We start from the raw sequence: 57,211 nt of genomic DNA, 5'->3' as shown, positions 1-57,211 counted from the left end.
GGGCCGTCCGCGACATCAGCGTGGTGTCTCTGTCGAGCCAGGTGTCTATTTTCTTGGTCTGCCTTGGCAATCGCGGCGGGGATCAAGTTTCATCTGGGGTGTCTGGCACGATGCACGCTATCTGGCGGACCAGATCGTGATCCAGCGCAGCTACATGACTTATCACGACAAGACCGGTCAAAGCGCGCGCGATCCTGAGAAAGCACCCGCAGAGTAAACCCTTCAGAAGGTGGAAGAAGATCATGGTTCATACGCGCATACGCAAGTTCAACACGCGGGATACCTATCCCGAGCAGAACCTCGACACCGACCTGTGTCAGGCAGTTGTCACCCAAGGCGGGCGGATTGTCTGGCTGCGCGGTCAATGCCCGCAAAACCTTGATGATGCGGTCAATCTTGACAGCCATGATCCTGTCGCGCAGACGCATAAGGTGATGCAGAATATCCGCCAGCTGATCGAAGAGGCCGGAGGCGAGATGTCGCATCTGGTGAAGGTTGTGGTGTATCTGACGGATGTCCGCCACCGCGAATCCGTCTATCGCACCATGGGCGAGTATATCCGTGGGGTGCATCCGGTCTCAACGGGGCTGGTCGTGCAAGCATTGGCACGCCCCGAATGGCTGGTCGAAATCGACGCCACTGCAGTTATCCCGGAGTAGCCCATGACCTTCTCGCTTGTGGCGCGCTGCGCCGAAACCGGCATGTTCGGACTGGCCATTGCATCATCTTCGCCCGCAGTGGCGGCGCGCTGTTCGCATGCGCGCGCCAGTGTCGGTGCTGTCGCGTCGCAGAATGTGACGGACCCGACACTGGGGCCCATGGTGCTTGATCTGATGGAGCAAGGCCAGTCCGCGCCTGAGGCAGTGGCCGATATCCGCAAACGCGCGCGGTTTGTCGATTACCGGCAAGTCCTTGCCATTGATGTCGGTGGACGCACCGCCATTCATTCCGGTCCGAAGGCATTGGGGATCTGGACACAAGCGCAAGGCGTGGATGTGGCGGCAGGCGGCAATCTGCTGGCAAATGACACTGTGCCGCAGGCAATGGTGTCGCATTTCGAGCGCAGTTCAGGCCATTTGGGGGACCGCTTGCTGGGTGCCCTGAAAGCTGGCCTCGCGGCGGGCGGCGAAGCGGGTCCGGTGCATTCAGCCGGAATGAAACTGGTCGATACTGTTAGCTGGCCGGTTGCTGATTTGCGCTGCGACTGGACAGAGGGCTGCCCGATCCATCAGCTTGAAATCGTATGGGACATCTACAAGCCGCAGCTTGACGCCTATATCCAGCGCGCGCTCGACCCGCGTGAGGCACCCTCCTACGGGGTGCCCGGAGATGAATGACAAAACAGGGAGAGGCGCATGACTACGCTGAGCCATGAAGACTGGAAAGCCCGTGCAAACGCACTTGGCATCCGTGGACAGGCCTTTATCGATGGCAGATTCGTCGATGCGCAATCGGGCCGGACATTTGACAGTGTGAACCCTGCAACCGGGGCTGTTCTGGCGCAGGTGGCGGAAGGGGATGCTGCGGATATTGACCTTGCCGTGGCGGCGGCACAGCGCGCCTTTGACGATGGTCGCTGGTCGCGCAAGCCACCTGCCGCGCGCAAGGCCGTGCTATTGAAACTGGCCGATCTGATCCGCGCAAATCTGCATGAGATGGCCTTGCTTGACAGTCTGGATATGGGCAAGACGATCACGGATGCCGTCACGATTGATGCACCCGGATCGGCGCATTTCTTCCAGTGGTATGCCGAGGCGATCGACAAGATCTATGACGAGGTGGCCCCGACCGGACCAGGCGATCTGGCGCTTGTCCGTCGTGTCCCGTTGGGCGTGGTCGGTGCTGTTGTGCCGTGGAACTTTCCGCTTGATATGGCGACGTGGAAAGCCTCTGCCGCGTTGGCGGCGGGCAATTCCGTGGTGCTGAAACCGGCCGAGCAATCGCCCCTTTCGGCGCTGCGTCTGGCTGAACTTGCCGCCGAAGCGGGTGTCCCGGATGGCGTGTTCAATGTCGTGCCCGGATTTGGGGCAACGGCGGGCAAGGCACTGGGACTTCACATGAATGTCGACTGTCTGGCCTTCACCGGTTCGACAGCGGTGGGCAAGTTGTTCATGCAATATTCGGGCCAGTCCAACATGAAAGCGGTCTGGCCGGAAACGGGGGGCAAAAGCCCCAACATTGTTTTTGCCGATTGCGAGGATCTGGACGCGGCGGCTGACATGGCTGCCTTCGGGGTGTTCTTCAATCAAGGAGAGGTGTGTTCCGCCAATACACGGCTCTATGTTGAACGCCCGATCATGGAGGCGTTTCTTGAGAAGCTGGTCGCGCGGGCGAAGGCCATGCAGCCGGGTGATCCGTTGGACCCATCGTCCAAGATGGGCGCGATTGTCGATGCAAGGCAGCTGGACCGCATCATGGGGTTCATTCAGGGCGGGCAGCGCAGCGCGCGGCTGGTCACAGGGGGCACGCGTGTGCAGATCGACGGCAAGGGCCATTTCGTGCAACCCACCATCTTTGCCGATGTCGCCCAGACCGACCCGCTTGCCCGCGAGGAAATCTTCGGGCCTGTGCTGTCGGTCATCGCGTTCGACACCGAGGAAGAGGCGATCACCATGGCCAACGACTCTCCCTATGGGTTGGCGGCATCGGTCTGGACCGGAAACCTTGGCCGCGCGTTGCGCATGTCTGACCGCCTGCATGTGGGCACGGTTTCGGTGAACACTGTTGACGCCCTGTCTGCACAAACCCCGTTCGGGGGCATGAAGCAATCCGGTTTCGGACGGGATCTGTCACTCCATGCGCTGGAAAAATACACAGCCCTCAAGACTGTCTGGATGAAATACCGCGCATGATCAGAACGTGATGTTCCCCAGATGTGCATTCAATGCGAAAGCATTGGCTCGTGCCCGCGCTTGCGCCTAGACTGGCGTCATACCAAGAGGTGAGCCATGCCCCTTCGCTACACGTTGAGACAACTGGAATATTTCGTTGCTGTGGGCGAGGCTGGCAGCATTGCAGCCGCTTCACATCGGGTCAATGTTTCTTCGCCTTCGATCTCTGCCGCGATTTCGCAGCTGGAAGAAGAACTGGGCGTGCAACTTTTCGTGCGCCATCATGCCCAGGGGCTGGCGCCTACACTGCCGGGTCACAAGCTGCTGGATCAGGCGCAGATTGTCCTGCGGCAGGCTGCGGCCTTGCGCGATCTTGCAGGTGAGTTGTCGGGCATGGTGCGCGGCCCGCTGGAGCTTGGATGCCTGTCTACTTTCGCGCAAATTGTCGTTCCGGGTCTGCGGCGCAGTTTTCTTGATATGTATGAGGAGGTGCGGATATCCCAGACCGAGGGGGACCAAGCCAGCCTCTTTACATGGCTGCGGCAAGCGCGCATCGACATGGCGCTGTCATATGACCTTGATTTGCCGGGTGATCTGCACTTCACACCAATTCTGGAATTGCCGCCACTTGTCGCCATGAGCGATACCCATTCGCTGGCACATCTCCCGACTGTATCTGTTCAGCAACTTGCTGCTTATCCAATGGTGCTGCTCGATCTGCCGCTGAGTTCGGACTATTTCCTGTCTTTCTTCAGCCGGGCCGGATTGCGCGCCAATGTTCACGAACGCACCCGTGATATGGCGGTGATGCGCAGTCTGGTCGCGAACGGGTTCGGATATTCCATTGTCAATCACCGTCCGCTGAATGACATGTCACCTGATGGCAAGCCGATACGCTTCATTCCGCTTTCCGGTAACGCGCGGCCCATGAAACTGGGCCTGCTGATGGTTGCCGGGACGGAGCGGACACAGTTGCACAAGGCTTTTACGGCGCATGCCCAGGAATGGCTTGCTGCGAATGCTACCCGGCTTCTGGGGATCGGCGCTGCTTAGTCAGGGCCAAATCAAGGCTTATGCAGGCTTGTATTTTATCTTGCAGATACGCCTTTAGACTGGTGCAAAATCTGACAGGAGCCAGACAGTGCGCGATTCCCGTTACGACATCTTGTTCGAGCCTATGGCGATTGGGCCAGTCACGGCCATGAACCGGTTCTACCAAGTGCCCCATTGCAATGGCGGGGGGTATCGCGACCCTTCGGCCGCTGCGGAAATGCGCGGCATCAAGGCCGAAGGCGGCTGGGGCGTCATATTCACCGAACAATGCGAGATGCACCATACCTCCGAAATAACGCCTTTCATCGAATTGCGCCTATGGGAAGACAAGGACATTCCGCAACTGCGCCGCATGTCCGAGAAGATGAAAACCCACGGTGCGCTGGCGGGCATTCAACTGGCCTATTCCGGCATCAATGGCCCGAACCTTTACACCAAGGAAGTGCCGCTTGCGCCGTCGGCCTTGCCAATTCGTACCTTTACCAATGATCCGGTACAGGCGCGGGCGCTGTCAAAAAGTGATATCCGCGATCTGCGGCGCTGGTTCGTGAATGCCGCGAAGCGCTCGAAACTCGCGGGGTTTGATCTGATATGTCTTTATGGGGCGCATGGTTTCGGGATTTTCCAGCATTTCCTGAGCCGCGCCACCAACCAGAGGGGCGACGAATATGGCGGTTCGCTGGAAAACCGCGCGCGTTTCGTCAATGAGGTTGTGGCGGATATCCGCGACGCAGTGGGGGATTGCATGGGCCTGACCCTTCGCGTCAGCCTTGATGAAACCATCGGCGAACTAGGGTTTTCCAACGCCGAACTGCGCGAGTTTATCGAGATGAACCGCGATTTGCCCGATCTGTGGGATCTGGCGCAAGGCACATGGGAAGATTGTTCCGGCCCGTCGCGCTTCAAGGAAGAGGGGGCACAAGAGCAGCTTGTCAGCGGCATCAGGGTATTGACCAGCAAGCCCGTGGTGGGTGTGGGCCGCTTTACTTCGCCTGATGTGATGGTGCGGATGGTCAAATCCGGCACACTCGATTTCATCGGCTGCGCCCGCCCTTCGATTGCCGACCCCTTCCTGCCCAGAAAGGTCGAAGAAGGCCGGATTGACGATATCCGCGAATGCATCGGCTGCAATATTTGCATTACGGGGGACATGACCATGTCGATCAGTCGTTGCACCCAGAATCCGACCTTCATGGAAGAATGGCGCAAAGGCTGGCACCCCGAGCGCATGAACCCCAAGGGCGAGAGTGGGAATGTGCTGGTCATCGGGTCTGGTCCGGCCGGACTAGAGGCGGCATGGGCACTGTGTCGACGTGGATATGATGTGGCCATTGCCGAGGCGCGGACGGAAATCGGGGGCCGTGTCACGCTGGAATCGCGCCTGCCGGGTTTAAGCGCCTGGGGCCGGGTGCGTGACTATCGCGAATACCAGTTGCGCCAGCGACCGAATGCGGAAATCTATCTCGATAGTGCGCTTAGTGCCGCGGACGTCATGGAATTCGGTTTTCAGAACATTGCGATTGCCACCGGGGCCACATGGCGACGCGACGGCGTGGCACGTCAGCATGTGGTGCCCATGCCCATCGCCGATAACGCCCGCATCTACACACCTGATGACCTGATGGCAGGGCGCATGCCTGCGGGCGACGTCGTGATCTATGATGATGATCACTATTACATGGGTGGGGTGCTGGCTGAACTTCTGGTGAAGAACGGCGCGAATGTCACGCTGATCACGCCGTCTGCGTTTGTTTCGGACTGGACCAACAACACGCTGGAACAGGCCACGATCCATGCGCGGCTGGATGAAATGGGCGTCGATATCGTGCTTAACCGTGGCGTGATCCGCATTGGCACTGATCATGTTGTCAGCAATTGCGTCTATACCGGCAAGACGCGGACCTATCCGGCGGAAGCGGTAGTGATGGTCACGTCGAGAACTGGCAATGACACGCTCTATCATGACCTTGTCGCGCGGCAGGCGGACTGGGCAGATGCCGGGATCCTCTCCGTCAGGGTCTTTGGCGATGCCGAGGCAGCAGGACCGATCGCCTGGGCCACCTATGCGGGCCACCGCTACGCGCGTGAGTTGGACGAGCCGGATCGGGGTGATGCACTATCGTTCCGCAGGGAAATCACCGGGCTTGCCGCGGAGTAAGAAAGTACAATGCCGGATTCCGTGCCCACGCCCGGCAGCTTGCCGGTCCTTGAACGCCTGATTGCCTTTCCAACTGTCAGCGCGCAAAGCAATCTTGCCCTGATCGACTATGCCGAAGGGGTGCTGCGCGGCACCGGGTTTGAAGTTGCGCGAATTGCCGACCCGACAGCCCCCAAGGCCGGGCTGGTTGCGCGGTTGGGGCCAGAAGGCCCTGGCGGAATTCTGTTATCGGCGCATAGTGACGTGGTGCCTGTCGAAGGGCAGAACTGGACACGCGCCCCGTTCCGTCTTTCCCAGCAGGGTAACCGCCTGTTCGGGCGGGGCACGACCGACATGAAGGGCTTTCTTGCGGCGACGCTGGCGCTTGCGTCCAAGGCAGCCGGGGCGCCGCTGCGCGCGCCACTGATGATGGTCATTTCCTATGATGAAGAAGTCGGCTGCAAGGGTATCCGGCAAATCATGCCGACACTTGGCGCAGTCGGCTGGCAACCCGACCTTTGCATCGTGGGCGAGCCGACGGAAATGCGCCCGGTACCCGGCCACAAGGGCAAGGTCGTCTTCCACGCGCGTTGCAGGGGCGAGGCCGGACATTCCGCTGATGCCCCCGATTTCGTGAACGCGCTGCATCTGGCCGCTGACGTCATTACGGCACTGCGCCTGATGCAACAGGAATACGCCCGTGACGGCGCGTCCGATCCTACCTTTGCGGTTCCCTATTCAACCGTTCACGCCGGGGTCATGCGGGGCGGGCGCATTCTGAATATCGTGCCGGAAGAGGCCGTCATTGAATTCGAGCTGCGCTATCTGCCGAAGGACAATCCGGCAGTTTTCAAGGCGCGGCTTCAAAAACGTGTCGAGGCTGTCCTGCGCGGTTACCCCGATACCGCCGGAATCGACATTGAAGAGGTTAACGCCTATCCCGGGCTGGATATTTCCAGGAACCATTCCGCGATGAAACTGGCCGCTGCGCTGGCCGGACACGCGCCCGGACAGAAGGTAGGTTTTGGCACCGAGGCTGGTTTCTTTGCCGAGGCGGGAATTCCGACTGTTGTCTGTGGTCCGGGCAGTATGGCCGCGCAGGGGCACAAGCCCGATGAATATCTGGAAACCGGCCAGCTTCTTGCGTGTGAACAGATGCTCGACCGTGTGCTGGCGCATCTGCGTAAAGATCAGGCACAACCTGAAATCAGGTAAACCATGGGCTTTCCCGCCGTGAATTCGCCGTCGGAATGGGCACATGCACTGATTTCTGCCTTTCAAACAGGCGTTTCCTGCCCCTGATCCTTCGCCATCCGATCTTAGGCAAAGGCTAACGTGAACTGAGGAAGTCAATTCTTACAACTGACAGTTAAGATTTCTATCGTTGCATCACCACCTATCCTGCCGCGAGGGCTACATGACAAAACAGCGACCCATCGCTATTGATATTCAGAAGGTCGTCAAGCGTTTTGGCGACTTCACAGCCCTGAAGGAGGTCTCGGTCAGTATCGGGGACAATGAGTTCTTCACCCTGTTGGGACCATCAGGCTGCGGCAAAACCACGCTTCTGCGTATGATCGCAGGGTTCGAGGATGTGACCGCCGGTGCGATTTTCCTTTACGATCAGGAAATCGCGAAACTCCCGCCCAACAAGCGGCCAATCAATACGGTATTCCAGAATTACGCGCTGTTTCCAACCATGAGCGTGCTGGAGAATGTCGGCTTCGGGCTGGAAATGCAGGGCAAATCCAGGGCGGAAGCCAGGCGGCAAGCGGGCGAAATGCTGGAACTGGTGCAACTGTCGCAATTCGCCCATCGCAAGCCCTCTCAGCTTTCGGGTGGGCAGCAGCAGCGCGTGGCGCTGGCCCGCGCGCTGGCACCGAAGCCCAGGGTGCTGTTGCTGGATGAACCGCTTTCGGCGCTGGACATGAAGCTGCGCAAGTCCATGCAGCTTGAACTGAAACATATCCAGCGCGAAACGGGCATCACCTTCATCTTTGTCACCCATGATCAGGAAGAAGCCCTGACCATGTCCGACCGCATTGCCGTCATGTCCGCAGGAGAGGTGCAACAGCTTGGCACGGCACGCGATATCTATGAGAACCCGCGCAACATGTTCGTGGCCGATTTCATTGGCGACACAAACCTGCTGGAAGTTTCGGTGGACAAGATCGAGAATGGCCGTGCGACGTGTCATCTGGGCGGCGGGCATGAACTGACATGCGATCCCGTCGCGGGCGTCGACACCGGCGCGCGGGTCCATCTGTCGGTGCGCCCGGAGCGGCTGTTCCTGTCATCAGAACCGGAGGAAGTCGAAAGTCTGCGGGGGCGCGTCGTCGAGAATATCTTCATCGGCACGGATATCACCACCATCCTTGACCTTGGTGTGGGCCCACAGTTCCGGGTGCGTGCCTCGAATTCGGATCGGGGCAATCTGCGGGTTTTCGAACCTGGGCAAAATGTGTTCGTCAACATGGAGCGGGGCGCAGCGCGCCTCCTTGTGGACTGATGGCGGGCGGTGCGGCAAGCGGCGGCAACGCCACCAGCGAAGCCTATGCCCCGGCACGAGGCTGGCTTTTGTTGCCGACATGGGTGGTGTTGGGAATCGTCGTCCTGGCGCCGATAGTTCTGATGCTGATCTATTCCTTCCTGACAAAGGAATTCCGCGGCGGCGTGATCTGGGAATTTTCGGTTGACGCCTATGACCAGTTCTTCTTCGACCGCGGCCTGTTTGGCGATGACGCGCCGACAATTCAATGGGCCTATATCCAGATATTCTGGCGGTCAATCTGGCAGGCCACGCTGGCGACCATCTTCTGCCTGCTGATCGGGTTTCCCACGGCCTATTTCATTGCGACGCGCCCTGCCAATCAGCGTACGATCTGGGTTTTCCTGATCACCATCCCCTATTGGGTCAATCTGCTGATCCGCACAGTGTCCATGCGGTTCATCCTGCGCGATCAGGGGCCGCTTAACGATCTTCTGCAATGGACGGGGATCGTTGCAGAGCCTTTGACGATCATCAATACCAACCTTGGGGTGCAGATCGGTCTGTTCTATTCATACCTGCCCTTCATGGTGCTGCCGCTCTATGCTGCCATCGAGCGCTACAACTTTTCCCTCTCCGAGGCTGCGTCCGACCTATACGCACCGCGCCACAAGATTCTGACCCGCATTGTTCTGCCTGCGGTCAAGCCCGGACTGATAGCGGGCTGCATTCTGGTGTTCGTCCCGTCGCTGGGGTCGTTTCTGGCACCGGATCTGCTGGGCGGTGCGCGGAATTTCATGATCGGTTCACTAATTGACGAACAGTTCAGGGGCAGTGCGGGCAACTGGCCTTTCGGGGCCGCAGCTTCGATGATCCTGCTGACACTGGTGCTTCTGGTGCTGATGGTTCTGGCGCGCCAGCAGGCGCGGCTCGAAAAAGGAGCAGGCTGATGCAGACTGGTGCCGCACGCTTCGATTTTCCGGGCTTTAAAGTGCTGACTTTCCTGTGTCTGTTCATCCTGTATGCACCGCTTCTGGTTGTGACGGTCTACAGTTTCAACGACTCGCGTTCGATCACGACCTGGGGCGGGTTTTCGCTGCGCTGGTATGTTGATGTCTTCACTGGCCCCGACTCCGCCAAGTTCCAATCGGCGGCGTTCAATAGTTTCTCGATCGCGTTGATTGCCGCTACGGTCGCGACTGCCATTGCCACGTCGGCGGCTTTGGCCATGGTGCGCGGCGGGCGCTTCAAGCTGCGGACCGCCACATTCGGATTAATCAGTCTGCCCATTCTGGTGCCGGAGATTGTGACCGCAGTTGCGATGCTGATCTTCTTCAATGCAATCGGCTTCACGCGCGGTTACACATCGATCCTGATTGCCCATATCGCGTTCTGCATTCCCTTCGCCTATCTGCCGATTTCGGCGCGGATGCAGGGCATCGAAGGCGTTTATGAACAGGCTGCGATGGATCTTTACGCCGGCAGAGCGCAAGCTTTCCGCCGCGTCCTGCTGCCGATGATGATGCCGGGCATCATCTCTGGTTTCCTGCTGGCTTTCATTATCTCGCTTGACGATTTCATCATCACAAATTTCGTCAAGGGTGCGGGGATCGAGACGTTGCCGACCGCGATATTCGGCTCGGTGAAGCAAGGGCTAAGACCCAATATCATGGCCATCTCAACCATGCTTCTCGTATTCTCAACTGTGATCGTGACGTTGTCCTGGCTGGTAAGCAGGATCGATCGCACGAAATGACTCCCTCCAACAGAAAGGTGCCTCGCAATGGCCAACTATCTCAGAACATCTGCAATCGCATTATGTGCCGGACTTGGCTGTGCAACGGCGGCATTGGCCGAGGGCGACGTGGTTGTCTATCATTGGTTCGAATACATCCCGCAGGAACTGATTGACAAGTTCACCGAGGAAACCGGTATTCGTGTCGTCATGGACACCTACGATTCAAACGAGGCTATGCTTGCGTCCCTGCGCGCAGGCGGCATGGGCACTTATGACGTCGCTGTTCCCGGCGATTACATGGTTCAGATCATGCGCGACAACGACATGCTGGATGCAATTGCAGAGGGGGAGTTGTCTAACCACGGCAATATTCTGCCGGAATGGCTGGATGTAAGATATGATCCGGGTCGGCAACATTCGATCCCGTATCAGTGGGGGTCTACTTCTTTCTCGGTTAACCGAGATGTCTATGATGGCCCGATCAACACGACCGAAATCATTTTCAACCCGCCTGCCGAACTGTCCGGGCGCATAAACATGCTGGCCTCGCAGGGGGAAGTCATGGCGCTGGCTGCAATCCATCTGGGTATCCCGATGTGCAGCCCTGAACGCGACGATGTTCAGGCGCTCAATGATCTGCTTATGGGGTCACGCCAGCACTGGGTGTCATTCAATTCCGATACTGCGCGCGAGGTTCTTGTCTCGGGCGATGCGGCAGCAGGAATGATCTATGACGGCTTTTCAGCGCGCGCGCGCATCGAGGAAGGCGCAAATCTGGAATACGCCTTCGCAACGCAAGGCTACATCGCCTGGATGGACAATGTCGTGCTGCTGAATGATGCCCCAAACCGTGACAACGCCATCCGCTTCATGGATTTTCTGCTGGAACCGGAAAATGTCGGCATACTGACCAACTGGACGCAATATTCCGCGGGTATCGCTGGGGTGGACGCGTTTCTTGATCCCGCACTTGCCGCGCAACCGGAACGTAACCCGCCCGAGGATGCCGGACCCGCCATCTTCATCGAGGTGTGCGATCAGGCCACACAAGAGATTCATGATCGAATCTGGACGGCCCTGCGCAGATAGTGGTTTGTTCTGAAATGCGTCTGTCAGGTCCGGTTCTGAAGCCCGGACCTGACAGATGAATGACCATGGCTTCGGACATTTCTGTAGTTGTCATTCGCTGACCGGATCGCGGACTGCCGCATCATCGGTGTGAAAGTATTTTTTCTGTCTGTATTTCCGCAGCCTTCTCTGAAGGTTATGCTGCGTGACTGCGTATTCCCCCGACTTTTCAAAAGACACAAAGGGAAGCGCAGACGCGTCATCTGCCCGCAGCGTTTGCAAAACCCGCAATTATAAAGATGCGCTCGCCGAGCATGTCCGCCCGGTGCCTCCGGTTTAATGCATTGTTTCAGTATCGGGCTGAAATCAGAGGCTTTTTGCCGTTTTGCACGTTCCGGCCCGCGATGCCGTCGATATTTGGGTTGCGCGGGGTGCAGAAAATATGCCAGCCTTTGCCAATAAGCGACATCAATAAGTCGCAAATGACAGGGAATAGAATTGATGCCACGATCAGATTTCTGGTCCGGGCTCGTGGTGGCCGCATTCGGGCTGTTGGCGTTGCTCTGGATGATACCGAATTACGCGGGTTCCAATCCATTTGCACAGATGCCACCGGAGCTGGTGCCAGGAATCGGCGCCTGGCTGATGGTGCTGTGCGGAACGATCATCGCCGCCAAGGGCCTGTTTCAGATGGTGCGCGCGCGCATCGGACCCGTCACCGCCGATCTTCATTGGGGCGCTGTTGCCTGGGCCGCCTGGCCCTTCGCCTATGTCGCGGTGGCGATCTGGTTCATGTCCTTCATCAAGATAACATGGTTCGGGGCTTTCCTGATCGGGGGAATGCTGATCCTTCTGGGCGAACGCCGGTGGTACATCATCCTCGGGTGCTCGGTCGTGCCGGTGGTGCTGCTTTATATCCTTTCTGTTTACATGATGCGCGTCGGGGTGGTGTAGGGCATGGATTTTTCCGTTATCGGGGCCGCCGCTGCCGAAGCGCTGACGCTTGCATCTTTCATCGGTATCGGGGGCGGGGTGCTTCTGGGCTATGTGGTGGGGGTAATTCCCGGCCTGTCACGGTCCGTGGCGATTTCCATCGCTATTCCGATGACGTTCTACATGTCGCCCTATATCGCGATTTCGTTTCTGATTGGCTTGTCCAAGGGCACGGCGGCGGGCAGCGCGGTTTCGGCCATCCTGCTGAATGCGCCGGGCGAGGCGTCGTCTGCGGCCACCGCACTTGATGGCTACCCTATGGCCAGGCAGGGCAAGCCGAAGACCGCCCTTCAGGTCGGGCTGATCGCGTCGGTCATGGGCGATATTCTGGCCACAATCATCCTGATCTTCGTGGCCATCCCCTTTGCGCGCGTCGCGCTTCTGTTCGGCCCGTATGAAATGGCTGCGATCCTTGCTTTCGCGCTGGTCTTCATCGCGGGGCTTTCGGGCGGTAATATTTTCAAGGGGCTGGCCGCCGGGGGGCTTGGCATTTTTCTGGGCACAATCGGGCTGGACAATCAGACCGGCCTGCCGCGCCTGACCTTTGGCTATACCGAACTGATGGACGGAATGCCGCTGATTGCAGTCGCCATCGGTACGCTGGCCCTGTCCGAGATGTTCATCCAGTCCGAGAAGCTGCGCTATGACCGCGAGAATATGGCGGTTTCCATGAAGAAGGATACGAGTGACCGCATCACCTGGCCGATATTCAAGGGTATTCTTCCCACAATCCTGCGTGGAACGGGGGTCGGTACGTTTGTCGGTGCATTGCCGGGGCTGGGGCCGTCTGTGGGGTCTTTCATGTCTTACGGCATGACGGTCAAGGCCGCGAAAGACCCGGAGAGTTTTGGCAAGGGCAACCCCAAGGGTATTGCGGCCGCGGAATCGGCGGATAACGCCGTTATCCCGGCAGCGCTGATCCCGCTTTTCGGTCTGGGGATTCCGGGCAATGTATCGGCGGCGCTGCTCATCGGGGCGTTCGCGATACATGGTATTACGGTTGGCCCGCTTCTGCTGCGCGACAATCCTGAACTGCTATACTCCATTTTCGCGGGGATGATCCTGGCATCGGTCATCATGCTGGCGCTTGGCTGGTTCGGGCTGATGTTCTTTGCCCAGATTACCCGCGTGCCCCCGCATGTGGTCATTCCCATCGTGATCTTCTTCTGCCTCGCAGGGATGATGCTGCAGGGCTACGGCACATTCGGGCTGATTATCCTGATGGGTTTCGCAGCACTCGGCTATCTGATGAAGAAATACGATTACAGTTTCGTCACCTTCCTTGTGGCCTTCATTATCACCCCGATGCTGGAGTTGAATCTGCGTCAGTCCATCATCCTGTCGCGCGGTAACTGGGCAATCCTGCTTGATCGTCCGATTGCGACCTTCTTTATCGCCTGCACTGCGCTGGCGCTGATTACGCTGATCATTCGCACCTTCCGCACGGATAAAGCGGCGGCTGGTGCGCCGACATCAGAGTAAACTGATCGGAGTCATCCGATCTTTCGAGATTTTGCTGCGATCAATCGTCTTCATCGCTGCAGCAGATAACCGGCTGATTACACGCGAAGTTATCGCCGGGTTCAAGAAGACGCATAACCAACGGGAGTAAATCACGATGAAAAGAACTTTTGCAAGCATCCTTGGCGCAACCATGCTGGCCGCGCCGATGGCCTATGCCGCTGACTGGCCCACGCGCCCGCTGACCATGGTGATCGGTTTCAACCCCGGTGGCTCGACCGACATTCAGGGCCGTGTTCTGGCCAATGTGATGGAGGAATTTCTGGGCCAGCCGGTAAATGTTGTAAACCAGCCCGGTGGTGGTTCGGCCGTGGCCTTTACCCGGCTGACGAACACCGAGGCTGATGGCTATACGTTCCTGTTCGGCGGGACCACGGCACTGACCTTCACGCCGATTATCACGCCGGTGGAATATGAAATCGATGATTTCGAATATCTGGCCGCTGTTGCCCTGGGGCAGAACGCCATTGTGACAGCTGCCGATCAACCCTTCAGCACATTTGATGAAATCATTGCCCATGGCAAGGAAAACCCGATGACCTATGCCCAGCAAACACCGCTGGACGAGGCTATCATCCGTGCGATTGCCGAAGAGGAAGATCTGGATCTGGCGATTGTGCCGACCGGTGGCGGTGGTGGCATGGCGCCCCTTGTGTTGGGCCGCGAGGTTGACTTCGCCTATTCAGGCGGGACGCATGCGCAATATACGCCAACCGGTGAAATGGTTGTGGCCGCCTTCATGTCGGCAGAGCGCAGTCCTTTCTATCCCGACACGCCCACGCTGATGGAACTCGGTTATGATTATTCGATCGAAGATTACCGCACCATCATCGTACCCGCAGGCACACCGGACGATGTAAAGGAGCGCCTGATAGCAGCCGCAGAATTCGCGAGCACACACCAGTCCTTCATTGACATCACCGAAGGAAACACCTTCTTCCCTGTGGTGTTCATCGGGCAGGACGACATGGAAGCCAATGTGCGGCGCATCCGTGCCGCCACGGAAGAGGTCATGGCCGACTGATCCGACGCAGGTGGCGCTGTTGGCAGCGCCACCTGCCACATGCAGAATGCAGGGACCGGAAGCCAGCGCAACGGAATTGCAAAAGGGCCGAGGCACACTGGCCACGGCCCTTTGTTGACGCGCCCTGTGGCGTGCCAGGTTACGCGAACTTCTTTATCTCTCCTGATTTCAGGCGCTCCACGTAGCTTTCCAGCTCGCGCTTGACGATCGGCATCAGGAAATAAAGCCCGATGATGTTGACAACCGCCATGGCGAAAATCGCCGCATCAGAAAAGTCGATCACCGGCTCAAGCTGCGCTGCGGCACCAATCACCACGAAGACGCAGAAAATCACCTTGAACACCAGTTCCTTGCGCTCGCCCTCGCCGAAAAGATAGGTCCATGCCTTCAGGCCGTAATAGGACCAGGTGATCATCGTCGAAAACGCAAAGAGCACCACCGCAAGCGCCAGTACATAGGGGAACCAGCTGATAGCACTGCCGAAGGCGGCTGATGTAAGGCCCACGCCCGAAGTGTCGCCAATCGTGCGCACGGCATTACCCGCCTCGTTCAGAAGGTAAAGCCCGGTTGCGGGGTCCGTCACAAGCTGCTGGGTGATGATGATCACCAGCGCGGTCATGGTGCAGACAATGACCGTATCGATGAACGGTTCCAGCAGCGATACGAACCCTTCGGTAATCGGTTCATTGGTCTTGACCGCCGAGTGGGCAATCGCCGCAGAACCGACGCCTGCCTCGTTCGAAAAGGCCGCGCGCTTGAACCCCTGGATCAGCGCACCGACCATGCCGCCCGCAACGCCCAGCCCGGTGAAGGCCCCGACGAAGATCTGCGACAACGCCCAGCCGACCAGATGATAGTTCATCGCGATGATGATCAGCGCCGTGCCCACATAGAGGATGCCCATGAACGGCACCACTTTTTCCGTGACCTTTGCGATCGACTTGATCCCGCCCACAATCACAGCAAAGACAAGACCGGCAAACACCAGCCCGGTAATCCAGCCGGGATATTGCCCGACAACGCCGGTGATCTGCTGATGTGCCTGATTGGCCTGGAACATGTTCCCGCCACCAAGCGCGCCAAGGATACAGAAGATCGAGAACAGCACAGCAAGGATCTTGCCCCCCGGCAGACCGCGTTCGGCAAAACCTTTGGTCAGGTAATACATGGGCCCGCCCGAAACACGCCCATCGGCATATTCGTTGCGGTATTTTACACCCAGCGTACATTCGGTGAATTTCGACGCCATGCCCATCAGACCGGCAAGGATCATCCAGAACGTGGCCCCTGGTCCGCCGATGCCGATGGCAACCGCGACGCCCGCGATATTGCCAAGGCCCACAGTCCCCGAAAGCGCGGTGGCCAGCGCCTGAAAATGGCTGACCTCACCTGCGTTCTTCGGGTCGGAATAGTCGCCTTTGACAAGTGCAATGGAATGGCGGATCACCCGGAACTGAACAAAACCGAAATAGAGAGTAAAGACCGTGGCCCCTATCACCAGCCAGGCCACGATCCACGGGAAAGCAGTACCCGGAAAGTTGGAGAAGATAAGAGTGACGAACCAGCCTGTTGAAACGGCAAATATCTGGTTGACCTGATCATCGAGGGATTGCGCAAATGCCGGGGTTGCCGCCAGCCCCGTCCCCGCTGCGGCAAAAGCTGCCGGAAGTGTCCATTTAAACATGATTATTTCCCTGTTGATTTTTCTTATGGAACAATGGTGCAGGGCACCGGCGCGGTCTGCACCAGAGCACCCGCGACCGAACCAAAGAGGCGGGCCTCAAGCGCTGAATGCCCCTCTCGGCCCACAAAAATCTGAACCGCGCTTTCTTCGCGCGCAACAGCGCACAGAATGTCGGCGGTTTTGCCGTATCGCATCACCGGGGTAACGTTCACGCCCTGGGCTGTCAGTTCCTTGATCACCGGGGCCATCACCGCGGCCTCGGCACGTTCCATCTCCTGACGGCGGCGCATGTGCCGCTCTTCCAGTTCGGTTGGCGTAAGAAATGAATAGGGCGACCATTCCAGAACATGCACCAATACGATGCTGCCGTTCTGTACTGTGGCCCGTGCGACGGCGAAATCGAGTGCCCGGCGGGCAGTCTCGCTTCCATCATAGCCGACGACGAATTTTTCCAACATTTTGTCACATTCTCCCTGCTGAAATCACGGGCTCCTGTGCGGACCCAGACCGCGACCCGATGTCGCATATTATCAGGGCTTGACAAATTAATTCGCCTTTAAATTAATAAATTGCAGTCGAATTAAACGTAAATTTATTATTTTTAAGGTTATATGACGCTATTTGTGGAATTTCGCAGGCCATAAGAAAAGCTACAATTTATGACCGGCGACTGGTTCAGGTTTCCAAATGTCTTGATGTATTGTGACGTCAATATGCGACTGCTAACATGGAATATGAACCGGGGCGGCTGGACTCCTCCGTTTACGGCGCAAGTGGAAGACCACATATGAGATTGCTATGGAGGGGTGAATATGCCTGACGCCAGAACGCTCGGCTATCTGCCCGCATTTGCGGACCAGACCTTCATGAATACCATCCGAACAGTGGCGGGCATCCGGTTGATACTTCTGGAGAATCAGGATTCGGTCGCGCGTTATGCGCCGCAGCTGGATGGGTTGATAACCGGCGGTGGCGAAACCAGCTACTCGCAGGTGGTTGCTGACACGTTGCGTTCAAAGGCGCTTCGTCTGGAATGGATCCAGCTGACTTCGGCAGGCCATGACGCGCTTGCGCGTTTCGGTGTGCCCGACCGGGTAGCACTCACCAATAATGGTGGCGGCTTCGACAAGCCCGTGGCAGAGCATGCGATGGCGCTGCTGCTCGGCTTGTCTCATAGCCTGCCTGCGGCCCTGGACAGAACGGCACTGCCGCGGTGGGACCGGGCGCGGGCGCAGCCTGCCTTTTGCCTTGACGGTCGCTGTCTGGCCATCATCGGGCTGGGCGGAATAGGACGAGAGGTCGCGCACCGCGCCCGCGCCTTCGGCATGTCCGTGATCGGGGTCACCCGCTCGGGTCGGCCGGACCCGGCCGCGCACGAGGTTGCCCCGGCCACGAAACTGCACGAGGTTTTATCCCGCGCTGATGCGGTTGTTTTATGCGCCCCGCTGACGCCCGACACGCTGCATCTGCTGAACGCCCAAAGCCTGGCAGCCTGCAGGAGAGGCGCGCTGGTCGTGAATGTCGGGCGTGGAAAGCTGATTGATACGGACGCTTTGATGGATGCATTGGCTTCCGGGCAGATTGGTGGTGCCGCGCTGGATGTCACGGATCCTGAACCGTTGCCCGATGACCACCCGCTGTGGATGAAACAGAATGTGGTGATTACGCCCCATGTAGCGCCGGCTGGATGCCCGCTGGCAGTCCAGTCTATCGCGGAACACATCCGGAAGAATGCTTTGCGTTTTGCCGGGAACCTGCCGCTGGACGGGCGCTTCACACTTTCCTGACACCCATGAAGGGGTGACCAGCTACCATCATCAGCCGGTGATCAGGCGTTTTTCAAAGAACAGGTCGGGGTAGGGGTCGTCATTGAAGCGCGCGATCTCAACCCAGCCTGTTGCCCGATAAAGCGCGACCGCTTCGTGCAGGGCGCTGTTGGAATCAAGCCGCAGCACCGTCACGCCGATGTCGCGCGCGCGATCCTCCAATTCACGCATCAGCCGCCGCGCCAGCCCCAGCCCCCGCGCGGCCGGAGAGACCCAGAGGCGTTTGACCTCGGCATAGCCTTTATCCGTGCCCTTCAGCCCCGCACAGCCAAGCGGCAGGCCGTCCGATGTGGCAATCACGAAGGCGCCGCGCGGGTGGCGCATGTCCTGCACATCCGGGTCGCTGGAGCGCGCGACATCGAACCCCTGTTCAAGCCGCGCCGCCAGTTCTGTGTAATAGGCATTCATGCAGGCCTGCGCCAGCGGGTGCCTTGGATCGACCGCATCCAGCGCGATGCGTTCCTTGCCCAGGGCCGAGGCCACCATATCCATTGCCGCCAGCAGCTTGTCTGGGGCGGCATGTTTGCCCAGCATTTCGCGGGCCTGCGCATCGGCCAGCGCTTCATAGGCGGCGTATTCCTGCGCGCCTGCCGCTGTCAGCCGCACGCGCCGGCGCCTGCTGTCATCCGCGCCGGGCTCAACCTCAATCAGCCCCTCCGCCTCCAACCCCCGCAGCAAACGGCTCATCAACCCGGAATCCAGTCCCAGATAGGCGCGTATTTCACTGACCTCTACCCGGCTCCCGCCAATCGCGTTCAGAACGCGAGCAGGGCCAAGCGGGCGGCCCCGGCCAAGGAAGGACGTGTCCAGCAGGCCGATTTCAGTGGTCACGGCGCGCTGGAAGCGGCGGATGCGGGCGATCTGATCTGTTGTCATGGCATGGCTCCAATATTCCTGACTTTAGTCAGATATATGAATGCACGCAAGCCGAAGAATCCTGTGGGCAAGTGGGCACTGCATCACCGGCGCGGCAGGGTTGACCGGCGGCCAAAAACAAGCGAGTTTGCGCTAGGGCGGCACATTATCCGGGGCGTGCCCGCTGAAATCATGCATCCCATATCAGAATCGGATTCTGAAGTAGCAGACCTGATTGCCGGGATGCATTAGCGTCAGTCGCCGCCGGATATGGGACATTGCGAAACCACGGTGCCGGGCAGACCGGAACACCAATACCCGAAAGAGGACCGTCATGAACGACGACGACACACGGCCCAATATCCTGATCGTGATGGTTGATCAGCTGAACGGCACGCTGTTTCCCGACGGTCCCGTCGATTGGCTGCACGCGCCCAACCTTCGGGCGCTGGCGGCGCGGTCCACGCGTTTCGCCAATGCCTATACGGCCTCGCCGTTATGCGCGCCGGGGCGGGCAAGTTTCATGTCAGGGCAGTTGCCCAGTGCCACACGGGTTTATGACAACGCGGCTGAATTTGCGTCCAGCATTCCGACCTATGCACATCATCTGCGGCGTGCGGGGTATTATACCTGCCTGTCCGGCAAGATGCATTTCGTCGGCCCCGATCAGTTGCACGGGTTCGAAGAACGCATGACCACCGATATCTACCCCGCCGATTTCGGCTGGACGCCCGATTATCGCAAACCCGGCGAACGGATCGACTGGTGGTATCATAACATGGGGTCGGTTACGGGCGCAGGCGTGGCAGAAATCACCAACCAGATGGAATATGACGATGATGTCGCGCATCACGCGATTTCCAGAATCTATGATCTGGCCCGCGGTGCCGACGCTCGGCCATGGTGCCTGACGGTCAGTTTCACCCATCCCCATGACCCTTATGTTGCGCGGAAAAAATACTGGGATCTGTACGCGGATTGCGCCCATCTGATGCCCGAAACCGGGCCAATCCCATATGCGCAGCAAGACCCCCATTCCAGGCGGATTTTTGATGCGAATGACTGGCGGTCCTATGATCTGACCCCGGAAATGGTGGCTCGCGCGCGCCGCGCCTATTTCGCCAATATTTCCTATCTTGATGACAAGATCGGCGAGATCCTGGCCACGCTGGAGGCAACACGCCAGCAAGCCGTTGTGGTGTTTGTCAGCGATCATGGCGATATGCTGGGCGAACGGGGTCTGTGGTACAAGATGTGCTTTTTTGAGGGGTCGGCCCGCGTGCCGCTGATGATTGCGGCCCCCGATATGGCGGCAGGCCGGGTAGATGCGCCTGTCAGCACCATCGATGTATGCCCGACATTATGCGATCTGGCAGGCGTCAGTATGGCAGAGGTGATGCCCTGGACCACTGGCGAAAGCCTTGTGCCGCTGGGTCAGGGCGGCGTGCGCACCAGTCCCGTGGCCATGGAATATGCCGCCGAAGCGTCGGAGGCACCGCTGGTCTGTCTGCGTGACGGGCGTTGGAAATATATCCGCTGCACGCTGGACCCGGAAATGCTGTTCGATCTGGAAACCGACCCGCAGGAATTGCACAACCTCGCCGATGACACGGCGCATCAGGACATATTGGCCGGTCTGCGCGCGCAGGCGGCGGCGCGTTGGGATCTGTCCCGCTTTGATGCCGAGGTGCGCGAAAGTCAGGCGCGGCGCTGGGTGGTTTATGAGGCGCTGCGGCAGGGGGGGTATTTCCCCTGGGATTTTCAGCCGCTGCAAAAGGCGTCGGAACGCTACATGCGTAATCACATGGACCTGAATCTTCTTGAAGACAGCAAGCGTTTTCCCCGTGGCGAATGACATGGGTAATCACACGCGGGGGGCGCGCTAAGGGGGGCAAGCCGAATTTCGATAGCGCGTTACTCAGCGACGCTGGCGCTGCCATCTTCCTCCGCGGAAAGCCCATAGGTGCGCGCCGTCATTGGAACCAATGATATTGCGTGCTGAATAGCTTCGAGAAGCGCGGTTTCGGCCCGGTTAAGGGTTGCTTTGGGGTTCCAGACCAGATGCACGTCAATCGCTGGTGGCATGTCATAAGGCGGCAGACGCCAGAGCAGCCCGTCCTGGACATCGCGCGCCACCACATGCAGCGGCAAGGGGCCGATCCCGAGGCCGGCGATCACCATGCGGCGCACTTCTTCCAGATGACTGGACGTGCCGATGATCTGTTCGTTCAGTTCGGATTGCGCCCGCAACAAGGTCACCGAGCGTAGCGCGTCATGCAGCCTGTCCGTCTCGAAACTGACGGCGGCATGTCCGGCAAGGTCTTTCTGGCGTAAATCCCTGCGACCGAAAAGCGGATGAGGCGGACCACAGAACAGGCCGAAGAATTCGCGATAAAGCCGCAGGTATTCGATTTTCGGATCGCGCCTGTGCACAAGACAGATCGCGAAAGATGCCGTGCGCGCCGTGACGCTGGCCAGCGCCGCACTGGAACCGAGTACCGATATTGACAGGGTTGCGCGCGGGTGACGGGCGTGAAATTCGGCCAGAACCTGATCGAATAATGGGCAGACGACATGGCTGGCCACGGCAATACGCACATGGCCGCGCACCTCGTCGGTCATGTCGCGCATCAAGGTCGACAGCCGATGAACGGCACCGTGTATCTCGACCGCCTCGCGATACAGAAGCGCGCCCGCCCGTGTCAGTTCATAGCGCCCCGGCGTGCGGTCGATCAGACGTTTTCCGATGCGGTCCTCCAGTTTTTTCAGCGCAGTAGAGACAGAGGGCTGCGTCAGCCGCAAACGCTGTGCCGCATCCGTGATGGAGCGCGCTTCGGCCATCACCACAAAGCTGCGTAGCAGGTTCCAGTCCAGATCCCGCGTCAGGCGGTCGGCGTCACGTGGCTCCGGCATTAATGATACCTATAATCACTATTCCAATTATCAATTTGCCTTATGCGTTCTGGCTTTGCAATCTTTGACCATGCCCAGTTCCGCCATTATGCCAAGCAAATTACCGACATGTCTGTAGAAGCCCGTGAAAGGCGGCAGCCGTGGATATTGCTTTCGGCCCCGCTGGGGGCGGTGACGCTGCTGTTGCTTGTGCCGCTGGTGTTCATCGTGATCTATTCCTTCTGGCTGCGCTCGGCGGTCGGGCCGGATATTGCGGGATTTCATCCGGACAACTGGCAGCGCGCCCTGACGGACCCGTTCTACCGTTACATATTGTTCAACACGCTGAAGATTGCTGCGATCACCACGTTTTTCTGCGCGCTTCTGGGCTATCCGGCGGCTTATTTCATCACCCGCTCCAGCGGCAACAAGCTTATATTGCTGCTGTTATTGATGCTTCCTTTCTGGATCAGCTACATTATTCGCACGATGAGCTGGATCAACATTCTGGGCAGTTCGGGTGCGCTGAATACGCTGCTTCTGTCCACCGGTGTCATCTCGTCGCCAATTCAGATGCTGTATAACGAAGCCACGGTCATTCTGGGGCTGGTGCATTTCCTGCTGCCCTTCATGGTGCTGAACATCTATGTCAGCCTTGACGGCATCGACACCAATCTGGAAGATGCAGCGACGTCGCTGGGGGCCACGCGCTGGCAGTCGTTCCTGCAGGTGACCTTGCCCTTATCGCTGCCCGGACTGGCCGCAGGGGGCTTGTTGTGTTTCGTGCTGGGCGCGGGCACCTATATCACACCGCTTATTCTTGGCGGGCCGCGCGATGCGATGTTCGCCAATCTGGTGTTTGAAGCCATCATCACGCAGTTGAACTGGCCAATGGGGTCCGCGCTGTCGCTGCTGCTTTTGCTGGTTCTTGGCGCTTTGGTGGCTGTCTACAACCGCTTTCTTGGCATGTCACAACTGACGAAGGGGCTGGGATAATGGGTTGGGCTGCGATCCGCGCATATACGGTACTGGTCTATCTGTTCATGTTCCTGCCCGTGGCGGTCGTGGTTCTGTTGTCGTTCAACCAGAACCAGTTCGGCAGTTTTCCCATGACCGGCGTTTCCCTGCGCTGGTTCGAAGCATTGTGGAACAACGATGCAGTGATGCGCGCCTTTCGCACGTCGTTGATCCTTGGCCTGCTGACGGCTCTTATCTCCACCACCCTTGGTGTTCTCGCCAGCCTTGCGCTGGTGCGCTACAATGTGCCGGGCAAGAACCTGATCACCACCATTCTGATTGCGCCCATTCTGGTGCCAGAGGTGGTGCTTGCGGTGGCGCTTTTGCTGTTTCTGAACTGGCTTGGCATTGGCAAAAGCTTCGCGTTGTTGCTGGCAGGTCATGTGATTTTCACCCTGCCGTTTGTCATCCTTGTAGTGCAGGCGCGGCTGGTCAGTATCCGCCGCGATGTGGAAGAAGCCGCGCTCAGCCTTGGTGCGTCGCCCGTTCAGACCTTCTTTTCCGTGACGCTGCCGCTTCTGATGCCCGCAGTGGCCGCAGGCGCCCTCTTTGCCTTTACCATATCCTTTGATGACATTACCGGCACGCTGTTCTGGAAACCCGGCGGGGTGGAAACCGTGCCCACGCAGATCTTCTCGATGCTGCGCAATTCCATCAGCCCTGAAATCAACGCGCTCGGCACTGTGATGATCGTTATCACGGTCGGGCTGCCATTGCTGGGGGCCGCCATCGTCCGCAGTATCGCCATGAAACGCGGCATGTAAGAACTGCGGCAATCCTAAACCCGACAAGGAGATGAAAATGGACAATACCAAAAGATATGAACGACTTCTGGAACGTTATCGCAACGGTGATCTGGACAGGCGCAGCTTTCTGGGGCTGATCGGCGCGGCGGGTGTTGCTTACGGCGTGCAGACGCCCTTCGCGCGGATGGCATTTGCTCAGGATGTCACGCAGGTGCGTTTCGATGGCTGGGGCGGCGTCGTATCCGAAGCGTTTCGTCGTCATGCGTTCGACCCCTATACGGCCGCAACCGGCATCAACGTGGTGGATGGTACATTCTCTGGCGGGGACGAATATCTGGCGCAGGTGCGTTCCAGTCAGGAAGGCGAATACAACATTGCCCATCTCTCGGGCGTATTCGACTATGCCCGCTATGTGAATTTCGGTCTGGATGTGGCGCTGAACATCGAAAACATCCCGAACATGGAACTGGTCATGGACGCGCTGACCAATGCGTTCCGCGGCATCACGCCAGATCATCTGTCTGCTGTGCCCTATAATTACGGCACCACGGGGCTGGCTTATAACCGGGCCTATATCTCTGACGAGGAAATCCGTGAGAAAGGCGCATCCATCCTGATCGACCCTGAATATCAGGGCAAGATCGGCGGCTGGAGCGACTGGCGCACGCGGCTGTGGTATGCGGCGCTGCAAACCGGCCAAAGCCCGAATGACATTCAGGACATGGAGGCCGCATGGGACGCCATCCGCGCCCATCGCGATCTGGCGCTGAAATACTGGGGTTCCGGGGCAGAGTTGATGAGCCTGCTGGCCGAGGAAGAGATCTATGTCACCGAAGGCTGGTCAGGCCGGATCGCGGCGCTGCAGGAACAGGGCCATGACATCGGCTATTATGATGCGCCCAACAGCTTTGGCTGGCAGGAATGCCTGTTCGTGATCAAAGGATCGCCCGTTGAGGCCTGCGAGGAACTTCTGAACTTCATGCTGGCGCCCGAAACTTCGATCGCTGTGGCCGAAGGGCAGAATTACCCGCCGGCGCTTGATGGCAGCAAGGTCGATCTGGGCAGCAAGATACCGACGCTGCCCGCCTATGACCCTTCTGGCACGCTGGAGGCGCTGACCTTCGCCGATCCCGTTTACTGGAACGGAAACGAGGCCGAATGGTCGGAAACCTTCGCGCGTGTGCAGCGCGGCTTCTGACGCCATGACCCCGCGCCTGCTTCGGGCGCGGGGTTTTCTGACAAGGGGGCACCATCGTGAGTTCGGTTCAACTCAATAACATTGTCAAGCGCTTCGGCAGCTTTACGGCGGTCGAAAAGACCTCGATGACCATCGAGGATGGTGCCTTCGTCACGCTTCTTGGCCCCTCGGGCTGCGGCAAGACCACGACGCTGCGCATGATCGCCGGGCTGCTGGACCCGACAGAGGGTGAAATTGTCATCAACGGCAAGCGCGTCAATGACGTGCCGATTCACAAGCGCAATCTGGGGCTGGTGTTCCAGAATTACGCATTATTTCCACACAAGACCGTTGCCGAAAACGTGGCCTTCGGGCTGCGCTACCGCAATGTGCCAAAAGCCGAGATCACGCGGCGTGTGCAGGATGCGCTGGAGTTGGTGCAACTGCCGCAGGTCGGAAACCGTTATCCCAAGGCATTGTCGGGTGGTCAGCAACAGCGCATCGCGCTGGCCCGCGCCATTGTGATCGAACCAGATGTGTTGCTGCTGGATGAGCCGCTTTCGGCGCTCGACGCCAATCTGCGGGAAGATATGCGCGTCGAACTGAAGAACATTCAGGCGCGCATCGGCGTGACGACTGTGTTTGTGACGCATGACCAGTCAGAGGCATTGGCGATGTCCGACCGGATCGTGGTCATGAGTGATGGCCGCGTCGAACAGGTCGGCGCACCTGAAGCGGTCTATAACACCCCTGCCAGTGAATTTGTCGCGCGGTTTCTGGGGGCGTCCAACATCCTTGACGGGCGCTGCCTGTCGCGCAGTGCGGATGAGGCGGTTCTGGATGTGCCGGTCTTTGGCAAGGTCACCGTGCCTGGTTCCAGGGCCCCGCATCTGGCGGGCGAAGGCCCTGCCAAGCTGGTGATCCGAGCCGAGAAACTGCTGCTGCGGGACACACCGCCCGAAGGTGGCGCGTTTTCCGCCCCTGCCACTGTGGAAACCGTGGATTATCAGGGCCAGTCCGTCCGCTATTTCGTCCGTGCGGGCGAGATGCAGTTTCAGGCCATCAACATGATCGACGAGCGCCCCTTCCCTGTGGGTGCGCAGGTACATATGACACTTCGGCCGCAGGATTGCGCGGCCCTGCCCGGATAATCACCATGAGCCATCTGTTCTATCAGACCAGTCAGCGTCGTCCTGTTCTGGATCAGGCGCGTGGCGTTTATATGTGGGATGTGGACGGCAAGCGCTATCTGGACGGCTCATCCGGCGCGATGGTGTGCAATATCGGCCATTCGAATGAACACGTACTCTATGCAATGCGCCGCCAGATGGAGAAATCCACCTTCGGCTACCGGCTGCATTTTGAAACCGAAGCGTCCGAGGAACTGGCGGCAAAGACCGCCGCCCTTTGCCCCGAAGGGATGAACAAGGTCTTCTTCGTTTCCGGCGGGTCGGAGGCCGTGGAATCCGCGATCAAGCTGGCGCGCCAGCATGCGCTGGCCGTCGGGCAAGCCAACCGCTGGAAGATCATCAGCCGCAGCCCCAGCTATCACGGTTGCACCCTTGGCGCGCTTGCGATCACGGGTTACGCGCCCCTGACAGAACATTTCGCGCCGATGATGCGCGAAATGCCCAAAATCCCTGCGCCGCGCGCCTATCTGGACGGGCTGGACCCGGACGACCCAGCCACCGGCGCGCATTACGCCGCCATGCTGGAAGCCGAAATCATTGCGCAAGGGCCGGATACGGTGCTGGCCTTTGTTGTGGAACCTGTCGGCGGGGCGTCCACTGGCGCGCTGGTCCCGCCTGTCGGCTACATGGAAGCGGTGCAGGATATCTGCCGCCGGTACGGGGTGCTGCTGATCCTTGATGAAGTGATGACAGGCGCGGGCCGTACCGGCCGCTTTCTGGCGCTGGAACACTGGGGCCTGTCGCCTGATATCGTCGTGCTGTCCAAGGGGTTTGCCGCAGGGTATGTGCCGCTGGGTGCGATTGTCGCCCGGGATGATCTGGTGCGGGCGGTTATGGAAGGGGGCGGTTTCCTGCATGGTTTCACCTATGCGGGTAATCCGCTGGCCTGCGCCGCTGGTGCTGCTGTGATTGATGAAATTGCGCGGCTGGGACTGGTGCGCAACGCGGAAGTCATGGGCGCAGCGCTGCGCACGCGGCTTGACAGCTTAATGACACGGCACCCGATCATTGGTGATGTGCGGGGCAAGGGACTGCTGTTGGCGTTCGAGTTCATGGCCGACCGTGACAGCAAAGCCCCGCTGCCCGCGCGGCTGAACGCGCATCAGCGGCTGGTGGATATTACCTATGAGTTGGGTCTGATCGTCTATTCCCGCCGGACCCGCGACGGGGTCGCGGGCGATCATATCATGGTCTGTCCGCCCCTGATTGTGACGGAGCAGCATTTGGACGAGATTACCGATACGTTGGATGCAGCGCTGACCCGGCTTGCGCATGACTTGGCACCAGCTTTGTCGGAAATGGCATAGGTTCATGGCGGGCATCATCATCACCTGTGCGCTTACGGGGTCCATTCACACGCCTAGCATGTCGCCGCATCTGCCCATCACCGGCAAAGATATCGCGCGGCAGGGCATTGAGGCCGCGCAGGCGGGCGCCTCCATCCTGCACCTGCATGCGCGCGACCCGGTGACGGGGCGACCCTCTGCCTTGCTGGAGCATTTTAACGGTTTCGTGCCAATCCTGGCCCGAGAGACCGATGCGGTGCTGAACCTGTCCACGGGTGGCAGTGCAGTCATGTCGCTGGATGACCGGCTGGCCGCGCCTTTGGCGATTGCGCCGGAAATGGCCTCGCTGAACATGGGCACAATGAATTTCGCGCTGTATCCGATGCTGGGGAAAGACCGCAACTGGATGCATGACTGGGAAAAACCCTTTCTGGAAGATACCGATGATCTGGTTTTTAAAAACACCCCCCGCGACATTGCCCGCATTCTGACAAGCTTGGGGCAAGAGCGCGGCGCAAGGTTCGAATTCGAATGCTATGATCTGAGCCACCTCTACATGCTGCGCCATTTTGCAGATCGCGGCCTGATAAAACCGCCCTATTTCATCCAGTTCGTTTTTGGCGTGCTGGGCGGCATGGGGCCGGACCCGGAGAATCTGACCCATATGAAGCGCATCGCGGACAAGTTGTTCGGGGATAAATACATGTTTTCCGTGCTGGCGGCGGGGCGGTTCCAGATGCCGCTGATCACCATGTCTGCGGCAATGGGCGGACATGTGCGCGTGGGGCTGGAAGACAGCCTGACCATTGCCCGCGGTAGGCTTGCATGCTCCAACGCCGAGCAGGTCATGAAAATCCGCGAGATTGTCGAACGTCTGGGCCGCGACGTCATGACCCCTGATCAGGTGCGCGCCACACTGGGGCTGAAGGGGGCGGGGCAGATCAATGCGGGATGACGGGATGAACTTTCGCAAGGTCGCGAATGCCAACGATCTGGCGCGTCTGGAAGCCGCCTTGCGCTTCCTGAGTGCCGATATCGGCGAGGATTACGCCTGTCCCGGCGCGACGCTTGCCGATGCGCTGACAGGGCCACACCCTGCAGCGCACGGGCTTCTTGCCCTGCAAAAGGAACAGACCCTTGGTGCAGCACTCTACAGCCCTGTTTTTTCTACCGTGCGCGGTGCGGTGGGGGTCTATGTGTCGGACCTGTGGATCAGCGCGAATGCACGCGGGCAGGGGCTTGGCACGCGGCTTCTGGCGCAGGTGGCGCGCGCGGGCGCGCTGTATTGGCACGCAACATGGATCAAGCTTGCGGTCTATGACCACAGCACGGCGTCACAGCAGTTTTACAAAAGGCTCGGGTTCGAACCCGCGACAGGAATGCAGGAAATGCGCCTTGATGCGGCTGGCATGTCAGACCTGATCAGGGGGGCAACATGAAAGCCATATTCGACGACCGCCAGCGCCTGCATGATCCGCAGCATTTCATGGCCAATGGCAAGACCTACGCAAGCCCGGAATCGCCCGAACGCATTACCCGCCTGATGGCAGGCGCAAAAGCCGCAGGCTGCGGGTTCCAGCCGCCGGAAGACGCAGGGCTTGGCCCGATTGCCGCCATTCACAGTGCGGAATATCTGCATTTCCTGCAAACCATATACCCGCGCTGGCAACGCATCCCCGATGCCGGGGCAGAGGTGATTCCGAATATCCACCCTGCGATGCGCAGTAATAATTACCCCAAATCCGCCATCGGGCAGGCAGGTTATCATCAGGCCGACACTGCTTGCCCCATTGGTGCGCATACATGGGACGCCGCCTATTGGTCTGCGCAATCGGCCATCACCGGCGCTGATCTGATCGCGGGTGGCGAACGGGCGGGGTATGTCCTGTCACGTCCACCCGGCCATCATGCGTTCTGTGATCTTGCGGGGGGGTTCTGTTTTCTCAACAACTCCGCCATCGCTGCTGAACGTCTGCGCGGCCAAGGGCTGCGGCCCGCAATACTGGATGTCGATGTTCATCACGGCAATGGAACACAGGGCATATTCTACGCCCGCGATGATGTGCTGACTCTTTCACTCCATGCGGACCCCGACCGCTTCTACCCGTTTTTCTGGGGGGGCGCGCAGGAACGCGGCGAAGGGCGTGGGCTGGGTTATAACCTGAACCTGCCCTTGCCGCGCGGGACAGATGACGCAGGCTATATGCAGGCGCTTGACACCGCATTGCGGCGCATACGTGCATTCGGGGCGGATGTGGTCGTCGTGGCACTGGGGCTGGATGCGCATATTGACGACCCGTTCAAGGGGCTGGCAATCACGACCCAAGGGTTTCATACAATGGCTGGGGCTATTGCGGGACTCGGTCTGCCGTTGCTGCTGGTGCAGGAAGGCGGCTATGTTTCGGACGCTCTGTCCGATAATCTGACGGCGTTTTTGAAAGGGATGTCATGAAAGTCGATTTTCGCGCGATTTACCTGAAAAAGCGCTTCCCGCTGCGGATTTCGCGCGGTGAGATTCCGGGTGGTGAAAACCTGTTTGTTTCCGTCACCGAAGATGGTCTGACAGGCTGGGGCGAGATGGCACCTGGCAAAACTGAAGGGGCTGCGACCGTAGCTGAAGGGCGCGCACAGCTGGAGGGGTTCTGCGCAAAGGGGCTGAAAGGGGCGATCCACGACATCTGGTTCTCAGCGCATAAGGCCGGGGTCGGGGCCTGCGCGCTGGCTGCGCTCGACATGGCGCTGTGGGATCTGCGCGCCAAACAGGCCGGGATGCCACTTTATCATCTGTTGGGGCTGGCGCGGCGGGGTGTGGTGTCGTCACTGACAGTGGGTATCAACCCGCCTGAGGTCGTGCGCGAGCGTGTGCCGCTATTGCTGGACCGCGGTGCGCGGGCGCTGAAGATCAAGCTGGGCAGCAATGACGGGATTGAGGCCGACAAGGCCATGTTCGCCGCTGTACACGAGGTTGCACAGGGCAGCGGTGCGGCGCTGCGCGTTGATGCCAATGGCGGCTGGTCACTGACCGACGCGCGCCACATGATGGGGTGGCTTGCCACGCGCGGGGTGGAGTATGTCGAACAGCCGCTGGTGCAGGGGGCAGAAGATCAGTTGCCCGAACTATTCAGGGATCGCGCACTACCAATCTTTGTCGATGAATCCTGCCGCTTTTCCAGTGACATTCCCGCATTCGCGCATTGTGTGGACGGGGTGAACCTGAAGCTGATGAAATGCGGCGGTATTTCCGAGGCTTTGCGCATTGTTGCTACTGCCCGCGCGCATGGGTTGAAAACCATGATCGGCTGCATGGGCGAAAGCTCTGTGTCCATCGCGGCGGGCGCGTCACTTTCGGCGCTATTTGATTATATCGACCTTGACTCCCACCTCAACCTTGACCCGGATCCCGCTACCGGCGCACCCTTCGTGGATGGTGTAACCCTGCCCGCGGACCAGCCCGGCCATGGAGGAACCTTGCATGCTTGACCCCACCCTTCCCCTCGCACTGTTTGCAGAGGCCACAATGGGCAAGCTGAATGCCAAGATGGCCGAAGGCATCATGCGTTATGGGCGTAATCCCGTGGTCGCGGTGATCGACAGTACGCAGGCGGGCAAACGCGTGCGCGATCTGTGCGCGCTGAACAGTGACGTGCCGGTGGTTGCCACACTGGCAGAGGCGCAGGGCCTGGGCGCGCAGGTGCTTGTATTGGGTACTGCACCATCGGGAGGGCGGCTGCCGCAGGACTGGGTAGTTGTTCTGGAACAGGCGGTTGCGGGTGGCATGAGCCTTGTCAACGGCATGCATGACCAGCTGAAGCCCATGTTTTCCGACAGGCTTCGCCCCGGCCAATGGGTCTGGGACTTGCGTGTGCCACAAGGCGATGCGCCGCCCATCGCGATGGCGCGCGCGGCCACGTTGCGCAATACCCGCGTGCTGATGGTCGGCACTGACATGGCCGTCGGTAAGATGACAGCCGGGCTGGAACTGACCCGCAGCTTGCAGGCATTGGGCCGCGATGCGGCCTTCCTTGCGACGGGCCAGACTGGCATTGCCATTACGGGCAGCGGCATTCCGCTGGACGCAATCCGTGTTGATCATGCAGCCGGGGCCGTAGAACGTATGGTTCTGGAGGCAGCAAAGCATGCGATTGTCGTGATCGAGGGGCAGGGCTCATTATTGCACCCCGGCAGTACCGCCACCCTGCCGCTGATGCGCGGCAGCGCCTGCACCCATATGATCCTGTGCCACCGCGCCGGAATGGAAACGCTTGATGAACCGAAAACCGTCCGCATTCCGCCCCTGCGCGACGTGATTGCGCTGAATGAAGGCGTGGCACGGGCGGGTGGCGCACTGACCCCGGCGCGCGTGGTCGGCATTGCCCTGAACACAGCGCGCCTGTCGCAGGCGGATGCCGACGCGGCGCTCAGGGCGGTTGAGGACGCGACCGGATTACCCGCTGCCGATCCTGTCCGCGAGGGGGCGGACAAGCTTGCGACGACGGTTCTGGAATAGCACAATCAAACAGTGCTGAAAGATCAGGGCACGCGGCGTTCACTTGCTTCCGCCACCCCGGAAATTCCTGCGCCCGATTGAAGGCAACGATGCCGCGCACCGTTCCGGATGTGGAATAACATTCAAACGTGTCGCGTTCAGGTCATGAACATGTGGCGGCAATGCAATCTGTCGGCAGCTTGATCATGCCGAACCATCAGCCCCAGGCCATGTTCTTGAATCCTTCACGGAATGCAAAACGCTCCAGATGGCTGTCAACGATCCCTTTGGCGCGATCAAGCTGTTCCACTGTATCGGCGGAAACGTCGACGCGCAGTTCATGCGCGGATGCCGTTATTGTGCAATCCCCGGTCGGAAGCGTTATCCGTGATGTGGTTTCATCAAACTCCACAGGGATTTTATGGGCAAAATGCTTGCTGAGTTGCTGAAGATAGGCACTGGCCTTGGCGGTGGGAAACCGCCCGGTTGCGCATATGGCGTGTTGCATCTGCCCGATTCCTTATTTATTTGCTCCGGCACAAGAATGACAAAAACAGTCGGATATGTCCAGCCGCCGCCAGACAACCCGAAAAACAGCATACAGCATAAGGAATGCCGATATGAAACTTACACTATGCGCGGCGGCGGTTTGTCTGGCACCGGTCGTCGGAATGGCCCAGGATGTCACTGTTGAAACCCATGCCGGCCCGGTCACGCTGCAAGCGGGACCGCAGAATGTGGTTGCGCTGGACCTTGCCGCAATTGACGCATTGTCAGCGCTTGATGTCGCGATTGCGGCCGTGCCCAGCGTCACACCACCTGCCTATCTGGCAAGGGTCATGCAGGACCTGCCTGCCGTCGGCACCCTGTTCGAACCCGACTTTGAAGCGCTGGCCGTCATGGGGCCGGACCTGATTGTGGCGGGCGGGCGTTCGCAGGCGCAGGTTGGTGCACTGTCGCGTGTGGCACCCACGATTGACATGACAATTATGAATGATGGGCTGATCGAACAGGCGCGCGACCGCGTGGCAGCCTATGGCGCGCTGTTTGACAAGGCGGATGCGGCAGATGCGCTGATTGCGCAGCTTGACGACGCGCTTGCCAGCACCGCAGCGGCTGTCACCGGCAAGGGAAGTGCGCTGATCGTGCAGACCAATGGCGGCAAGCTGTCGGCCTATGGTGCTGACAGCCGTTTCGGCTGGCTGCATAACGCTGTCGGGCTGCCGCAGGCATTTGACGGGATTACCGCAGAAAATCACGGCGAGTCGGTGTCGTTTGAATTTATCGCAGAGGTAAACCCGGACTGGTTGCTGGTTCTGGACCGTGCCGCCGCCATCGGTCAGGATGGCGAGGCCGCAGCCGTGACGCTGGACAACCCCCTGATTGCGGGCACAACCGCGGGCCAGCGCGGGCAGATCATCTATCTGGATGGTGGCGCCATCTATCTGGCAGGCGGGGGCATTCAGTCCGTACAGATCGTGCTGGACCAGATCAGGACAGCATTCGAAGGGTCCGGCAGCTGATCCGTTGCGCGGGCTTCCGATTGCCCTGACCGGGCTTGTCCTGCTTGCGGGCGCAAGCCTGTTGGTGGGTGCAACCAATCTGTGGACGACGCAGCTTGATACCGGCATGGTTCTGGCCATCAGCCGCGTGCCGCGCACACTGGCGGCATTGCTGGCCGGTGCGGGCTTGGCGCTGGCCGGTGTCGTTGTACAGCAAAGTGTCCAGAACAGGCTGGTTGACCCCGGCCTGATCGGCACGCCTGAAGCTGCGATGCTGGGTCTGGTGGCCATTACCCTGATTGCGCCCGGCGCCGCGCTCGCGGTCAAGATGTCGGTTGCGGCGCTGACGGCGCTGGCGGGAACCGCCGTGTTCTTCATGTTGGCGCGGCTGGTGCCACGCCGGGACCCGATGCTTCTGCCGCTGGTCGGGCTGATCTATGGCGGTATTCTGGGCGCGATGGTCCTGTGGCTGGGCTGGATGACGGATCTGGTGCAATTTCTGAGCATCTGGCGCACGGGAGAGTTTTCCGGCGTGCTGCGCGGGCGCTATGAACTGCTGTGGATCATTGCGGGTCTGGCCATCATTCTGTTCGTGCTGGCAGACCGGATTACCCTGTTGGGGCTGGGCGAGGATTACGCCCGCGCCCTTGGTCTGAATTATCTGCAAACTGTGTTGCTGGGGCTGGGTTGTGTGGCTGTAACATTTGCGGTGGTGGTGGTGACGGTCGGTGCCATGCCCTTTGTGGGGCTTGTCGTGCCCAATATCGTCTCGCGCTGGCGTGGGGACAACCTGCGCCAGAACCTGCCCTGGGTGGCGTTTCTGGGGGCGGTTTTTGTGTTGGGCGCGGATCTTCTGGGCCGTGTGGTGCGCTGGCCCTACGAAATTCCGGCGGCGACCATTTTTGCAGTGTTTGGCGCGGTGCTGTTTCTTTGGCTGCTCAACAGCAGAAAGCCGCGTCATCATGGCTGAACGTCGCCTTGTCGCATTGTCGTTGGGGCTGCTGGGGCTGTGCGCGCTGTTCCTTTTCTGGAATCTGCGCGCGCCGATGGGGTTCATTCTGGGACTGCGCGCGGAAAAACTGGCGGCACTGGTGCTGGTGGGCGCGGCAACCGGCGCGGCAACTGTCATCTTCCAGACCATCGCCGCCAACCGTTTGCTGACACCGGGAATCGTGGGGTTTGACGCCCTGTTCGTTTTTACCCAGACAATACTGGTGCTGGGTCTGGGTGGGGCAGGCTATGTGGCGCTGGCGGATACGGCAAAATTTCTGGTTGAAGCGTCCCTGCTGATGGGTGCGGCAATGGCGTTGTTCGGAATATTGTTCCGCAAAGGCGCGGAAGATATTATCCGCATGATCCTGACCGGCGTTATTCTGGGGGTGCTGCTGCGCGGGCTGGCAGGGTTTGCGCAGCGTCTGCTGGACCCGTCCGAATTCGCAGTGGTTCAGCAAGCCAGCATTGCCAGTTTCAATGCGGTCAATCCTGATTTGCTGGGAATCGCGGCATTGGCGCTGGTCTGCGGGCTTGGGGCCGCGCTGTGGCTTGCGCCGGGGCTGGATGTTGCGGCACTGGGGCGGGTGCAGGCGCGGGTTCTGGGGCTGAACCATGACCGGTTGGTGTTTACCGCACTTGGTGTTGTGGCGGCGTTGGTTGCGGTGTCCACGGCCCTTGTGGGGCCGGTCACATTCCTGGGGTTGCTGGCGGCCAGTTTTGCCCATGCGCTGCTGCGCGACCACCGCCACATTGTGTTGATTCCGGCAGCGGCGCTGATGGGCGCGGCCATCCTTGTGGCAGGACAGGCCGTGTTCGAGCGGCTTCTGGGTCTGCAATCCGCGCTTGCGGTCATTGTCGAATTCGCCGGTGGCCTGTTGTTTCTGGCCCTTGTTCTGAAAAGGCGCACAAGATGATCGAGATTTCCAGCTTGTCCATGTCGCGCGATGATGTGCAGATTTTGCGCGATGTGTCGCTTAGCGTGCCATCGGGGCGGCTTGCGGCCATCATCGGGCCGAATGGGGCGGGCAAATCAACGCTGCTGCATTGCATGGCGGGACTGCTGGCCCCGGACAGCGGCCAGGTGCGTGTAAATGGTCAGGATATTCATGCCCTGCGCGAACAAGGCCGCGCCCTGATCCTGTCGCTTCTGACCCAGTCACAAGGGGCCGTCCCACGCCTGAGCGTGCGCGATCTGGTTGCATTTGGTCGCTGGCCGCATCATCGCGGCAGGCCCACACCCACAGATCACACCGCAACCGCCGAGGCGATGGCGCGCTTTGATCTGGACGCGCTTGCACAGCGCAGCGTGGAATCGCTGTCGGGCGGGCAGCGCCAGCGCGCCTTTGTGGCGATGGCCTATGCCCAATCCACACCCTGGATGTTTCTGGATGAACCACTGGCCGCGCTGGACCCCAAATATGTGCGTGACATCATGGACCGGCTGCGCGCAATGACCGGCACCGATACCGGAAAACGCAGCATTGCGCTGGTGCTGCATGACCTGTCGGTGGCGGCCCGCTATGCGGATTTCTGCATTGCAATGAAGGCTGGCCGGATCATTGCGGCAGGCCCATGGCGCGACATCGTGACCTCCGCGCTTTTATCAGAGCTTTATGAAACGCCGTTGCGACTGGCCGAACTGGACGGTGCGCCGGTGGTGGTGGGGTTGTAGCACGCGCCATGCCGATCTGCGTGTTATCGCGGGCCTGCTGGCGCGTTTCCCTGGCTGGTATATGCGCTGGAATTCTTGCGTCAGGCGGCGAACCTAAGCCGGTGTTTCCGACACACTGAACCATATTTCTGGGTGTTGATATCGCGCATACCCCATGGGCAAGGGCGGCATCCTGGCGGTGCCGGAATTCAGGTGTTTATTCCGGCAATCATGCGTTCCAGCCGTTCCATGGCGCGCACGCCATCTGCAATATCGGGGAAGTCGCGCGACTCTCCCCGGAACACGGCACCCACATCGGCCAGCAGCGCACCATAGCCCTTGTGATCCTCGTTTGCGGCGGCGGTGAAATTCGGCGTCCAGCTTAGTGTGTCACAGGTCGGGTCCAGCGTAGCACCGGGGTCATCAGCCTTGAAAGGCGGGTCGCGATACAGGGTAACATTGATGATGTTATCCACATGCAGGCGGGCATGGTCGCCCATGATGCGGATTTCCTCCATCGGGGTGCCGCGCGATTGCACAGTGCCCATCACCACATTGCCGATCACCCCGCCAGCCGTGGTGAAATTCAGATGCAGCAGCAGTTTGCCGGGCTGCGGGGATATGCTGCGCATCTGCATGTCCCCGAAATCTTCGCCTGTGAACCACGGAATCAGGTCCATGTAATGTACGCAATGATGCAGGAAAAACCCGGTGTAATCCGGTTCTCCCACAAAATAGGTGGGCGCTGTCATATAGGCGCCGGTAATCCCCAGAACACCGCCAAAGCCGCCCTTGTCCAGCACGTTCTTTGCAATGCGGTTGCCGGTGGAATAGCGTTTCATGAACCCCACGATCACGGGCTTGCCCGCCGATTGCGCAGCACGGGCAATGTCGCGGGCACCCGCAGCATTGGCGGCGGGGGGTTTTTCCATGAATACCGGCAGACCCTTTGCCAGCGCTGCAAGGGTCGCTGCATGATGAAGCTCCGGCCCCACAGCCATGCCAATCGCATCCAGCCCCGGTGTGGCGACCAGCCCCTGAAAATCACTGTGCAGCGCAGTGACACCGTATTCGGCGGCTGTTTGCGCCATTGCGTCACCATCACGGTCGCACAGGGCGGCAATGCGTATGCCGTTACGCCCCAACTGCGGCAGCAGCATTTGCCGCGCGTGACGGCCGCAGCCGATCCATCCGATATTGATCATTGGTCCACCTCTGCCAGGGCCAGTGCGTTGCGGATAACACCCAGACCAGCGCGCAGCTTGTCGGATTCATCTTCGCGGGGGGCACGCCAATGGGCAATGGGCAGTGCTACCCTGTCATCTGCGCGGCGGAACGGCTCCAGCGCGATCGGTCCGGCGTAGCGGGCCTGATGCAGTGCGCGCATGACGGCGGGCCAGTCTATATGACCAGTGCCTGCATGGCCGCGATGGTTCTCATTCGCCTGAAAATGTACGATCCGGTGTCCCGCAAGGCGGATCGCATCGGGGATAGAGCGTTCTTCCATGTTCATGTGGAACGTATCAAGCATGATGCCCAGACCAGCATCCCCCACAGCATCCACCACTTCGATGGCCTGTCGTGTGGTGGACACGATGTCGGTTTCAAACCGGTTAAGTGGCTCCAGCCCGAACATCACGCCCGCATCGCGCGCAATGGGTGCCACCTGCGCCAGCCCGTCGATGGTGCGCGCGGCGCGCGCGGCAATGTCATCGTCGCTGCGCGGTACTGGTGGCCGCCCGGCGAAGACCATGGGTTCCCCATAAAGTGGCCCACCGATGATGGCGGCCCCCAGTTCAGTTGCCACATCCACCGTCTGTTTCAGATAGTCGATGCCCCCCTGACGGTTTGCCGCATCTTCTGATGCAATGCTGCGCCGGGGGGTCACCCGCGCTGCCAGCACAAGAAACAGCCCCGCATCTGCTGCCGCCGCCCTGACATCGGCCAGCGGCAGGTTGTCTTCGGGTTCGGGTACCAGAAGTTCGATAAAATCGAAGCCCAGATCAGCGGCTTTCGCGAAGTAATGAAGATCCTTGCCGGTGAACGGCCGGGTGAATTGCATCGATATGATGCCGATGGGATTTTTCACTATCTGTCCTTTCCTTCTCAGCCTTTGACCGCGCCCTGCGTCAGGCCCGAGATCAGCCGTTTTTGTACCAGCAGGAACAGGACCGTTGCAGGCAAGGCGCCAACGATGCCCCCCGCCGTCAACAGGCCCCACTGCACCTCGTATTCGCCAATCAGGGTCTGGACTGCGACAGTGATCGTGCGCACGTTCCGCCCCCCAAGGGTCAGCGCATACAGGTATTCGTTCCATGATGTGATGAAGATATAGATGCCGGTGGCGATGATGCCGGGCATGCACAGTGGCAGGATAACCCGGCGCAGCGCCTGCATCCGGGTGCAGCCATCCGTCATCGCGGCTTCGTCCAGCGACCGGGGGATGCCGTTCATGTAGCTGACCATCATCCAGACCGAAAACGGGATTGCCACAGTGGAATTGGCGATGATCAGCGCAAGATGTGTATCCAGCAGCCCCAGAACCCGCATCAGCACAAATAGCGGCAGGATCAGCAGAACCAGCGGGAACATGTTGATCAGCAGAAACTGCACCATCAGAAACCGTTTGCCGCGAAAGTTGAAGCGCGAAAACGCATAGGCAGCCGTCACCGACAGCGACAGGCCCACCGCTACAGTGCCAAGCGCGACGATCAGACTGTCAAGCATGTTGCCCGCAAACCCTACTGTTGCAAACAGCCGGGTGTAGTTTTCAATCGTGGCGTTCCAGATAGACGGACCTTCCGTGAACAGTGTTGATTCACGGCTGATCGAGGTGATGAGCATCCACAGATATGGTCCCAGCGTGAAGGTCAGGATCGCCAGCATGGGCAGATCCACCGTCAGGATGCGGCGCAGGGTGGAACGTTTGCCAAGTGCCATTACTGCACCGCCTTTCCGGTGCGCCGCAGATACAGCAGCACGATTACCATCAGCATCAGGGTAAACAGCGTGGCGATGGCCGATCCATAGCCGAAATCCAGATTGGTGCGCGCCTTGATGAAGGCATAAAGCGGCAGCGTGTGGGTGGCATAGCCCGGCCCGCCCCCCGTCATGACGAAAATCACATCGAAACTGTTGGCCACCCAGATGGTACGCAGCAGAACTGCCGTGACAATCACGCCGGAAATTCCTGGCAGGGTGATGTGCCAGAACTGCCGCCAGGCGCTTGCCCCGTCGATGCTTGCGGCCTCATAATAACTGCGCGGAATGGATTGCAGGCCCGCAAGGATCATGACCGCGAAGAAGGGAAAACCCTGCCATGTCAGCGTCAGGATGATGGCCGCCAGCGCTGTGTCGGGGTTGGCCAGCCATGGGATGGCCCGCTGGATCAGCCCGACGCGCAACAAAAGCTCATTCGCGATGCCGTAGTTGCTGTCATAAATCCATACCCACATCAGCGCGATCACCACCGAAGGTAACGCCCAGGGAATGATGATCAGCGCCCGCGCGAGGGGGCGCCACGGAAACGACTGGTTCAGCAACAGCGCTGTGACCAGCCCCAGCAAAAGCTGCGCGGGAATGGTGGCCGCCATCCAGATGATTGTATGACGCAGCGAAATCCAGAACACTTCATCATTCAGTGCAGTGCGGAAATTCTTCAGCCCGACAAAGTCGAAAGCATGCGGGCGGAACAGCACATAATCATGCAGACTCATCCACACTGTCTGGACCATGGGAAAGAACACGATGGCCAGCGTGACCAGCACCGCGGGCGACAGCATCGCATAGGGCAGCACGATCCGCGAAAGCGGGCGGCGGTGCAGCCTGTCGGGGGCATCTGCCTGTGTCATTTACACTCTCTCGGAAAGTCGCGCCGCAAGGGAATGACGGGGCGCCAAAGGGGCACCCCGCCAGATCAACATGCGATCAGTTTGAATACAGATCGGCTATCTGGGCATTCATCTGTTCAGCAGTTATGTCGCCGATCAGAACCCGCTGCATTGCCGTGGCCCAGACCGTGTTCACGAAATCAGACGTTTCGGGCACATTGGGCAGCAGTTCGGCAAAGGGCAGAGAGTCGACCGTCGCCTGCACGAAGCGCTGGGGATGCAGCGACCATGTTTCAGTGTCTGCCTTGACCACCGGCAATTGCCCGGTTGCTTCGTTGAACAGCGCGTTATTCCCGGCGGAGGACAGGAAGGAAATCCACTTCCACGCCGCTTCCTTGTCTTCGGCGCTGGACAGAATGGCGGTGCTTTCATCGCCAAAGGCTGTCCAGCGGCCACCGCCACATTCCGGCACCACGGTCGCCGACACGTTATCGCCCAACGCCTCTACCATGCCATTTGCCGAACCGATATGGTGGATGGTCATTGCCGTGCGCCCTGCCTTGAAGGTGCCGATGATTTCCTGGAACCCGTCATTCGGGGTGGAGGGGGGGAACACGCCGTCTTCGCGGAACAAATCTGCCACGAACTGTGTTCCGGCGATTCCGGCTTCTGATGTCAGACCCTCTGTCAGGCTGACGCCCTCTCGGCCAAGGGTGAAACTGCCCCAGTGGTCATGCCCGCCACCGGCACCACGGAACCCGAAGCCATAGACATTGATCTGCCCGTCGCCATTGGTGTCGCGGGTCAGCGCGCGCGCCGCCTCGCGGAAGTCATCGCAGGTCTGCGGCACGGCAAGGCCCAGTTCCTCGAACATGTCGGGGCGGTAATACAGGTACAACACCACATACTGAACCGGCAGATAATAGGTTTGCCCGTCCGCCGCGCGGGTCAGTTCCAGCAGATTGTCCTGAAGCCCGTCCTTGCCGTCCCATGCGTCGACCCGTTCGCCAATGGGTTCCAGCGCACCCATTTCCACCAGACGGGGCTGGGCAAACATTTTCACCATTGCCGCATCAGGCGCGCTGCCACCGATGATTGCGGTATAAAGCTGGTCGTAATAGCTGTTCCAGGGGATATTCTCGGCTTCTACCTTGATGCCGGGATTGGCCTCTTCGAATGCTGCGACCAGATCATCCATCGGATTGTCGGCATTGTCGAAATGATACCAGAACCGCACAGTGCTGTCCGCATGGGCCAACCCGGCCGTAAGTGCCAGAACTGAGGCAAGCCCCAGTGTTTTCTTGAAAGTCATTGTCTTTCCTCCCTTGTTGTCGCCCTTGTCAGGCGCTCCTCCTACGAAAAACCTTGCCTGCCCGCGCGAAAGCCTCGCGCGCTTCGGGCAGGACAAGGCCCATCTGCATGAATCCGTGCACCACCCCGTCAATCCGGTCGAACGGGTCATCCCGCCCAAGGGCGCGCAACCGCGCCACCAGTTGTGCGCTGTCGGAAAAAAGCGGATCAAGCATGGCGGCGTTCAGATATAGCGGCGGCAATGCGGCAAGCGCCGCGTCATCGGCCAGCAACGGCGCCACCTCCGGCGTGCTGCGCAGTTCCTGCGGCGCGTACCAGTCCCAGTAGCGCTGCATCTTGGCGCGCGTCAGTCCCGGCCCGGCAGCATTCGCCACATAGGATTCAGTTTCGAAATCCGCGCCATAGACACCATAAAACAACAATGCCTGCGCTGGCAGCACGGCCCCTTCGGCGATCAGCCGCAGCATTGCGCAGAGTGCCAGATTCGCCCCTGCGCTGTCGCCGGCCAGTGACCAGCGGCGCGCCGGGTCGCGGGCATGCCAGGCTTCCGCCACATCGTCCAGCCCGGCGGGCCAGGGGTGTTCCGGGGCCTTGCGGTAATCAAATGTCAGCACCGGACAGCCACAAGCCAGCGCCAGCCGCCGCGCTGCCCCTTCATGGGTGGTCGGCGAACAGAAGGCCCAGCCACCGCCATGGACATGCAAGATAGCGTCGCGCCCGTTGTCATTCGGCGGAACCACCCAGCGTGCGGGAATACTGCCGGCATGCATTACAACGCGCGCATCGGCCATGACGGGCAGGTCTTCGTTCCAGCGCAGGTTTGTCAGTGCGGCAAGTGTCCGGCCCTGCTGTGGCTCCAGCGTGGTCGGGTCGGCCAGTTCACTGTCTTCCATGGCCAGACGGTTCAGCACAGCGCGCATGGTGTCGGACGGGGTGTTCATGGTGCCGCATCGCCGGTCAGGTCGGGGCCGAAATCCACGATGGTTGCGATATGGTGCGCCAGCAGATTGCGCAGTTTCGCCACATCCCGCGCATCCAGCGCGGCCAGAATCGGCACGTGCCGTTCTGCCGTTTCCTCCAAGGCGCGGTTGGGCCGCGAATTCAGAATCTTGAACCGGTGGTTATGGATCAGGCAGCGTGTCAGGATCGGCGCCACCAATGGCAGGTCGGCGGCATCAAACAACCGTGCGTGAAAGGCCCGGTCATATACCGACAGCAGGTATTCGTCGCCGTCCCGCGCGGCATTGCGCATCGCGTTCAGAAGATCGCCCAGATCGGCGCGAAGACGGTCATCTGCCCGCGCAACCACCCGGTCCAGATGGTCGCATTCCACGGCGCGGCGCAACGACAGCAATGCGCGGGCATCGTCGGCATGGCAAGGGGCCACATGGGTGCCCCGGTTGGGCATCCGCTTCACCAGCCCTTCTTCATTCAGTTGCATCAGCGCTTCGCGCACCGTGCCCTGACTGCACCGGAACCTTTGCGCAAGGTCAAGTTCGGTCAGGGCCTGTTCGGGGGGCAGCACCCCCAGAACGATTTCCTTCTGCAGCGCTACGAACAGAGCATGGCTGCGTCTGCTTGATTGTCGCGGAACCAGTTCCGTCACCGAGGGGGTATTGAAACTTTCAACGGCCATGTCTTCGCCGCTCCTTTGATTTGGGCCTGCTTTGGGCTTGCCTTATATTATCAATAACGATAATCGTTATATTATCGATAATGCAAGCCCCTTTTTGTGCTGCACGGGAGACATGCACCATGGCCGACATCAGCCTTAGAAATATCGTGAAGGATTATGGCGGGGTCCGTGCGATCCATGGCGTGGACCTTTCGGTGAATGATGGCGAATTTGTCGCCTTTGTCGGCCCTTCGGGATGTGGGAAATCCACCATGCTGCGGATGATTGCAGGACTCGAGGAAATCTCGGGCGGGACATTGCGGATTGGTGGGCGGGTGGTCAACGAGGTGGAACCACGCGGGCGCGATGTGGCGATGGTGTTTCAGGATTATGCGCTGTATCCGCATATGTCGATCCGTGAGAATATCGGTTTCGGGCTGAAGATGCGCGGCTGGAAGGCCATTGATATCGCGCCCAAAGTTGAAAACGCCGCGCGCATTCTGCAGATTGGTGATTATCTGGACCGCAAGCCGGGCCAGTTGTCGGGTGGCCAGCGACAGCGCGTCGCCATGGGCCGGGCCATCGTGCGCGAACCCTCGGTGTTTCTGTTTGATGAACCGCTCAGCAACCTTGATGCCAAGCTGCGGGTCGAAATGCGCACGCAGATCAAACGCCTGCATGCCATGTTGGGCACCACCACTGTCTATGTCACCCATGACCAGACCGAAGCGATGACCCTGGCCGACCGTGTGGTTGTTCTGCAGGGCGGCCATATCGTGCAGGAAGGCCCGCCGATGGAGCTGTATAACCAGCCGAATTGCCGTTTCGTGGGCGAATTCATCGGATCACCCAAGATGAATGTGCTGTCAGGTGTGATTGATCGCATTGGCGATACACCTTGTCTGCGGGTCGGTGATGAAGCGGTGGAAATAGGCGAGATACCCGCGCAGGATGGCGCGCGGATCGATATCGGCATCCGCCCTGAACATCTGATCTGGGCAGAGGCCGGGACCGGCAAGATCCAGCCGGTGGTAGAGGTGTTTGAACCCCTGGGTTCCGACACGATGGCCATCTGCCGTTTTGCGGACCACGAAATGTCGGCCCGTCTGGCACCGGACATTCCGTTACGGCGCGACCAGCCAATCCACCTGTCCTACGATCCCGCCAATCTGCATTACTTTGATGGCGAAAGCGGCAAGCGCCTGTCCGTAGCTCAACAGCATGCAACACGCGCGACCCACGCGGTTTCGTGACGACGGCGCAGACTTTTCACTACCTTGGGCGGAATTGTCATTCCGCTGATAAGGCAACCTGAAATTCTACGTTTACAGGTGGTTATGGCCGGAACCGGCGGGTTTCGGCGCAACGACTGTCATCTTATGATAATTGATTGTATCAGTTATTGAATCTCTTATCATACTTGGATAACTTCCCCTAGGGGGAGGAGGCAGCATGTCGCGCTTGCTATCAGGCCGGACAGCGCGCGCCTCTCTTGTTGTGAAACAATCAAGGAGGATTCTGGCATGTCCAGACACCACATTTCACTGGCCTTCGCCGGTGCAATCATGGCCGGCAGCGCGGCCAGTGCCGACGCGCACCCGACAAATATTCCGTTCGAGATGGCAGGCGAAATACTCGACTTCACCAATACCGACACCTTGGGCCTTGAACTGGCCGAAGGAACCGAAACGATCACCATTTTCGCACCTGAAGAAGGTGGCCAGCAATTCGCGCATGGCGTGGTTCTTATGCCATTCAAGGACAGGCTATATGCCCAGTGGCAAAGCTCCGCGCGTGACGAGGACGGCCCTGATACCACCGTGGTCTATGCTGTCAGCGAAAACGGCAGCGCCTGGTCGGAACCAATGCAGATGACCGCTCCGTGGGATGCGGGTTACAAATCTTCGGGGGGCTGGTGGACCGATGGCGAAACGCTGGTGGCTTATTTCAACGTCTGGCCGGAAGATGTGTCACCGCGTGGTGGCCATGTGGAATATGTGGTCAGTACCGATGGCGAAAACTGGTCACAGCCAGCGCCGGTTACCATGGCCGATGGCAGCCCGCTGAACGGTATTTTTGAGCAAGACCCGCGCGCACTGGAGACAGGGCGCATCGTCAGCTTCGCGCATTTCCAGCCAGGGCTGATCGCCACGCCAATCTACACGGATGACCCGCTTGGTATCTCGGGGTGGGTCCGGGGTGAAGTGGCGAATCTGCCCACCGGCAACCCCGATATCAGCCGCGAACTGGAACCCAGTTCCTATGTCCGTCAGGATGGTGCGCTGATTGCCATTTTCCGCGATCAGGGAAATTCGTTCTATAAAATAGCTGCCATGAGCACCGATGCAGGTGAAAACTGGACCAACCCTGTCCTGACGAACATGCCCGATGCCCGCACCAAGCAAAGCGCTGGCAACCTTCCTGACGGGACGGCCTTCATGGTTGGCAACCCGCACCCGAACAAGGCGCGCATGCCATTGGCCGTGGTTCTGAGCGACGATGGCTATCGCTTTGATCGTGCGTTCTTGCTGCGCTCCGCCAGCGACATGCAACCATTGCGCTTTGAGGGGCAGTATAAACGCCCCAGCTATTCCTACCCCAAATCAGTGGTCTGGAATGGCTATCTTTATGTAAGCTATGGCACAAATAAAGAAGATGCCGAACTTACCCGCGTTCCGCTGGATGCGCTGTCCGCCCCGGCGCAATAACGCAGGGCGTGCGTATTTATGCCCCGGCGCCTGTGCCGGACAGGGCGCCGGGGTACAGGTTCGGGGATACCGTGTCATTCCTGCCTGCGCTGCGCAACCAGCACAGAGGCCAGCACAATCGTCAGGCCCAGAACTTGCAGCGCTGTCGGGATTTCATCAAAAACAAGAATCCCGATCATGGTTGCGAATATCACAGAAATATACCCCCAGGGGGCCAGTTGGTTTGCCTGCGCCAGACGATGCGCCCGCAGAAAGCACAGCTGCCCCAGTTGGGCCAACGCCCCGATCAGGATCAGGACCGGCCAGTCGGCAGGGCGTACAGGCTGCCACAACAGCGCGGCGGGCACTGCGAATATCACGCCTAGTCCCAATGTGTAGAAAACCATCAATGTGCCCAATGCCTGATCCACCAGCTGCCGCATCAGGATAACGGCCAACACGCCGAATATTATCGCCCCACCGGCGGCGGCCAGTCCCGACAACGGCAGCGGGGCGCCTGGCGCTGTTGCGGCCGGACCAATCACCAGTGCGACCCCGCATAGCGCAAGCAGGCTGGACCACCAGCGTCGCGCTGGAATGCGTTCGTTCAGCAACAGTGCGGCAAGCGCCAGCAGGACGATGGGGCGCGCATAGTTCGATGCACTGACCACGGCCAATGGCAGGCTTGCCAGCGCTGCGAAACTGCATGCCAGCGCCAAGCCGTTACACGCAACCCGCATCATGTTGCTGCGGATCACCGGCAGAGACAGGATTTCAGCGCGGTGAGTCCAGATCATCGGCGCAATGATCAGCGCGCCTGCCACGGCGCGCAGAAATACCAACTGGGGGGCGGAATAGGTGCCCCCTTGCCATTTGACCAGCGCCCCCATCATTGAAATCAGGCTCATATCCGCCAGCAACCACAGAATGCCCGCGTAACCGGTCTGCTGTGGGGCAGGGGGGGTAGCGGTCATGCGGCAGGGGCGACCAGATTTGCCATCAGGCGAAAGGCCCCCGGCACCAGGCAGTCCATCTGATGATGCAGCACGAAGGCGCAATGCGTATGGCGTCCTTTGCCAACGCGGGCAGAAAGCAGCGCCCCCCGCAGGCCCGGCGCGGTCACATCGCCGGTTTCAACTACCGGGCAATAGGCAGGATCCCAGTCGCTGGCGAAATACAGGCCGCGTTCCTTGTGCCAGCCGGACCAGTCCTGCGCGGTAATCCGGTTGGGCGCGTTCAGAAGCGGATGATCAGGTGCCAGCACCGTGATGGGGGCGGCGGGGTCGGTGGTGCGCCAGCGCAGCGAGGGGCTGCCGATGGTCAGTGGCAGGGGCGGTGTATGGCCGGGATCCCAGTTATCCGTGGGCCGGTGGTAGAACGTGACCAGATGGCCCCCCGCGCGCACCCAGCCATGCAGCCGCGCCAGACAGGCACGCCATTCGGGGCGCGTGCCGAATGCGAGAGTGCCCACAGTAACGGTTGTCAGTTCCGGCAATGCCTTGTCCAGCATCGCAGGCGCCAGCGTTGTGACGGGCAAGCCCATACGATGCAGCCACAGCGCTGTCCGGTCTGCACCCCCGTCGATATGCCCGATCTTCGCGCCTGCGGGCAGTGTCAGGCGAAGCGGAAGCACGCGGATCGCCGCAGGCACGACATGGGCCATTGGCGGCAGTTGCTGCATGGTGATGGGGGTCATATGGTAGCCCGGTTCCTGCCCCATCTGCAGGGCAAGGGTTACCGGCGTTTCCGCCACATCATCCGGTGCCACCAGCAGTGGCGCTGCATTGTCCGATGCGTCTATGCGCCACCCGGGGGGCAGCTGGATCTGCGCGGCGGCATCGGGGTGCAGGCTGGCGCGGCTGGTATTGATCAGCAGCATCGCGTCGGGGCTGGTCTGTGGTAGGCCGTGGGGGATGATCCGAAGCGGCGGGCAGATGTCCACCGGGGCGCTTATGCGATGGCCCGACAGGTCCAGTTCCGCGCGCATATGGTGACCGTTTCCGCCACGGGCAAACCAATGCGCGGTCCATACATTATCGGGTTGCGCGTCTGATGCGATATCGACGCGACCATCAGCGAACCGCAGTCCTGCGCCGAATTCAGCGTGGAGCACAACCCTTTCCGCGCCGTGTGCCGCATCAGTTTTCAGTGCGGTATGCGTTCCGGGTGTCAACAATGCGGAGTCTGACCAGACACGCAGACCGGGGCAGGCGGCGGCCAGAATGGCACTGTGCAGATTGTCGCGGAACCTGTTCAGGCGGTGTTGATGTTCAGGCGGGCAATGGTCGAAGGCCACAGCCAGCGGCGCGAGCATGGTTTCCAATGCCGCCAGCACCGCCGCACTATCCGGCCATGCGGCCAGCGCGCGTTCAACCGCGTGATCGACAGCCTGTGCGCAATCGCGGGGCAGCCCGTCAATATCGCAAAGCCGCCGGGGCAGGTCGGACAGGATTTCAGCCCCGTCCGGACCCGCCTTCAGGTGCAGGGGCCATTCGGTTCCGGCGGTTGCCAGCCGCCCCATCCCTTGCGACGCATGTGCCGCGCGCGACCATTCCCCGATACGTGCAAAGCTGGCGCCTGTGGCCGGATCGTTGCCCCTTATGCGTACCCGGTGCGTGGTCGGGGGCGGGGGTGTTTCGTCATCATAAGTAGCGCCGCCGCCCGACCACGCGGGCAGCAGATAGCGCGCAACCTGCCATGGGCTGTTGCCATCATCGAAGGACGGGTCGGTTGCGCGGGTCAGCGCGGCCTCGGCCGCTTCGGTCATTGCACGGTGATGGCCGTGCTGGCCGGGGACGTCCAGAAATGTCGGGATGACTACATCAGGACGCCAGACGCGATAAGCGCTGGCCAGCCGGTCGATGATCAGTTGCTTCCCCCAGCGCGCCAATGTGTCCTGCCCGTCGCGCGAAAAGCCGAAATCATGGACCGGGTCATTCGGACCGAAGCCGAGCCATGCAACATCGGCATCTATGGTTGCGGCGGCTGCATGCATTTCAGCAGTGCGGATTACTCCCAGCGCCCCACCGCGTTCTGGCCCAAGCGCGTTCTGACCGCCTTCGCCACGGGTGGAACAGGCGATCACGACCTGTGCGCCATGTTCAAAACGCAGACAGGCGAGCATCGCGTTCTGTTCATCATCGGGATGCGCGCCTGTCTGCATGACGCAGCCCAGACCAGTTAACCGGCTGAGGGCGCGGTGCAACAGCAATGCGGGCGGTTCCAGCCTGTCCAGTGCCAGCTTGTCGCGGTCATTCATGGGTGTGCTCCTGTTCCTGCGGTTGGACATGCTGCAGAACGGGGGTCAGTTCGTGCATCAACGGAAGGGCTGCGGCACCCAGCGCCGCTGTGCGTCTGCCTGTCGATCCGCGCAGCAATCGTGGCACTGCGCGATTTTCGCGTGCCGCGACAGAAACCGGCAAGGGATGCATCAGGTGGATCAGGCGGTCAATGATCTGGTCGGGGACCGCGCTGGACAGAATGATACATTGCGGATCAAGGATGTTTTCCAGTATCGCCACGACAGGGCGCAGGCAGGCTGTCGCCTGACGTGCCCATGTGTCGAAAACCGGATCATCAGGGCACAGTGCTTCAGACTGGGGCATCGTGCGGCCCGCAGCGCGATATGCATCGCTCAGTGCGACAAGTGACGCATATTGTTCCAGACATCCTTGTTGTCCGCAGCTGCATGGCCGCCCACCGGGCACGGCGATCAGATGACCGATTTCGCCAGCATTGCCATATGCCCCGGATGTCGGACGCCCCCCCTGAATAATGCCAAGACCCAGACCGGCGCTAAGATAAATCAGGCAGAAATCGTCAATCTTCAGGCCCGCGCCATACAGGCGTTCCCCGACTGCCGCCGCGGTTGCGTCGTTTTGTAGCTGGATAGGCATGCCCAGCCCTTCGCTTAGCGCGGCAACCGGATCGACCTTGTTCCAGCCCGGCAGCGTGGTGGGGCCAGCGGCGCTGAGGGCTTCCACTTCGAATGGGCCGGGCATGACAACCCCGATGCCCAGCAGACCGGGCACCTGCGCGCCATCATCAGGATGCAACCCGTCCAGTTCGCGGCGCAAAAGGGGAATGACATGCGCGGGGTCTGTGGCAGTGACGGCTATGTCGCGGGCGGCACGCACTGTGCCTGTCAGATCAGTCAGCAACATGGTGATGTGATCGGCCGCAATTTCTATTCCGACGGTCATCGGGCCGTTGCGATTGATGGCGAACTGAATCGGGGGCTGGCCGCGCCCGTTGCGCAATCTTGCGCCTGCTTTGACCAGTCCTTCATTCACCAGTTCTTCAATAATCTGGGTGACTGCCTGTGAACTGAGCTGCGCCATATCCGCAATGCGGGTGCGCCCTGTCGGGCCGTTCGTGCGCAGAACTTCCAGCACGACACGACGGTTATGGGCGCGGTTGCGGCCGGGGTTGGACCCCATGACGACACGGCTACGCGGTTCGCTACGCATGAACGGTTTCCTTTCACGGCAAGATTACGTCAGCAATAGAATAACTCAAGTTAATTATTTTATTGACAGAAGGAAGTAGTCCGTCCAGCATCGGGCTTGGGTAACAAAAATACTGAACGATGCCGCAAAAGCGGTTTTTGCCAACAGGAGGTCATCCAATGCGAAATTTCCTTGCTTCAAGTATGTTGACGATCGCAGCCGGTCTGGTTGTGGTCCCGGCGCAGGCCCAGACAGTCGAAATCGAGTACTGGCAGTATATTTTTGACACGCGCGTACGCGCAATGGACCAGCTGATCGAAAGATTCCATGAGGAATACCCCGATATCCGCGTGCGTCAGACAACTTTCCCTTATGCGGATTATCAGACACGAATCGTGGCAGCACATACCGCAGGGCAGGGGCCGGATGTTGTGCAGCTGTTTTATGGCTGGCTTGATAATTTCGTGGCTGGTGAACTTATCCAGCCGCTGAGCGAGGCGCGTTTCCCGGCAGCGGAAATCGAAGCGGATTTCTTTCCGATTGTGGGTGCGATGCAGCGTGACGGGCAATATTGGGGCCTGCCGACTGCTGTGCGGTCACTGGCCCTGTTCATCAATAATGACCTGTTTGAAGAAGCAGGACTTGACCCCGCCAACCCGCCGCAGACCATTGACGAATTGCGCGATGCTGCAATTTCTGCTGTAAAATATGATAGCGCAGGCAACATCACATCGGTTGGTCTGACACTGGAAATGGGCGCGCAGGATCATCATTGGTGGCGTGAAGGGCTGGTGCGTCAGTTCGGCGGCGTCCCGTATGACGATGATGGCAATGTCGCCTATGACAGCGACGCCGGGCTTGCCGCACTGGAATTCGTGACTAACATGCAGACCGAGGACCGCGTAGGGACAACCGGCTTCATGGACGAGGGGCAGGCCGCGTTCCGGGCCGGTATGGCCGCGATGACGATCGACGGCACGTTCCGTCTGGGGTCATTCAACAGCATCAGCCATTTTAACTGGACCGTCGCAGAACTGCCGGCCAATGATGACGGGTTGCGGTCCAACTATGCCAGCTATTTTGCAAATGCCATCGGGGCACGCGCCGAAGGCGAACGCCGCGAAGCCGCCGAAACCTTCCTGCAATTCCTGACCTCGCCAGAGGCGATGGAGGTCTGGCTGGAGGTTGTAGGCGAATTGCCCGCGCGGCGAGAGGTTGCGCAGACCGATAAAAACCTGACTGACCCCGTTTACGGGCCGTTCCTGGCGGCGCTGGATTATGCCCATACAACACGGTTTGTGGACGAAGCTGCGCAACGTCAGGTGGCCATTGATATGGTAAACCGTGTTGTGCTGCAGAACCAAAGCCCTGCGGACAGTCTGGCCGCGGCCGCCGCGGCGGAACAGGCCATCATCGACCGCAGCCGGTAAGCGACCATGGCATCCTCACAGCATTTCACCCATCCGCGCATGCGCGGGTGGGACAGGCTGACGATAGGCCAGAAGCGGGTGATCTGGGCGTGGGGGTTTCTGGCCGTCCCGATCCTGTTCTATGCGATCATCCGCTTTTATCCTACCTTCACTGCGTTCTATCTGTCATTCACCGATTGGAATCTGCTGCGCAGCCCCGAATTCATCGGGACCGCGAATTACCAGCGCATGTTTGCGGATGCTGCGTTCTGGCAGGTGTTTCGCAATACCTTCGCCTATCTGATCTGGGGCACGCCCATCAGTCTGGTGATCGCGTTCGTCATTTCCTATTACCTTGATCGCGTGCGGCTGATGCACGGGTTCATCCGGGCCTTGTATTTCCTGCCCTTTCTGACCACAGCTGCCGCCATGGCCTGGGTCTGGCGCTGGTTCTACCAGCCGGTGCCCATTGGTTTCATCAACGGGATGCTGTCATCCATCGGTTTGCCGCAACAACCCTTCCTGCGGTCCACCAGTCAGGCCTTGCCCGCAATCATGGTCACAGCGATCTGGGCAGGGCTGGGTTTTCAGATCATTATCTTTCTGGCTGGCCTGCGCGCGATCCCGCAAACATATTATGAAGCCGCGCGCGTGGATGGTCTGGGCGAATGGGCAATTCTGACCCGGATCACGCTGCCGCTGCTGCGCCCGACAACGGTGTTTCTGGTCGTTTTCTCATCCATCGGTTTTTTGCGGATTTTCGATCAGGTCTATAACATGACCACGAATGATCCGGGCGGCCCGCTGAATTCGACAAAACCGCTTGTGCTGATGATCTATCAAAGCGCGTTTTCATCCTATGACATGGGATATGCCGCTGCACAGACGGTTGTTCTGTTCACCATCCTGCTGATCGTTTCCCTGATCCAGCTTTACCTTTTGCGGAGGCGTTGAGATGGCCGACATGTCTGCCAACCGTCCCGAAATGCTGCCCTGGTTCGCGCGTCTGCAGCCGGGCGCGGTGCTGGTATGGACGCTGCTGTTTCTGGGTGGGGTGGTGATGGTCACGCCACTGGTGCTGATGTTTTCGACCTCGTTGAAATCAGCAGGCCAGATTTACGATCTGCGGTTCATTCCGGCGGAACCGACATTGAACAATTATGTGCGGGTGCTGGCCGATGGCTGGTTTCTGCGCTGGTTCATGAATTCGATGATTGTCGCGGTCTGTGTGACTGTTTCAAACGTGTTTTTCGACAGTCTGGTCGGATACACGCTGGCGAAATTCAAGTTTCGGGGGCGCTACATCATCTTTATCGCCATTTTGTCAACACTGATGATCCCGACCGAAATGCTGGTGATCCCGTGGTATCTGATGAGCGCGCAGTTCGGCTGGCTGGATACTTATTGGGGAATCATGTTCCCCGGCATGATGACCGCCTTCGGTACGTTCCTGATGAAACAGTTCTTTGAAACCGTGCCTGATGATTTCATCGAGGCAGCGCGCGTGGATGGCATGAATGAATTCATGATCTGGTGGAAAGTGGCCATGCCGCTGGTCACACCTGCCTTGTCTGCATTGGCGATCTTTACTTTCCTTGGCAACTGGACCGCGTTTTTCTGGCCGCTGATCGTGACCACCAGCCGCGATCTGTACACCTTGCCCGTGGGTTTGAGCAGCTTTGCGGTAGAACAGTCGATCCAGTGGGAAATGATCATGACAGGGGCCGCGCTTGCGACCATACCAACCCTGATCGTGTTTCTTGTGCTGCAACGGTTCATTGTGCGCGGTGTCATGCTGGCCGGATTGAAAGGGTGATGTGATGGCGATGGATATGACAGATACCACCCGTTTCCCTGATCCGGTCTATGCGCGCACGGTTCTGGCACCGCTGTTTGACCACGCGCAGGCCCATCATGCCGAAGATTTTCATGCCATCGATCAGGCACATCTGCTGATGCTGGACGAAACAGGGATTCTGAACCCCGCAGATGCAACACGCATCGCGCAGGCCCTGATCAGGGTGCATCAGGCGCAATCCGGGACGCATAAGGTCTATGATGGCAGCGTCGAGGATTACTTCTTTCATATCGAAGCCAGTCTGCGCGCTGATCTGGGGGCTGATCTGGCAGGGCGGCTGCATACGGCGCGGTCGCGCAATGACATCGATCATACCTTGTTCCGTATGCGGCTGCGGTACCGTCTGGATGGGCTGCTTGACCAGACCCATACCCTGCTGAATGCCCTGCTGGACGCGGCCAGCCGTCATCGTGATACAGTGATCGTGGCCTATACGCATGGCCAGCCCGCGCAACCCACAACCTACGGCCATTATCTATGCGCGGTCATAGAGGTCGTTCTGGGGGATATGGCGCGGCTGCGGGCTGCGCGCGCGCAGGTTGATTGCAGTCCGATGGGGGCTGCGGCCATCACCACCAGCGGGTTCGCGGTGGACCGGCACGCAGTGGCGCGGGATCTGGGTTTTGCAGGGGTGCAGCTGAACAGCTATGGTGCGATTGCGACGGTAGATTACATCACCGCCACGTATTCCGCGCTGCAACTGTTGCTGCTGCATCTGGGGCGCCCGGTTCAGGACATGCAGTTCTGGACTGCGTTCGAGGTTGGCCAGCTTTACGTTCCCAACGCGCTTGTTCAGGTAAGTTCGATCATGCCGCAGAAGCGCAATCCCGTGCCGATCGAACATTTGCGCCATCTGGCCAGTCAGGGCGCGGGGCTGGCGCAGATGATGCTGGGAATTGTCCACAACACGCCATTTACGGACATGAACGATTCCGAAGGCGAAACGCAGGCCGCAGGCTACCGTGCCTTTGACGTGGCCGGGCGCGTGCTGGACCTGATGACCGCGCTGGTGCAGGCGGTCCGCATTGACAGCGCCCGCGTGGCAAACACCATGGACCGCGCCTGTATTACCATCACCGAACTGGCAGATACTCTGGTGCGTCAGGAAGGATTGTCCTTCCGCATGGCGCATGAAATTGCCGCTGATGTTGCGCGCGCCGTTGTCGCTGTGCGTGGCAGTCTGGGGACGGATGGCTATGTCCCGTTTCAGGCGGCTTTTGCGCGTGTCACCGGGCGTGACAGCGCGCTGGGACAGGCCGATTTCGCAAAAGCGGTTTCAGCCGGGGGATTCATTGCCTTGCGTGACCGTCCGGGCGGTCCGGCCCCCGCAGCCTTGCGCAGCGCGCTGGACGAATACAGCATGCGCGCGCAACAGCTTTTGCAGGCGCAAGAGGTCGACAAACACAGATTGCAGTCCGCAAGAGAGGGGCGCATCGCCCGTTTCGACGCCCTTGCACGGAGAAGATGATGGCAGAAATTACGCTTCGCAGCCTGACCAAGGATTACGGAACCGTCCGGGCCGTGCATGGAATTGATCTGGATATCTCGAACGGGGAATTTGTCGTTCTGGTCGGGCCGTCTGGCTGTGGCAAATCCACAACCTTGCGGATGCTGGCCGGATTGGAGGATATTTCCGGGGGTGAATTGCGCATCGCCGGACGTCTGGTCAATGACGCTGAACCCAAGGCGCGCAATATCGCCATGGTGTTCCAGAACTATGCCATTTACCCCCATCTGACGGTTGCGCAGAATATCGCCTTCGGTCTGTACACATCCGGGATGTCGCGCGCGCAAAAGGATGCCCGCGTCGCCGAGGTTGCGGGAATGCTGGGCCTTACTGATTATCTGGCGCGCAGGCCCGCAGCACTTTCGGGGGGGCAGCGGCAGCGCGTGGCAATCGGGCGCGCAATGGTCCGTGACCCGGTGGCGTTCCTGTTTGACGAACCCCTGTCCAATCTGGACGCTCAGCTGCGTGCCCAGATGCGCATTGAAATCAAGCGTCTGCACCAGCGTCTGGGTACGACCATCGTGTATGTAACCCATGATCAGGTAGAGGCCATGACAATGGCCGACCGGATTGTTGTCATGCGTGACGGGCATATCCTGCAGGTCGGTGCGCCCGTGGACCTCTATGAAAACCCTGTCGATCTGTTTACAGCCCGCTTTATTGGAAATCCGTCGATGAATGTGCTGGACGCGCGGGTACAGGCGGGGCGCATTATCGTGGGGGATCAGGATATGGGTGCGTGTTCGCGTGCGGATGGGGCAATCTGTCTTGGAATACGACCGCAGGATCTGCTTGTCGATGGCCCCGGAACTGCTGCGCGGATAAACGCAACCGTCACGGCCGTTGAACCGCTTGGCCCTGAAACGCTGGTGCATCTGGATGCACAGGGTCACGAAGTCATGGCAACAGCGCCGGGCCGCGTCATTCCCGCCATCGGCAGCACATTGACGGCCAGCGCCGATGCCGGGCGGTTGTATCTGTTTGACCCTGACAGCCAGCGCGCACTGGGTCGTGCCTGACATGCAGGGCGAAGTACTCTGCGCGGGTCGCATTTATTGTGATCTGGTGTTCACGGGCCTGCCGGATTTTGCACGCCTGGGCACGGAAGTGTTTGCTGGCGACATGTCGCTGCGCGCAGGTGGCGGCGCGTTTATCACCGCCGCGCATTTGCTGGATGCGGGCACCCCGGCGCATCTTCTGGGGCGGCTGGGGGATGATGAGTTCTCCAATGCATTGGTCACACAAATCCGTGCGGCGGGCCTGACCACCGACTTCCTTGCCAGAGAGCACGATACAGCAGCGCAGGTGACTGTGGCGTTAAACCACGCAGGCGATCGCGCTTTTGTCACGCATCGGCATGGGCCGGCCCTGCCACCGGATGCTGCACGCGCATTTGACCGCGGACGGATCACGCATGTCCATTTTTCGGAATATGCAACCCTGCGCGACGCCCGCGCCCTGGCGGATGCGGCGCTTGCACGTGGGTTGGTCGTTTCGCTGGACCCCAGCTGGGATGCAAAACTGCTGCACCCGGAGGCGCTGACCGACATGGCCCGGGGCATTGATCTGTTCTTGCCAAACCTGAAAGAAGCGACTGTGCTGACAGGGGCTGCCACTGCAAAGGATGCGCTGCACATTCTGGGAAACCACTTTCCGATGGTGGCGATAAAATGTGGGGCAAACGGTGCGTGGTTCAGCCAGAACGGGCGGCATTATCACAGCATTGCACCGGGCGTCAGGGTGCTGGACACCACAGGCGCGGGCGATGCATTCAACGCTGGGCTGATTGCGGGCCTGATGCAGGGCTTGCCCGCGCAGACAGTGCTGGACCGGGCTGTGGCGCGCGGTGCCAGGGCGGTCACCACAATCGGCGGCGCCCCGGAGCACGGAAAAGAGGTGCTGACATAAGCCGGATGTCTGACGCGATATCGCGGATTCCAGTGCTTCTATCAAAGGGAATTCCCGACCGGGACGGGCAGATCGCGCGGGGTGCGCGCCGCACTGTGCTCTGCGCGTCCGGCCTTGGTGGTGATGGCGCGAAACGGACCATGGGGCGCATCCCGGATGGCGCGAAACCGGCAGGCGGCAGGCCGGGGCATGCCCGACAACCGCTTCAACCGGCCTTGCGCGATCACGCGCAGGAACGTGGTGCCTGACATGGCATCACACCGGGTTCATTCCGCGTTCTGCTAGACGCCCAGCACTGCGCTGACGGCGCGTTTCCATCGGTCGTATCGTGCCTTGCGCGGGGCGGTTTCCATCTGGGGGGTGAACTGGCGTTCCACGGCCCAGCCTCTGGCGAATTCATCCATGTCCGGCCAGACACCCGCGCGCATGCCTGCCAGCCACGCTGCACCAAGTGCGGTGGTTTCCAGCACCTCCGGGCGG

General features: G+C 59.8%; 54 protein-coding genes and 1 pseudogene (1 of these 55 cut by a window edge). 38 read left to right on the top strand and 17 right to left on the bottom strand.

The features are described from left to right. The 14 genes from PUT78_RS18575 to PUT78_RS18510 form a co-directional block, all read left to right on the top strand. Window positions 1-217: the 3' end of a flavin-containing monooxygenase gene (locus tag PUT78_RS18575; protein WP_274353767.1), read on the top strand. Its footprint begins 1,076 nt before the window's first position; 217 of the gene's 1,293 nt are visible here — the last part of the coding sequence; the start codon falls outside the window, past its left edge; the stop codon is at window positions 215-217. A gap of 25 nt (window positions 218-242) precedes the next feature. After that, window positions 243-659 (top strand): RidA family protein, encoded by a 417-nt coding sequence (locus tag PUT78_RS18570; RefSeq protein WP_274353766.1) that lies wholly within the window; start codon window positions 243-245, stop codon window positions 657-659. Window positions 660-662: 3 nt separating this feature from the next. Next, window positions 663-1,337 carry a DUF1028 domain-containing protein gene (locus PUT78_RS18565; protein WP_274353765.1) on the top strand — a complete coding sequence of 225 codons (675 nt, stop codon included), beginning with the start codon at window positions 663-665 and terminating at the stop codon, window positions 1,335-1,337. Window positions 1,338-1,355: 18 nt separating this feature from the next. Further along, complete coding sequence (locus tag PUT78_RS18560; RefSeq protein ID WP_274353764.1) at window positions 1,356-2,852, top strand: aldehyde dehydrogenase; 1,497 nt, start codon at window positions 1,356-1,358, stop codon at window positions 2,850-2,852. Between the two features lie 96 nt (window positions 2,853-2,948). Continuing rightward, window positions 2,949-3,884: a LysR family transcriptional regulator gene (locus tag PUT78_RS18555; RefSeq protein ID WP_274353763.1), complete on the top strand. Its 936-nt coding sequence runs from the start codon at window positions 2,949-2,951 to the stop codon at window positions 3,882-3,884. A gap of 88 nt (window positions 3,885-3,972) precedes the next feature. Then, entirely contained in the window at window positions 3,973-6,042 is a 2,070-nt protein-coding gene (locus tag PUT78_RS18550; RefSeq protein WP_274353762.1) for an oxidoreductase, read from the top strand. Between the two features lie 9 nt (window positions 6,043-6,051). After that, on the top strand, window positions 6,052-7,236 hold the full coding sequence (gene argE / locus PUT78_RS18545) for an acetylornithine deacetylase (RefSeq protein WP_274353761.1): 1,185 nt from the start codon (window positions 6,052-6,054) through the stop codon (window positions 7,234-7,236). Between the two features lie 202 nt (window positions 7,237-7,438). Continuing rightward, window positions 7,439-8,530, top strand: a complete 1,092-nt coding sequence (locus tag PUT78_RS18540) for an ABC transporter ATP-binding protein (protein WP_274353760.1) — start codon at window positions 7,439-7,441, stop codon at window positions 8,528-8,530. Further along, complete coding sequence (locus tag PUT78_RS18535; protein ID WP_274353759.1) at window positions 8,530-9,459, top strand: ABC transporter permease; 930 nt, start codon at window positions 8,530-8,532, stop codon at window positions 9,457-9,459. The genes PUT78_RS18540 and PUT78_RS18535 overlap by 1 nt, the downstream gene beginning before the upstream one ends. Continuing rightward, entirely contained in the window at window positions 9,459-10,265 is an 807-nt protein-coding gene (locus PUT78_RS18530) for an ABC transporter permease (RefSeq protein ID WP_274353758.1), read from the top strand. The genes PUT78_RS18535 and PUT78_RS18530 overlap by 1 nt, the downstream gene beginning before the upstream one ends. Window positions 10,266-10,292: 27 nt before the next feature. Further along, complete coding sequence (locus tag PUT78_RS18525) at window positions 10,293-11,336, top strand: extracellular solute-binding protein (protein WP_274353757.1); 1,044 nt, start codon at window positions 10,293-10,295, stop codon at window positions 11,334-11,336. Window positions 11,337-11,816: 480 nt separating this feature from the next. Beyond that, window positions 11,817-12,269, top strand: coding sequence for a hypothetical protein (locus PUT78_RS18520; RefSeq protein WP_274353756.1), 453 nt, complete (start codon window positions 11,817-11,819; stop codon window positions 12,267-12,269). A 3-nt stretch (window positions 12,270-12,272) separates the two neighbouring features. After that, window positions 12,273-13,790, top strand: coding sequence for a tripartite tricarboxylate transporter permease (locus PUT78_RS18515; protein ID WP_274353755.1), 1,518 nt, complete (start codon window positions 12,273-12,275; stop codon window positions 13,788-13,790). Between the two features lie 136 nt (window positions 13,791-13,926). Continuing rightward, a complete protein-coding gene (locus PUT78_RS18510; RefSeq protein ID WP_274353754.1) occupies window positions 13,927-14,853 on the top strand; it encodes a Bug family tripartite tricarboxylate transporter substrate binding protein in 927 nt (308 codons plus the stop codon). 139 nt (window positions 14,854-14,992) lie between these two features. Here the strand turns inward: PUT78_RS18510 and PUT78_RS18505 are convergent, their stop codons facing one another. Beyond that, entirely contained in the window at window positions 14,993-16,537 is a 1,545-nt protein-coding gene (locus PUT78_RS18505; protein ID WP_274353753.1) for an alanine/glycine:cation symporter family protein, read from the bottom strand. A 23-nt stretch (window positions 16,538-16,560) separates the two neighbouring features. After that, the gene (locus PUT78_RS18500; protein WP_274353752.1) at window positions 16,561-16,995 is read right to left on the bottom strand and encodes a universal stress protein; all 435 of its coding nucleotides are present in this window, start codon (window positions 16,993-16,995) and stop codon (window positions 16,561-16,563) included. A gap of 354 nt (window positions 16,996-17,349) precedes the next feature. Here PUT78_RS18500 and PUT78_RS18495 point away from each other — a divergent pair, with 354 nt between their 5' ends. Further along, window positions 17,350-18,324: a D-2-hydroxyacid dehydrogenase gene (locus PUT78_RS18495; RefSeq protein ID WP_274353751.1), complete on the top strand. Its 975-nt coding sequence runs from the start codon at window positions 17,350-17,352 to the stop codon at window positions 18,322-18,324. 30 nt (window positions 18,325-18,354) lie between these two features. Here PUT78_RS18495 and PUT78_RS18490 read toward each other — a convergent pair whose 3' ends face one another. Next, a complete protein-coding gene (locus PUT78_RS18490) occupies window positions 18,355-19,239 on the bottom strand; it encodes a bifunctional helix-turn-helix transcriptional regulator/GNAT family N-acetyltransferase (protein ID WP_274353750.1) in 885 nt (294 codons plus the stop codon). 313 nt (window positions 19,240-19,552) lie between these two features. Between PUT78_RS18490 and betC the strand changes: the two genes are divergently transcribed. After that, window positions 19,553-21,073, top strand: coding sequence for a choline-sulfatase (gene betC / locus PUT78_RS18485; protein ID WP_274353749.1), 1,521 nt, complete (start codon window positions 19,553-19,555; stop codon window positions 21,071-21,073). Between the two features lie 59 nt (window positions 21,074-21,132). Here betC and PUT78_RS18480 read toward each other — a convergent pair whose 3' ends face one another. Further along, on the bottom strand, window positions 21,133-22,131 hold the full coding sequence (locus PUT78_RS18480) for a LysR family transcriptional regulator (RefSeq protein ID WP_274353748.1): 999 nt from the start codon (window positions 22,129-22,131) through the stop codon (window positions 21,133-21,135). Window positions 22,132-22,173: 42 nt separating this feature from the next. On the opposite strand from PUT78_RS18480, the gene PUT78_RS18475 reads away from it, so the two are divergent. From PUT78_RS18475 to PUT78_RS18430, 10 genes are read left to right on the top strand one after another with little or no spacing between them, the layout of a single operon-like run. Continuing rightward, window positions 22,174-23,106 carry an ABC transporter permease gene (locus tag PUT78_RS18475; protein ID WP_274353747.1) on the top strand — a complete coding sequence of 311 codons (933 nt, stop codon included), beginning with the start codon at window positions 22,174-22,176 and terminating at the stop codon, window positions 23,104-23,106. Next, the gene (locus PUT78_RS18470) at window positions 23,106-23,891 is read left to right on the top strand and encodes an ABC transporter permease (protein ID WP_274353746.1); all 786 of its coding nucleotides are present in this window, start codon (window positions 23,106-23,108) and stop codon (window positions 23,889-23,891) included. The genes PUT78_RS18475 and PUT78_RS18470 overlap by 1 nt, the downstream gene beginning before the upstream one ends. 37 nt (window positions 23,892-23,928) lie before the next feature. Then, window positions 23,929-25,071, top strand: a complete 1,143-nt coding sequence (locus PUT78_RS18465; protein ID WP_274353745.1) for an ABC transporter substrate-binding protein — start codon at window positions 23,929-23,931, stop codon at window positions 25,069-25,071. 56 nt (window positions 25,072-25,127) lie between these two features. Then, window positions 25,128-26,201, top strand: a complete 1,074-nt coding sequence (locus tag PUT78_RS18460) for an ABC transporter ATP-binding protein (RefSeq protein WP_274353744.1) — start codon at window positions 25,128-25,130, stop codon at window positions 26,199-26,201. A gap of 5 nt (window positions 26,202-26,206) precedes the next feature. Next, the gene (locus tag PUT78_RS18455; protein ID WP_274353743.1) at window positions 26,207-27,547 is read left to right on the top strand and encodes an aminotransferase family protein; all 1,341 of its coding nucleotides are present in this window, start codon (window positions 26,207-26,209) and stop codon (window positions 27,545-27,547) included. A gap of 4 nt (window positions 27,548-27,551) precedes the next feature. Then, window positions 27,552-28,481 (top strand): 3,5-dioxohexanoate:acetyl-CoA acetone transferase, encoded by a 930-nt coding sequence (kce, locus tag PUT78_RS18450; RefSeq protein WP_274353742.1) that lies wholly within the window; start codon window positions 27,552-27,554, stop codon window positions 28,479-28,481. Window positions 28,482-28,485: 4 nt separating this feature from the next. Then, window positions 28,486-28,965, top strand: a complete 480-nt coding sequence (locus PUT78_RS18445) for a GNAT family N-acetyltransferase (RefSeq protein WP_274353741.1) — start codon at window positions 28,486-28,488, stop codon at window positions 28,963-28,965. Beyond that, the gene (locus PUT78_RS18440) at window positions 28,962-29,978 is read left to right on the top strand and encodes a histone deacetylase family protein (RefSeq protein WP_274353740.1); all 1,017 of its coding nucleotides are present in this window, start codon (window positions 28,962-28,964) and stop codon (window positions 29,976-29,978) included. The genes PUT78_RS18445 and PUT78_RS18440 overlap by 4 nt, the downstream gene beginning before the upstream one ends. After that, window positions 29,975-31,006 carry a dipeptide epimerase gene (locus PUT78_RS18435; protein WP_274353739.1) on the top strand — a complete coding sequence of 344 codons (1,032 nt, stop codon included), beginning with the start codon at window positions 29,975-29,977 and terminating at the stop codon, window positions 31,004-31,006. Before PUT78_RS18440 ends, PUT78_RS18435 begins: the two co-directional genes overlap by 4 nt. Then, window positions 30,999-32,033 (top strand): N-acetyltransferase DgcN family protein, encoded by a 1,035-nt coding sequence (locus PUT78_RS18430; RefSeq protein ID WP_274353738.1) that lies wholly within the window; start codon window positions 30,999-31,001, stop codon window positions 32,031-32,033. Before PUT78_RS18435 ends, PUT78_RS18430 begins: the two co-directional genes overlap by 8 nt. A gap of 196 nt (window positions 32,034-32,229) precedes the next feature. On the opposite strand, the gene PUT78_RS18425 is transcribed toward PUT78_RS18430, so the two are convergent. Continuing rightward, window positions 32,230-32,520: a DUF2218 domain-containing protein gene (locus tag PUT78_RS18425; protein ID WP_274353737.1), complete on the bottom strand. Its 291-nt coding sequence runs from the start codon at window positions 32,518-32,520 to the stop codon at window positions 32,230-32,232. 112 nt (window positions 32,521-32,632) lie between these two features. Between PUT78_RS18425 and PUT78_RS18420 the strand changes: the two genes are divergently transcribed. From PUT78_RS18420 to PUT78_RS18405, 4 genes are read left to right on the top strand one after another with little or no spacing between them, the layout of a single operon-like run. Further along, window positions 32,633-33,535, top strand: coding sequence for a siderophore ABC transporter substrate-binding protein (locus tag PUT78_RS18420; protein ID WP_274353736.1), 903 nt, complete (start codon window positions 32,633-32,635; stop codon window positions 33,533-33,535). Between the two features lie 4 nt (window positions 33,536-33,539). Then, window positions 33,540-34,484, top strand: a complete 945-nt coding sequence (locus PUT78_RS18415) for an iron chelate uptake ABC transporter family permease subunit (RefSeq protein ID WP_274353735.1) — start codon at window positions 33,540-33,542, stop codon at window positions 34,482-34,484. After that, the gene (locus tag PUT78_RS18410) at window positions 34,477-35,421 is read left to right on the top strand and encodes an iron chelate uptake ABC transporter family permease subunit (protein ID WP_274353734.1); all 945 of its coding nucleotides are present in this window, start codon (window positions 34,477-34,479) and stop codon (window positions 35,419-35,421) included. The genes PUT78_RS18415 and PUT78_RS18410 overlap by 8 nt, the downstream gene beginning before the upstream one ends. Beyond that, the gene (locus PUT78_RS18405; protein WP_274353733.1) at window positions 35,418-36,179 is read left to right on the top strand and encodes an ATP-binding cassette domain-containing protein; all 762 of its coding nucleotides are present in this window, start codon (window positions 35,418-35,420) and stop codon (window positions 36,177-36,179) included. Before PUT78_RS18410 ends, PUT78_RS18405 begins: the two co-directional genes overlap by 4 nt. 188 nt (window positions 36,180-36,367) lie before the next feature. Here the strand turns inward: PUT78_RS18405 and PUT78_RS18400 are convergent, their stop codons facing one another. The 7 genes from PUT78_RS18400 to PUT78_RS18370 all read right to left on the bottom strand — a co-directional run bounded on the left by PUT78_RS18400 (window position 36,368) and on the right by PUT78_RS18370 (window position 42,935). Further along, a complete protein-coding gene (locus PUT78_RS18400; RefSeq protein ID WP_274353732.1) occupies window positions 36,368-37,363 on the bottom strand; it encodes a Gfo/Idh/MocA family protein in 996 nt (331 codons plus the stop codon). After that, on the bottom strand, window positions 37,360-38,247 hold the full coding sequence (locus PUT78_RS18395; RefSeq protein WP_274353731.1) for a sugar phosphate isomerase/epimerase family protein: 888 nt from the start codon (window positions 38,245-38,247) through the stop codon (window positions 37,360-37,362). The genes PUT78_RS18400 and PUT78_RS18395 overlap by 4 nt, the downstream gene beginning before the upstream one ends. Before the next feature lie 17 nt (window positions 38,248-38,264). After that, window positions 38,265-39,098 (bottom strand): carbohydrate ABC transporter permease, encoded by an 834-nt coding sequence (locus tag PUT78_RS18390; RefSeq protein ID WP_274353730.1) that lies wholly within the window; start codon window positions 39,096-39,098, stop codon window positions 38,265-38,267. Beyond that, window positions 39,098-40,009, bottom strand: a complete 912-nt coding sequence (locus PUT78_RS18385; RefSeq protein WP_274353729.1) for a carbohydrate ABC transporter permease — start codon at window positions 40,007-40,009, stop codon at window positions 39,098-39,100. Before PUT78_RS18385 ends, PUT78_RS18390 begins: the two co-directional genes overlap by 1 nt. Before the next feature lie 76 nt (window positions 40,010-40,085). Beyond that, window positions 40,086-41,300, bottom strand: coding sequence for an ABC transporter substrate-binding protein (locus PUT78_RS18380; RefSeq protein ID WP_274353728.1), 1,215 nt, complete (start codon window positions 41,298-41,300; stop codon window positions 40,086-40,088). 28 nt (window positions 41,301-41,328) lie between these two features. Beyond that, the gene (locus tag PUT78_RS18375) at window positions 41,329-42,240 is read right to left on the bottom strand and encodes an alpha/beta hydrolase (protein WP_274353727.1); all 912 of its coding nucleotides are present in this window, start codon (window positions 42,238-42,240) and stop codon (window positions 41,329-41,331) included. Further along, the gene (locus PUT78_RS18370; protein WP_274353726.1) at window positions 42,237-42,935 is read right to left on the bottom strand and encodes a GntR family transcriptional regulator; all 699 of its coding nucleotides are present in this window, start codon (window positions 42,933-42,935) and stop codon (window positions 42,237-42,239) included. The genes PUT78_RS18375 and PUT78_RS18370 overlap by 4 nt, the downstream gene beginning before the upstream one ends. 119 nt (window positions 42,936-43,054) lie before the next feature. On the opposite strand from PUT78_RS18370, the gene PUT78_RS18365 reads away from it, so the two are divergent. Both PUT78_RS18365 and PUT78_RS18360 read left to right on the top strand, forming a co-directional pair. Further along, window positions 43,055-44,167: an ABC transporter ATP-binding protein gene (locus tag PUT78_RS18365; protein ID WP_274353725.1), complete on the top strand. Its 1,113-nt coding sequence runs from the start codon at window positions 43,055-43,057 to the stop codon at window positions 44,165-44,167. 270 nt (window positions 44,168-44,437) lie between these two features. After that, window positions 44,438-45,622, top strand: coding sequence for a sialidase family protein (locus PUT78_RS18360; protein ID WP_274353724.1), 1,185 nt, complete (start codon window positions 44,438-44,440; stop codon window positions 45,620-45,622). 74 nt (window positions 45,623-45,696) lie between these two features. Here PUT78_RS18360 and PUT78_RS18355 read toward each other — a convergent pair whose 3' ends face one another. The 3 genes from PUT78_RS18355 to PUT78_RS18345 are packed head-to-tail and all read right to left on the bottom strand — an operon-like array spanning window position 45,697 to window position 50,070. Further along, entirely contained in the window at window positions 45,697-46,575 is an 879-nt protein-coding gene (locus tag PUT78_RS18355) for a DMT family transporter (RefSeq protein ID WP_274353723.1), read from the bottom strand. Next, window positions 46,572-48,860, bottom strand: a complete 2,289-nt coding sequence (locus PUT78_RS18350) for a PIG-L family deacetylase (RefSeq protein ID WP_274353722.1) — start codon at window positions 48,858-48,860, stop codon at window positions 46,572-46,574. Before PUT78_RS18350 ends, PUT78_RS18355 begins: the two co-directional genes overlap by 4 nt. After that, a complete protein-coding gene (locus tag PUT78_RS18345) occupies window positions 48,853-50,070 on the bottom strand; it encodes an ROK family transcriptional regulator (RefSeq protein WP_274353721.1) in 1,218 nt (405 codons plus the stop codon). Before PUT78_RS18345 ends, PUT78_RS18350 begins: the two co-directional genes overlap by 8 nt. A gap of 158 nt (window positions 50,071-50,228) precedes the next feature. On the opposite strand from PUT78_RS18345, the gene PUT78_RS18340 reads away from it, so the two are divergent. The 6 genes from PUT78_RS18340 to PUT78_RS18315 are packed head-to-tail and all read left to right on the top strand — an operon-like array spanning window position 50,229 to window position 56,731. Continuing rightward, window positions 50,229-51,479, top strand: a complete 1,251-nt coding sequence (locus PUT78_RS18340) for an extracellular solute-binding protein (RefSeq protein ID WP_274353720.1) — start codon at window positions 50,229-50,231, stop codon at window positions 51,477-51,479. A gap of 6 nt (window positions 51,480-51,485) precedes the next feature. Next, on the top strand, window positions 51,486-52,412 hold the full coding sequence (locus PUT78_RS18335; RefSeq protein ID WP_274353719.1) for a carbohydrate ABC transporter permease: 927 nt from the start codon (window positions 51,486-51,488) through the stop codon (window positions 52,410-52,412). A 31-nt stretch (window positions 52,413-52,443) separates the two neighbouring features. After that, window positions 52,444-53,274: a carbohydrate ABC transporter permease gene (locus PUT78_RS18330; protein ID WP_420793524.1), complete on the top strand. Its 831-nt coding sequence runs from the start codon at window positions 52,444-52,446 to the stop codon at window positions 53,272-53,274. A 16-nt stretch (window positions 53,275-53,290) separates the two neighbouring features. Next, a complete protein-coding gene (locus tag PUT78_RS18325) occupies window positions 53,291-54,784 on the top strand; it encodes an argininosuccinate lyase (protein ID WP_274353718.1) in 1,494 nt (497 codons plus the stop codon). Beyond that, complete coding sequence (locus PUT78_RS18320; RefSeq protein ID WP_274353769.1) at window positions 54,784-55,842, top strand: ABC transporter ATP-binding protein; 1,059 nt, start codon at window positions 54,784-54,786, stop codon at window positions 55,840-55,842. Before PUT78_RS18325 ends, PUT78_RS18320 begins: the two co-directional genes overlap by 1 nt. Further along, entirely contained in the window at window positions 55,805-56,731 is a 927-nt protein-coding gene (locus tag PUT78_RS18315) for a carbohydrate kinase family protein (protein ID WP_274353717.1), read from the top strand. Before PUT78_RS18320 ends, PUT78_RS18315 begins: the two co-directional genes overlap by 38 nt. Window positions 56,732-56,772: 41 nt before the next feature. Here PUT78_RS18315 and PUT78_RS18310 read toward each other — a convergent pair whose 3' ends face one another. Beyond that, window positions 56,773-56,982, bottom strand: coding sequence for a hypothetical protein (locus tag PUT78_RS18310; RefSeq protein WP_274353716.1), 210 nt, complete (start codon window positions 56,980-56,982; stop codon window positions 56,773-56,775). Window positions 56,983-57,012: 30 nt separating this feature from the next. After that, window positions 57,013-57,211 (bottom strand): annotated as a pseudogene (locus tag PUT78_RS18305) (glycerol kinase); the annotation flags it as partial.

Origin of the sequence: Roseinatronobacter alkalisoli (assembly GCF_028745735.1) — a bacterium.
Classification (GTDB): domain Bacteria; phylum Pseudomonadota; class Alphaproteobacteria; order Rhodobacterales; family Rhodobacteraceae; genus Roseinatronobacter; species Roseinatronobacter alkalisoli.
The sequence above is the reverse complement of the archived record's forward strand: the minus strand, read 5'-3'. Positions and strand labels throughout refer to the sequence as shown.

Excerpts from the sequence above, each read along its gene's own strand:
- PUT78_RS18570 (WP_274353766.1), top strand. The coding sequence starts at position 243 with ATGGTTCATACGCGCATACGCAAGTTCAACACGCGGGATACCTATCCC.
- PUT78_RS18565 (WP_274353765.1), top strand. The coding sequence starts at position 663 with ATGACCTTCTCGCTTGTGGCGCGCTGCGCCGAAACCGGCATGTTCGGA.
- PUT78_RS18560 (WP_274353764.1), top strand. The coding sequence starts at position 1,356 with ATGACTACGCTGAGCCATGAAGACTGGAAAGCCCGTGCAAACGCACTT.
- PUT78_RS18555 (WP_274353763.1), top strand. The coding sequence starts at position 2,949 with ATGCCCCTTCGCTACACGTTGAGACAACTGGAATATTTCGTTGCTGTG.
- argE (WP_274353761.1), top strand. The coding sequence starts at position 6,052 with ATGCCGGATTCCGTGCCCACGCCCGGCAGCTTGCCGGTCCTTGAACGC.
- PUT78_RS18540 (WP_274353760.1), top strand. The coding sequence starts at position 7,439 with ATGACAAAACAGCGACCCATCGCTATTGATATTCAGAAGGTCGTCAAG.
- PUT78_RS18535 (WP_274353759.1), top strand. The coding sequence starts at position 8,530 with ATGGCGGGCGGTGCGGCAAGCGGCGGCAACGCCACCAGCGAAGCCTAT.
- PUT78_RS18530 (WP_274353758.1), top strand. The coding sequence starts at position 9,459 with ATGCAGACTGGTGCCGCACGCTTCGATTTTCCGGGCTTTAAAGTGCTG.
- PUT78_RS18525 (WP_274353757.1), top strand. The coding sequence starts at position 10,293 with ATGGCCAACTATCTCAGAACATCTGCAATCGCATTATGTGCCGGACTT.
- PUT78_RS18520 (WP_274353756.1), top strand. The coding sequence starts at position 11,817 with ATGCCACGATCAGATTTCTGGTCCGGGCTCGTGGTGGCCGCATTCGGG.
- PUT78_RS18515 (WP_274353755.1), top strand. The coding sequence starts at position 12,273 with ATGGATTTTTCCGTTATCGGGGCCGCCGCTGCCGAAGCGCTGACGCTT.
- PUT78_RS18510 (WP_274353754.1), top strand. The coding sequence starts at position 13,927 with ATGAAAAGAACTTTTGCAAGCATCCTTGGCGCAACCATGCTGGCCGCG.
- PUT78_RS18505 (WP_274353753.1), bottom strand. The coding sequence starts at position 16,537 with ATGTTTAAATGGACACTTCCGGCAGCTTTTGCCGCAGCGGGGACGGGG.
- PUT78_RS18500 (WP_274353752.1), bottom strand. The coding sequence starts at position 16,995 with ATGTTGGAAAAATTCGTCGTCGGCTATGATGGAAGCGAGACTGCCCGC.
- PUT78_RS18495 (WP_274353751.1), top strand. The coding sequence starts at position 17,350 with ATGCCTGACGCCAGAACGCTCGGCTATCTGCCCGCATTTGCGGACCAG.
- PUT78_RS18490 (WP_274353750.1), bottom strand. The coding sequence starts at position 19,239 with ATGACAACAGATCAGATCGCCCGCATCCGCCGCTTCCAGCGCGCCGTG.
- betC (WP_274353749.1), top strand. The coding sequence starts at position 19,553 with ATGAACGACGACGACACACGGCCCAATATCCTGATCGTGATGGTTGAT.
- PUT78_RS18480 (WP_274353748.1), bottom strand. The coding sequence starts at position 22,131 with ATGCCGGAGCCACGTGACGCCGACCGCCTGACGCGGGATCTGGACTGG.
- PUT78_RS18475 (WP_274353747.1), top strand. The coding sequence starts at position 22,174 with ATGCGTTCTGGCTTTGCAATCTTTGACCATGCCCAGTTCCGCCATTAT.
- PUT78_RS18470 (WP_274353746.1), top strand. The coding sequence starts at position 23,106 with ATGGGTTGGGCTGCGATCCGCGCATATACGGTACTGGTCTATCTGTTC.
- PUT78_RS18465 (WP_274353745.1), top strand. The coding sequence starts at position 23,929 with ATGGACAATACCAAAAGATATGAACGACTTCTGGAACGTTATCGCAAC.
- PUT78_RS18455 (WP_274353743.1), top strand. The coding sequence starts at position 26,207 with ATGAGCCATCTGTTCTATCAGACCAGTCAGCGTCGTCCTGTTCTGGAT.
- kce (WP_274353742.1), top strand. The coding sequence starts at position 27,552 with ATGGCGGGCATCATCATCACCTGTGCGCTTACGGGGTCCATTCACACG.
- PUT78_RS18445 (WP_274353741.1), top strand. The coding sequence starts at position 28,486 with ATGAACTTTCGCAAGGTCGCGAATGCCAACGATCTGGCGCGTCTGGAA.
- PUT78_RS18440 (WP_274353740.1), top strand. The coding sequence starts at position 28,962 with ATGAAAGCCATATTCGACGACCGCCAGCGCCTGCATGATCCGCAGCAT.
- PUT78_RS18435 (WP_274353739.1), top strand. The coding sequence starts at position 29,975 with ATGAAAGTCGATTTTCGCGCGATTTACCTGAAAAAGCGCTTCCCGCTG.
- PUT78_RS18430 (WP_274353738.1), top strand. The coding sequence starts at position 30,999 with ATGCTTGACCCCACCCTTCCCCTCGCACTGTTTGCAGAGGCCACAATG.
- PUT78_RS18425 (WP_274353737.1), bottom strand. The coding sequence starts at position 32,520 with ATGCAACACGCCATATGCGCAACCGGGCGGTTTCCCACCGCCAAGGCC.
- PUT78_RS18420 (WP_274353736.1), top strand. The coding sequence starts at position 32,633 with ATGAAACTTACACTATGCGCGGCGGCGGTTTGTCTGGCACCGGTCGTC.
- PUT78_RS18410 (WP_274353734.1), top strand. The coding sequence starts at position 34,477 with ATGGCTGAACGTCGCCTTGTCGCATTGTCGTTGGGGCTGCTGGGGCTG.
- PUT78_RS18405 (WP_274353733.1), top strand. The coding sequence starts at position 35,418 with ATGATCGAGATTTCCAGCTTGTCCATGTCGCGCGATGATGTGCAGATT.
- PUT78_RS18400 (WP_274353732.1), bottom strand. The coding sequence starts at position 37,363 with ATGATCAATATCGGATGGATCGGCTGCGGCCGTCACGCGCGGCAAATG.
- PUT78_RS18390 (WP_274353730.1), bottom strand. The coding sequence starts at position 39,098 with ATGGCACTTGGCAAACGTTCCACCCTGCGCCGCATCCTGACGGTGGAT.
- PUT78_RS18385 (WP_274353729.1), bottom strand. The coding sequence starts at position 40,009 with ATGACACAGGCAGATGCCCCCGACAGGCTGCACCGCCGCCCGCTTTCG.
- PUT78_RS18380 (WP_274353728.1), bottom strand. The coding sequence starts at position 41,300 with ATGACTTTCAAGAAAACACTGGGGCTTGCCTCAGTTCTGGCACTTACG.
- PUT78_RS18375 (WP_274353727.1), bottom strand. The coding sequence starts at position 42,240 with ATGAACACCCCGTCCGACACCATGCGCGCTGTGCTGAACCGTCTGGCC.
- PUT78_RS18370 (WP_274353726.1), bottom strand. The coding sequence starts at position 42,935 with ATGGCCGTTGAAAGTTTCAATACCCCCTCGGTGACGGAACTGGTTCCG.
- PUT78_RS18365 (WP_274353725.1), top strand. The coding sequence starts at position 43,055 with ATGGCCGACATCAGCCTTAGAAATATCGTGAAGGATTATGGCGGGGTC.
- PUT78_RS18360 (WP_274353724.1), top strand. The coding sequence starts at position 44,438 with ATGTCCAGACACCACATTTCACTGGCCTTCGCCGGTGCAATCATGGCC.
- PUT78_RS18355 (WP_274353723.1), bottom strand. The coding sequence starts at position 46,575 with ATGACCGCTACCCCCCCTGCCCCACAGCAGACCGGTTACGCGGGCATT.
- PUT78_RS18350 (WP_274353722.1), bottom strand. The coding sequence starts at position 48,860 with ATGAATGACCGCGACAAGCTGGCACTGGACAGGCTGGAACCGCCCGCA.
- PUT78_RS18345 (WP_274353721.1), bottom strand. The coding sequence starts at position 50,070 with ATGCGTAGCGAACCGCGTAGCCGTGTCGTCATGGGGTCCAACCCCGGC.
- PUT78_RS18340 (WP_274353720.1), top strand. The coding sequence starts at position 50,229 with ATGCGAAATTTCCTTGCTTCAAGTATGTTGACGATCGCAGCCGGTCTG.
- PUT78_RS18335 (WP_274353719.1), top strand. The coding sequence starts at position 51,486 with ATGGCATCCTCACAGCATTTCACCCATCCGCGCATGCGCGGGTGGGAC.
- PUT78_RS18330 (WP_420793524.1), top strand. The coding sequence starts at position 52,444 with ATGCTGCCCTGGTTCGCGCGTCTGCAGCCGGGCGCGGTGCTGGTATGG.
- PUT78_RS18325 (WP_274353718.1), top strand. The coding sequence starts at position 53,291 with ATGACAGATACCACCCGTTTCCCTGATCCGGTCTATGCGCGCACGGTT.
- PUT78_RS18320 (WP_274353769.1), top strand. The coding sequence starts at position 54,784 with ATGGCAGAAATTACGCTTCGCAGCCTGACCAAGGATTACGGAACCGTC.
- PUT78_RS18310 (WP_274353716.1), bottom strand. The coding sequence starts at position 56,982 with ATGTCAGGCACCACGTTCCTGCGCGTGATCGCGCAAGGCCGGTTGAAG.